Source organism: Roseovarius sp. MMSF_3350 (genome assembly GCF_030733425.1).
Lineage (GTDB): Bacteria > Pseudomonadota > Alphaproteobacteria > Rhodobacterales > Rhodobacteraceae > Roseovarius.
On the sequence record NZ_JASHIZ010000016.1, the window covers coordinates 56,334 to 103,430 of the forward strand.

At 64.1% G+C, this 47,097-nt stretch carries 46 protein-coding genes, 1 tRNA gene and 1 other RNA gene (1 of these 48 cut by a window edge); 23 read left to right on the forward strand and 25 right to left on the reverse strand.

The features are described from left to right. From RBB31_RS15095 to RBB31_RS15110, 4 genes are all read right to left on the reverse strand, one after another. On the reverse strand, positions 1 to 931 hold the beginning of the coding sequence (locus tag RBB31_RS15095) for an amidohydrolase (RefSeq protein ID WP_306130131.1). It extends 1,064 nt beyond the left edge of the window; only the first 931 of its 1,995 coding nucleotides appear in the window; its start codon is at positions 929 to 931; its stop codon lies off the left edge, out of view. A 141-nt stretch (positions 932 to 1,072) separates the two neighbouring features. Continuing rightward, positions 1,073 to 1,768 carry a hydrolase gene (locus RBB31_RS15100; RefSeq protein ID WP_306130132.1) on the reverse strand — a complete coding sequence of 232 codons (696 nt, stop codon included), beginning with the start codon at positions 1,766 to 1,768 and terminating at the stop codon, positions 1,073 to 1,075. Between the two features lie 69 nt (positions 1,769 to 1,837). Continuing rightward, the gene (locus RBB31_RS15105; protein WP_306130133.1) at positions 1,838 to 2,230 is read right to left on the reverse strand and encodes a RidA family protein; all 393 of its coding nucleotides are present in this window, start codon (positions 2,228 to 2,230) and stop codon (positions 1,838 to 1,840) included. Positions 2,231 to 2,349: 119 nt separating this feature from the next. Then, positions 2,350 to 3,186 (reverse strand): alpha/beta fold hydrolase, encoded by an 837-nt coding sequence (locus tag RBB31_RS15110; protein ID WP_306130134.1) that lies wholly within the window; start codon positions 3,184 to 3,186, stop codon positions 2,350 to 2,352. A 455-nt stretch (positions 3,187 to 3,641) separates the two neighbouring features. Between RBB31_RS15110 and RBB31_RS15115 the strand changes: the two genes are divergently transcribed. Beyond that, positions 3,642 to 4,565 (forward strand): helix-turn-helix domain-containing protein, encoded by a 924-nt coding sequence (locus tag RBB31_RS15115; protein ID WP_306130135.1) that lies wholly within the window; start codon positions 3,642 to 3,644, stop codon positions 4,563 to 4,565. Positions 4,566 to 4,666: 101 nt separating this feature from the next. On the opposite strand, the gene RBB31_RS15120 is transcribed toward RBB31_RS15115, so the two are convergent. Further along, positions 4,667 to 5,347, reverse strand: a complete 681-nt coding sequence (locus RBB31_RS15120; protein ID WP_306130136.1) for a glycosyltransferase — start codon at positions 5,345 to 5,347, stop codon at positions 4,667 to 4,669. Between the two features lie 205 nt (positions 5,348 to 5,552). Here RBB31_RS15120 and RBB31_RS15125 point away from each other — a divergent pair, with 205 nt between their 5' ends. After that, positions 5,553 to 6,452 carry an FkbM family methyltransferase gene (locus tag RBB31_RS15125; protein ID WP_306130137.1) on the forward strand — a complete coding sequence of 300 codons (900 nt, stop codon included), beginning with the start codon at positions 5,553 to 5,555 and terminating at the stop codon, positions 6,450 to 6,452. Positions 6,453 to 6,525: 73 nt separating this feature from the next. Here RBB31_RS15125 and RBB31_RS15130 read toward each other — a convergent pair whose 3' ends face one another. Next, positions 6,526 to 7,701, reverse strand: a complete 1,176-nt coding sequence (locus tag RBB31_RS15130; RefSeq protein ID WP_306130138.1) for a helix-turn-helix domain-containing protein — start codon at positions 7,699 to 7,701, stop codon at positions 6,526 to 6,528. A gap of 295 nt (positions 7,702 to 7,996) precedes the next feature. On the opposite strand from RBB31_RS15130, the gene RBB31_RS15135 reads away from it, so the two are divergent. After that, positions 7,997 to 8,338: a hypothetical protein gene (locus RBB31_RS15135; RefSeq protein ID WP_306130139.1), complete on the forward strand. Its 342-nt coding sequence runs from the start codon at positions 7,997 to 7,999 to the stop codon at positions 8,336 to 8,338. A gap of 172 nt (positions 8,339 to 8,510) precedes the next feature. On the opposite strand, the gene RBB31_RS15140 is transcribed toward RBB31_RS15135, so the two are convergent. Continuing rightward, positions 8,511 to 8,587 (reverse strand) — tRNA-Met (locus RBB31_RS15140). A 101-nt stretch (positions 8,588 to 8,688) separates the two neighbouring features. On the opposite strand from RBB31_RS15140, the gene RBB31_RS15145 reads away from it, so the two are divergent. From RBB31_RS15145 to RBB31_RS15165, 5 genes are all read left to right on the forward strand, one after another. Further along, the gene (locus tag RBB31_RS15145; RefSeq protein ID WP_306130140.1) at positions 8,689 to 10,122 is read left to right on the forward strand and encodes an FAD-binding oxidoreductase; all 1,434 of its coding nucleotides are present in this window, start codon (positions 8,689 to 8,691) and stop codon (positions 10,120 to 10,122) included. Positions 10,123 to 10,543: 421 nt separating this feature from the next. Continuing rightward, the gene (locus RBB31_RS15150) at positions 10,544 to 11,929 is read left to right on the forward strand and encodes an ammonium transporter (RefSeq protein ID WP_306130141.1); all 1,386 of its coding nucleotides are present in this window, start codon (positions 10,544 to 10,546) and stop codon (positions 11,927 to 11,929) included. A 15-nt stretch (positions 11,930 to 11,944) separates the two neighbouring features. Beyond that, the gene (locus RBB31_RS15155) at positions 11,945 to 12,115 is read left to right on the forward strand and encodes a hypothetical protein (RefSeq protein ID WP_306130142.1); all 171 of its coding nucleotides are present in this window, start codon (positions 11,945 to 11,947) and stop codon (positions 12,113 to 12,115) included. Positions 12,116 to 12,246: 131 nt separating this feature from the next. After that, a complete protein-coding gene (locus RBB31_RS15160; RefSeq protein WP_306130143.1) occupies positions 12,247 to 13,047 on the forward strand; it encodes a PHB depolymerase family esterase in 801 nt (266 codons plus the stop codon). 64 nt (positions 13,048 to 13,111) lie between these two features. Continuing rightward, positions 13,112 to 13,753 (forward strand): NAD(P)-dependent oxidoreductase, encoded by a 642-nt coding sequence (locus RBB31_RS15165; RefSeq protein ID WP_306130144.1) that lies wholly within the window; start codon positions 13,112 to 13,114, stop codon positions 13,751 to 13,753. A 51-nt stretch (positions 13,754 to 13,804) separates the two neighbouring features. Here RBB31_RS15165 and RBB31_RS15170 read toward each other — a convergent pair whose 3' ends face one another. The 13 genes from RBB31_RS15170 to RBB31_RS15230 form a co-directional block, all read right to left on the reverse strand. Then, positions 13,805 to 14,557 carry a TIGR02186 family protein gene (locus RBB31_RS15170; protein WP_306130145.1) on the reverse strand — a complete coding sequence of 251 codons (753 nt, stop codon included), beginning with the start codon at positions 14,555 to 14,557 and terminating at the stop codon, positions 13,805 to 13,807. After that, a complete protein-coding gene (locus RBB31_RS15175; protein ID WP_306130146.1) occupies positions 14,557 to 15,471 on the reverse strand; it encodes a sulfite exporter TauE/SafE family protein in 915 nt (304 codons plus the stop codon). The genes RBB31_RS15170 and RBB31_RS15175 overlap by 1 nt, the downstream gene beginning before the upstream one ends. A gap of 153 nt (positions 15,472 to 15,624) precedes the next feature. Then, positions 15,625 to 16,572, reverse strand: a complete 948-nt coding sequence (locus tag RBB31_RS15180) for an ABC transporter permease (protein WP_306130147.1) — start codon at positions 16,570 to 16,572, stop codon at positions 15,625 to 15,627. Positions 16,573 to 16,576: 4 nt separating this feature from the next. Then, complete coding sequence (locus RBB31_RS15185) at positions 16,577 to 17,179, reverse strand: LysE family translocator (RefSeq protein ID WP_306130148.1); 603 nt, start codon at positions 17,177 to 17,179, stop codon at positions 16,577 to 16,579. Positions 17,180 to 17,276: 97 nt separating this feature from the next. Then, complete coding sequence (locus tag RBB31_RS15190) at positions 17,277 to 18,374, reverse strand: ABC transporter permease (RefSeq protein ID WP_306130149.1); 1,098 nt, start codon at positions 18,372 to 18,374, stop codon at positions 17,277 to 17,279. Further along, positions 18,367 to 20,001: an ABC transporter ATP-binding protein gene (locus tag RBB31_RS15195; RefSeq protein WP_306130150.1), complete on the reverse strand. Its 1,635-nt coding sequence runs from the start codon at positions 19,999 to 20,001 to the stop codon at positions 18,367 to 18,369. The genes RBB31_RS15190 and RBB31_RS15195 overlap by 8 nt, the downstream gene beginning before the upstream one ends. Then, positions 19,998 to 20,348, reverse strand: coding sequence for a nuclear transport factor 2 family protein (locus RBB31_RS15200; RefSeq protein ID WP_306130151.1), 351 nt, complete (start codon positions 20,346 to 20,348; stop codon positions 19,998 to 20,000). The genes RBB31_RS15195 and RBB31_RS15200 overlap by 4 nt, the downstream gene beginning before the upstream one ends. A 50-nt stretch (positions 20,349 to 20,398) precedes the next feature. Next, entirely contained in the window at positions 20,399 to 21,388 is a 990-nt protein-coding gene (locus RBB31_RS15205; protein ID WP_306130152.1) for a BMP family protein, read from the reverse strand. Positions 21,389 to 21,649: 261 nt separating this feature from the next. Continuing rightward, complete coding sequence (locus RBB31_RS15210; RefSeq protein ID WP_306130153.1) at positions 21,650 to 23,239, reverse strand: ABC transporter ATP-binding protein; 1,590 nt, start codon at positions 23,237 to 23,239, stop codon at positions 21,650 to 21,652. Next, entirely contained in the window at positions 23,236 to 24,342 is a 1,107-nt protein-coding gene (locus RBB31_RS15215) for an ABC transporter permease (RefSeq protein ID WP_306130176.1), read from the reverse strand. Before RBB31_RS15215 ends, RBB31_RS15210 begins: the two co-directional genes overlap by 4 nt. 4 nt (positions 24,343 to 24,346) lie before the next feature. Further along, positions 24,347 to 25,432, reverse strand: a complete 1,086-nt coding sequence (locus tag RBB31_RS15220) for a microcin C ABC transporter permease YejB (protein ID WP_306130154.1) — start codon at positions 25,430 to 25,432, stop codon at positions 24,347 to 24,349. Between the two features lie 63 nt (positions 25,433 to 25,495). Continuing rightward, a complete protein-coding gene (locus tag RBB31_RS15225) occupies positions 25,496 to 27,442 on the reverse strand; it encodes an extracellular solute-binding protein (protein ID WP_306130155.1) in 1,947 nt (648 codons plus the stop codon). Positions 27,443 to 27,652: 210 nt separating this feature from the next. Further along, positions 27,653 to 28,924, reverse strand: coding sequence for a cytochrome c family protein (locus tag RBB31_RS15230; protein ID WP_306130156.1), 1,272 nt, complete (start codon positions 28,922 to 28,924; stop codon positions 27,653 to 27,655). 140 nt (positions 28,925 to 29,064) lie between these two features. Here RBB31_RS15230 and RBB31_RS15235 point away from each other — a divergent pair, with 140 nt between their 5' ends. Both RBB31_RS15235 and RBB31_RS15240 read left to right on the forward strand, forming a co-directional pair. Continuing rightward, positions 29,065 to 29,898, forward strand: coding sequence for a prephenate dehydratase (locus tag RBB31_RS15235; RefSeq protein ID WP_306130157.1), 834 nt, complete (start codon positions 29,065 to 29,067; stop codon positions 29,896 to 29,898). A gap of 333 nt (positions 29,899 to 30,231) precedes the next feature. Beyond that, complete coding sequence (locus RBB31_RS15240) at positions 30,232 to 30,765, forward strand: hypothetical protein (RefSeq protein ID WP_306130158.1); 534 nt, start codon at positions 30,232 to 30,234, stop codon at positions 30,763 to 30,765. A 75-nt stretch (positions 30,766 to 30,840) separates the two neighbouring features. On the opposite strand, the gene RBB31_RS15245 is transcribed toward RBB31_RS15240, so the two are convergent. Together RBB31_RS15245 and nudC are read right to left on the reverse strand one after the other, a co-directional pair. Further along, positions 30,841 to 31,308: an SRPBCC family protein gene (locus tag RBB31_RS15245; protein ID WP_306130159.1), complete on the reverse strand. Its 468-nt coding sequence runs from the start codon at positions 31,306 to 31,308 to the stop codon at positions 30,841 to 30,843. Between the two features lie 77 nt (positions 31,309 to 31,385). Next, positions 31,386 to 32,342 (reverse strand): NAD(+) diphosphatase, encoded by a 957-nt coding sequence (gene nudC, locus RBB31_RS15250; protein ID WP_306130160.1) that lies wholly within the window; start codon positions 32,340 to 32,342, stop codon positions 31,386 to 31,388. Between the two features lie 205 nt (positions 32,343 to 32,547). Between nudC and RBB31_RS15255 the strand changes: the two genes are divergently transcribed. Together RBB31_RS15255 and ffs are read left to right on the forward strand one after the other, a co-directional pair. Continuing rightward, positions 32,548 to 34,536 carry a bifunctional 2',3'-cyclic-nucleotide 2'-phosphodiesterase/3'-nucleotidase gene (locus RBB31_RS15255; protein WP_306130161.1) on the forward strand — a complete coding sequence of 663 codons (1,989 nt, stop codon included), beginning with the start codon at positions 32,548 to 32,550 and terminating at the stop codon, positions 34,534 to 34,536. A 9-nt stretch (positions 34,537 to 34,545) separates the two neighbouring features. Beyond that, an RNA gene (gene ffs, locus RBB31_RS15260) (signal recognition particle sRNA small type) lies at positions 34,546 to 34,644 on the forward strand. 144 nt (positions 34,645 to 34,788) lie between these two features. Here the strand turns inward: ffs and RBB31_RS15265 are convergent. Then, positions 34,789 to 36,567, reverse strand: a complete 1,779-nt coding sequence (locus tag RBB31_RS15265; protein ID WP_306130162.1) for a histidine kinase N-terminal 7TM domain-containing protein — start codon at positions 36,565 to 36,567, stop codon at positions 34,789 to 34,791. Positions 36,568 to 37,004: 437 nt separating this feature from the next. Between RBB31_RS15265 and RBB31_RS15270 the strand changes: the two genes are divergently transcribed. The 3 genes from RBB31_RS15270 to dctP are packed head-to-tail and all read left to right on the forward strand — an operon-like array spanning position 37,005 to position 39,972. Then, complete coding sequence (locus tag RBB31_RS15270) at positions 37,005 to 37,538, forward strand: TRAP transporter small permease subunit (protein ID WP_306130163.1); 534 nt, start codon at positions 37,005 to 37,007, stop codon at positions 37,536 to 37,538. Beyond that, positions 37,535 to 38,860: a TRAP transporter large permease subunit gene (locus RBB31_RS15275; protein ID WP_306130164.1), complete on the forward strand. Its 1,326-nt coding sequence runs from the start codon at positions 37,535 to 37,537 to the stop codon at positions 38,858 to 38,860. Before RBB31_RS15270 ends, RBB31_RS15275 begins: the two co-directional genes overlap by 4 nt. Before the next feature lie 26 nt (positions 38,861 to 38,886). Then, positions 38,887 to 39,972 carry a TRAP transporter substrate-binding protein DctP gene (gene dctP / locus RBB31_RS15280; RefSeq protein ID WP_306130165.1) on the forward strand — a complete coding sequence of 362 codons (1,086 nt, stop codon included), beginning with the start codon at positions 38,887 to 38,889 and terminating at the stop codon, positions 39,970 to 39,972. Positions 39,973 to 40,106: 134 nt separating this feature from the next. On the opposite strand, the gene RBB31_RS15285 is transcribed toward dctP, so the two are convergent. Then, a complete protein-coding gene (locus RBB31_RS15285; protein WP_306130166.1) occupies positions 40,107 to 40,589 on the reverse strand; it encodes a protein-tyrosine phosphatase family protein in 483 nt (160 codons plus the stop codon). Between the two features lie 12 nt (positions 40,590 to 40,601). After that, positions 40,602 to 41,432, reverse strand: coding sequence for a neutral zinc metallopeptidase (locus tag RBB31_RS15290; protein ID WP_306130167.1), 831 nt, complete (start codon positions 41,430 to 41,432; stop codon positions 40,602 to 40,604). A gap of 98 nt (positions 41,433 to 41,530) precedes the next feature. On the opposite strand from RBB31_RS15290, the gene RBB31_RS15295 reads away from it, so the two are divergent. The 8 genes from RBB31_RS15295 (at position 41,531) to RBB31_RS15330 (ending at position 46,774) form a co-directional block, all read left to right on the forward strand. Next, positions 41,531 to 41,923: a YidH family protein gene (locus tag RBB31_RS15295; protein ID WP_306130168.1), complete on the forward strand. Its 393-nt coding sequence runs from the start codon at positions 41,531 to 41,533 to the stop codon at positions 41,921 to 41,923. A gap of 76 nt (positions 41,924 to 41,999) precedes the next feature. Then, complete coding sequence (locus RBB31_RS15300) at positions 42,000 to 43,772, forward strand: DNA polymerase III subunit gamma/tau (RefSeq protein WP_371931335.1); 1,773 nt, start codon at positions 42,000 to 42,002, stop codon at positions 43,770 to 43,772. Next, positions 43,748 to 44,158, forward strand: a complete 411-nt coding sequence (locus RBB31_RS15305; RefSeq protein WP_306130169.1) for a hypothetical protein — start codon at positions 43,748 to 43,750, stop codon at positions 44,156 to 44,158. The genes RBB31_RS15300 and RBB31_RS15305 overlap by 25 nt, the downstream gene beginning before the upstream one ends. Positions 44,159 to 44,240: 82 nt before the next feature. Further along, positions 44,241 to 44,465, forward strand: a complete 225-nt coding sequence (locus tag RBB31_RS15310) for a hypothetical protein (protein WP_306130170.1) — start codon at positions 44,241 to 44,243, stop codon at positions 44,463 to 44,465. Positions 44,466 to 44,586: 121 nt separating this feature from the next. Then, positions 44,587 to 44,889 (forward strand): SH3-like domain-containing protein, encoded by a 303-nt coding sequence (locus RBB31_RS15315; protein ID WP_306130178.1) that lies wholly within the window; start codon positions 44,587 to 44,589, stop codon positions 44,887 to 44,889. After that, complete coding sequence (locus tag RBB31_RS15320) at positions 44,886 to 45,158, forward strand: SH3-like domain-containing protein (protein WP_306130171.1); 273 nt, start codon at positions 44,886 to 44,888, stop codon at positions 45,156 to 45,158. The genes RBB31_RS15315 and RBB31_RS15320 overlap by 4 nt, the downstream gene beginning before the upstream one ends. A gap of 1 nt (position 45,159) precedes the next feature. Next, the gene (gene nthA, locus RBB31_RS15325) at positions 45,160 to 45,810 is read left to right on the forward strand and encodes a nitrile hydratase subunit alpha (RefSeq protein WP_306130172.1); all 651 of its coding nucleotides are present in this window, start codon (positions 45,160 to 45,162) and stop codon (positions 45,808 to 45,810) included. Between the two features lie 31 nt (positions 45,811 to 45,841). Beyond that, positions 45,842 to 46,774, forward strand: coding sequence for a lysophospholipid acyltransferase family protein (locus RBB31_RS15330; RefSeq protein ID WP_306130173.1), 933 nt, complete (start codon positions 45,842 to 45,844; stop codon positions 46,772 to 46,774). Positions 46,775 to 47,097 lie beyond the last annotated feature (323 nt).

The following is a 47,097-nucleotide window of genomic DNA, read 5'->3' on the forward strand; positions in this document are numbered from 1 at the left end:
GCGCAAAGAGGTTGTAGGCGATCCGGACGGTAAGCTGATCCGCGTCGTCAAGCTGCTGGATGACGGCGTAATCATCGGGATAGTTCTGCCCGCCGCCGCCGGCGTCGATCACGCTGGTGATGCCCAGGCGATTCATCTCGCGCATGTAGTGGCGAGTGGAGTTGACCTGGTCCTCGCGCGGCAGCTTCGGCCCCATCCCCAGGGTAGAATAGAGGATCAACGCCGAGGGTTTCGCCACAAGGAGGCCCGTCGGATTCCCGTGATCGTCCCGCTGGATCTCGCCGCCCGGCGGGTTCGGCGTGTCCTTTCCGAAACCCAGCACCTCGATCGCCGCGCGGTTGATCAGCGCCCGGCCGTAGAGGTGCAGGATGAACACCGGGGTGTCGGGCGCTGCGGCATTGATCTCGTCAAGCGTCGGCATACGCCGCTCCGCGAACTGGAACTCCGACCAGCCGCCGACGACACGCACCCATTGCGGCGCGGGTGTACGGTCCGCCTGCTCCTTCAGCATCCGCAGGGCGTCTGCCAGCGAGGGGACGTTCTCCCACCTTAGCTCCATGTTGTAGTTGAGCCCGCCGCGGATCAGGTGCGTGTGGCTGTCGTTGAGACCGGGGATGACACGTCTGCCGCCCGCGTCGATCACTTCAGTGTCCACGCCCGCGAGGCGCATGATCTCCGCCTCCGGCCCCGTCGCAAGGATGAGACCGTCGCGGATCGCGACGGCGCCGGCCTCGGGCATGGCGGGGTCCAGCGTTGTTACGCGGGCGTTCCTGATGATCGTGTCGGGCATCTTTGCCTCCTCGTTGGATTGCGACCACGCCCTTCCGGGCGCGACCAGGCCGAACGCGCCGGCCGCCGCACCTGTCGTCGTGACCCACCGGCGGGTCACGGTCGATGCGTCTCTTATGGGGTCATGTGTCGTCTCAAGCATGTCTCGCGTCCTCGCGGCTCTCCTCTCCCGGGCTTGCAAACAGGGCGGGCCTGCGTGGGGCGCAGGCCCGCCAGTTGCGCCGGGCGGGAGCGGGACGGCCGCGGGAAGAAGACGGCCGCCGGACCCGGCGCATCGGGATCGTTATTCGGCGGCAGCGGCCGATCCGGCCGCCACGGGCGCAAGACGCTCTGCGTGCTCGACGCGCTCGGGCGCCTTGTGGACCATGGTGTAGGCGTAATCGACGCCCATGCCATAGGCCCCCGAATGCTCTCGCACGATCTCCATCACGGCGTCATAGGTCTCGCGATGCGCCCAGTCGCGCTGCCATTCCAGCATCACCTGCTGCCAGGTCATCGGCACGACACCGGCCTGGATCATGCGCTGCATGGAATAATCATGCGCCTCCTGCGAGGTCCCGCCCGAGGCGTCCGCGACCATGAAAATCTCGTACCCGCCCTCGGCCATCGCGCTGAAGGCGAAGGTGTTGTTGCAGACTTCGGTCCAGAGGCCGGAAACGATGACCTTCTTTCGGTCGTTCTTGGCAAGCGCGTCGCGCACCTTCTGGTCGTCCCAGGAGTTCATCGAGGTCCGCTCGAGCAGCGGATGATCGGGAAAGACGGCCAGCAGTTCCGGATACGTGTGACCCGAGAAGCTCTCGGTCTCGACCGTGGTGATCGTGGCCGGGATGTCGAACACCTTGGCCGCCTTGGCCAGGGCCACGACATTGTTCTTCAGAACCTGGCGGTCGATCGACTGCACGCCGAACGCCATCTGCGGCTGGTGGTCGATAAAGATGATCTGGCAGTTGCTGGGCGTCAGCAGGTCAGGCTTGTTCATTTGGTATCTCCTTGTAAGTATGCATTATTTCTCGTCCCGGCCTGACGCCGGGAAGCGACCAATCGGATGTCATCCCGGCAGTCGCGCGACGACCTTGATCTCGAAGTCGAAACCGGCGAGCCAGTTGACACCGACCGCCGTCCAGGTCGGGTAGGGAGCTTGGGAAAAGATCCCGCTCTTGACCTCCATGATCGCCTCGAACTGGTTGTCCGGATCGGTGTGGAAGGTGGTGACATCGATGATATCGTCGAAACCGGCGCCGGCGGCGGCAAGCACGGCCTCAAGGTTTCTGAAGGCAAGTTCGACCTGGCTGCGGAACTCGGGTTCGGGCGAGCCGTCCTCGCGGCTGCCGACCTGGCCGGACACGAACAACAGATCGCCGCTGCGAACCGCCGCGGAATAGCCGTGTTCCTCGTAAAGCGCGTGACGGTTGGCGGGAAAGATTGCATCGCGTTTTGACATTGATCTGGTCCTCTATGAGCGACGGGAGCTTTTCGGCTGGACGAGGCAAACCGACGTCCGTTGGCGTGGTCTGCGAACCCGCTGCGGGGCGGGGCCGAAGCCGCGCCCCAACAGCGGCCTCAGCCGGCGATGAACTCCAGAATATCGGCGTTCAGCACGTCGGCGTTGACCGTCAGCATCCCGTGCGAGAGCCCTGGATAGGTCTTCAACGTGGGGTTGGGCAGCAGTTTCACCGCCTTCTCGGCCGAGGCCGCGATCGGAACGACCTGATCATCCTCGCCATGAAGAACCAGGGTCGGCACGCTGATCGCCTTCAGATCCTCGGTCTGGTCGGTTTCCGAAAAGGCCCTGATCCCGTCGTAGTGCGCCTTGGCGCTGCCCATCATGCCCTGGCGCCACCAGTTCTGGATGACCCCCTCGTGGACCGTCGCGCCTTCGCGGTTGAACCCGTAAAACGGCCCGGCAGGCACGTCGCGAAAGAACTGGGCGCGGTTGCCGGCAAGGGCCGAGCGGAAGTCGTCGAACACCTCCATCGGCGTGCCCTCGGGGTTCGCGTCGGTCTGCAGCATCAGCGGCGGGATGGCGGCGACGAGAACCGCCTTGGCCACCCGTCCCGCGGGTTCGCCGTGCCGCGCCACGTAGCGCGCAACTTCGCCGCCGCCGGTGGAGTGGCCGACGTGCACCGCGTTGCGCAGGTCCAGCGCCTCGGCCACGGCAAAGGCATCGGCGGCGTAGTGGTCGATATCGTGCCCGCTTTCAACTTGCTCGGACCGGCCGTGGCCACGCCGGTCATGGGCGACCACGCGGAACCCTTTCGACAGGAAGAACAGCATCTGTGCGTCCCACTCGTCGGTGCTGAGCGGCCAGCCATGGTGAAAGACGATGGGCTGAGCGTCCCTTGGGCCCCAGTCCTTGTAAAAGATGCGGTTGCCGTCGGGGGTGGTGATTTCCGCCATTACAAAATCTCCTTTGATTTGTTCTTGAGCAAAACCGGGAAGGGAGAACGCACTCGCAGCGGCGAAAGCGCCGGCAGAGTACAGAGCCGTGCGCCGCGTCAGTGTCGTACGGGTCAGATCATTGGAGGGCATTGGTGATCCTTTCTCCTTGTCGGATTTCAAGGTGCTGCGGCATGCAGCGCATCCGAGTATTCGGGTACAGGTTAGCCGGCATCGAATTTCCGGGCGTTGCCTGTTCTGCTGCGTATGCACCGAACTTGCGCATTAGTGCCGTCGGTCGACCGAGCGGGGTCGGGAGGCAGCAAAGGACGCCCTGAAAGCTATATCATTTGCGAATAGATCGCCAAAAAGACGGTATTTTACGAATATGCGCCAAGTGCGTAGCTTGGCCCCCATGCCGCGGGGCACATGCATTTGAGCCTTCATCATCAACTGACAGAAAAGGCGAACAAAGGATGACGCACCCTACCTATACTTCGTTCGCCCAATGGTACCGGGAAGGTCATCTTGCATCCTATGTTCGTGCAAGAAAGTCCGCCGGCGGCATCCTCAATCTGATCGAAGCGGTGCAACCGGCCGGCGACATGTCGGACCCCGCGGTGCCGGATCTGGTGCTGCATCAGTACATGAATTGCGGCACGCGCGTCAGGGGGGACATGGGATCGGGGGCCTTCGACGTCAAAAGCGACAAATGCGGCTTCTTCCTCGCGAAACCGAACTTCGCCAACACGATAATGGTCGACTCCAGCCATCAGGTCCGCTGCCTGGCGTTGCCCCTGTCGCAATGGCGAAGCGCATTCGACGAAGCGAATGTCGACCAGACGGTACTCGATCGGCCAGACGTCTTCAGAGGGACCTTCAATTCACCGGAGATCCGTTCCGCCATCCGGTGCCTTTGGTCAATTTGCGAAGTCGAGGGCGTGCCATCCCGTCTGCTGGCGCGCGCCGCGGGCTACGAGATCATATCGCACCTGTGCCGGCTGGGCGGGGCAAAACCTGCCCCGGCGAAGGGCGGCCTCTCACCGTGGGCGAAACGCCGATGCATCGAGCTTATGCACGCCCGGCTTTCAGAAGACATCGGCCTGGAAGAACTGGCTGCTGAGGCGCAACTCTCTCCGTTTCATTTTGCCCGGATGTTCAAGCAGAGCCTCGGTGTGCCGCCACGTGTCTACCTGACGCAATTGCGAATGGAAAAGACCTGCGAACTTCTCGAAAAGACGGACATTCCGATCACGGAGATCGCGCTGGAGGTCGGATATTCGTCGAACCAGGTACTCGCCCGGGTCTTTCAGAAGAATCAGCGTATGAGCCCAACAGACTATCGACGCGCCATGCGCGAGCCGGGAAGGCCCCAATTGCGAAGGGAGGACGTTGCATGAATGCGCTCTACCGACATTGGCCGGCCATCGCGATCGTGTCTCGGCACTGACGGGTTTGGCCTTGGCGACAGCGAATCGTTTTCTCCCGCATGACGGCCGTCTCAGGTGCCGGTGTCCGCGCTCCTGATCTGGCGGGCGTAGTGCTGAAGGAACAGCTGCAGGATATTCTCCGCCATCAGATTGTAATGCTCGACGTTCCGAGGATCATGGCCGATCCGTCCGATCTCCACCTCGACGATCTCCTTGCCGGCCAGGTGAACGCGCAGCATCACGTCGATATCGGCCGCGTTCGTATCCACCAGTTCATCCAGTTCGATAAGGTCGCGGTTGAACAGGTAAAGGCCGGAGTTGACCGCCCTGACATGGCGAAGCTCGGGAAAGATCTGGCGGATGGCGGGCCGCACCAGCAACCGCGTCATCGGCATGTCGTCATTGGGATCCTGCCATTTGCCTTTGACCAGCCCCACGCCGGGCTCTCGGGCCTCGGCGAGCATCAGCACCAGGTTGGGGTCGAACTTCTCGAGATCGGCGTCCAGCTTCATGACCCAAGGCCATCTCGCTGCGGCATAACCGGTTTTCAACGCGCGGCCCATTCCAAGCTCGGGTTCTTCGACCACCACCGCACCGGCGCTGGCGGCGACCGCGGCGGTATCGTCCCACGAGGCGGTATCGACGACCACGACCTCGCGCACGCAGGGCAGGTTGATCACGGCGGCAACCACCTTGCCGACCGTTTCACCCTCGTTCCGGGCGGGGATGACAATCGAGATTCCATCGGGCATCCGAATTTCACTCCTGTCCAGATTGCCAAGTCCCGGACTTGTGGCAAAAGCAGGCGCGGTTTACAATATCGCTCACTGGTTGCTGACGATAAACCGATCCGTGGGTCAGCGCGCAGTCGAGGTGAACTTGAAGCGGTGGTGAAACGCCGCGAGCCCCGCAACGATGAGGACGACCCTCGCTCAGCGCGGTCATGATCGGAATCCAATGCAGGACACACGCGAACTGACCTTTTCCAGCCCCGGCGCGCGGCTGCAATACTCGCTGCTGATGGCGTTGTTCCGGTTGGCGGTGTCACGCGGCCTCTACGGGCGTTTCGCCCGGGGTCTCGGACGGATTTTCAACCGCGACAATCAGGTCTTTCTGCGCATCGACGGAGCGCCGCCCTTCGGAATCTCGCTGGACGACGGTTACTGGACCAGGTTCGCGCTTTGGCACGAAGAGTACGAACCGGAAGTCGCCGCCGTTCTGGGGGCCGCCTCCGGGCAGGCGAAAATCTTCTGCGATTGCGGCGCCAACAAGGGCTATTGGACGGTGCGCGCCGCCGCGCTGTTCGATCGGGTGATCGCGGCGGAGGCTGCGCAAGCGACCTTTGCCGCGCTTGAGGCGAATGCGGGGCGCTTGCCGAACGTCGCCTTGCACCAGGTGGCCATCCACTCGGTCTCCGGCAAGCACCTGACCTTCGTGAATGTCGCGAACAGCCACGCCTCGGCACGGCTTTTGAGCGATGGGAAACCCGGCCCGGGCGACAAGACGGAAACCGTAGTGACCCGCCGCATCGACGATCTCGTGCCCAAAGGCGTTTCGGCCCTTATCAAGCTCGACGTGGAAGGGGCCGAGGTCGAGGCTCTCAAAGGGGCCTCACGCGCACTGCAGGAGGGGGCTGTCATCATTTACGAAGACCACGGCAGCGACCCGACCTGTGCTCCCAGCAGCCATCTGCTGAACATCCCGGAAACCTGTCTCTTCTTTTGCGACGACCGCTTCAGCCAGGTCACATCGCTCGATCAGGTGCGTGCCCTCAAGACGGATCCTTACAAGGGGTACAACCTGCTGGCCGCTCACAGGGACTCTGCTCTGTTGGCCAGTATCTTGGAACGGTTGTGACCCTGGCGGCACGTTTCAGACCAAAACACCCAATGAACCTAAACGCTCATCCTGGATAGCCGCCGGTAATCCGCTACCGCATCGCGTACGAGCGCGCGGGATCACGCACGCTACGTCGATAATCGGACGGGGACATGTGCATATGCTTGGCAAACACCCGGGCGAGAACCTGGTTTGAAGAATAGCCGACGTCCGGCGCGATCTCGGTGATCGGAATATCCGTATGCTCGAGAAGCTCGCAGGCCTTCTCCAGTCTCAGCCGCGTCAGGTAGGCCAGCGGCGTGACCCCCGTGCTTTGCTTGAACATGCGGGCAAAGTGAAAAGACGATAGCCGCGCTTCGACTGCCAGTTCGTCGACGCACAGGTCGTCCGCAAATCGCGCATGCATCATCTCGATGCAACGCCGCTCTGCCCAGGGTGCCAGGCCGCCCTTCTTCGGCGCCAGATCCGTGCCGCCCAGTTGGCAGATCTCGGCCAGGATCTCGCAACCGGCGGCCCGCGCCAACATGCGCGACGGTGCGGCTTCTTCTTCACAAAGCGCCCAAAGGTTCCGAAGCTTCCCTTTCAGGGCCGGCGTCGCGAACGCTCCGCGATAGATGCTCAAACTGTCAAAAGAAATTTTGCCGTCCGAGGCTTCGTCCAGCATTGTCTGCCAGTGCAATACGGGAAACACGAAGCTGCGGATATGGTGCGTGGTTTCAACGCGGCAGTTGACGGCGAAATTCGGCGCAGCAAAGACGCAGCCGCCGTTTTCCATTGTCACGTCGAAACGTCCCCCACCAAGGCTGGCATTGAGACGGCTGCCGCCGAGCACATCCTGATAGATCACGAGATCCGGTACGGCAGGAGTATCCATTTCCTGGCCCGGTTGCGTCGAGCCATACATACTCAGAATGCCGCCCGTGGATTTCATCGAATGGACGTAGGTCGCGCTGGGGCCTTCGCTATACCATTGGGCAAAAGACGCATACTTGGCCATGGCTGCCTGATATCTCCGGAATGAACTGGGCGATCTCGCGACCTGCGGTTCCTCATCAGGGGCCCCAGCCTGGATGGAAAACAGCGGGTGCGCTTCCGGTCCCGAAAAATCGGGGGAATCCTCTAAACCGTCTTCCATGTCGGCCAGCCGGAACGAGGTCGGCGGCGGATTGATAACTTCGGTTTCTGACCTTCGATTAGCAAGCCTGCGACGTCCGTTCGGTGCCGCGCTTGCTGCCATGGTGCCGGTCTTGCGGTTTTTGTCTTTCACGTTCGCAAAGAGCCGGATGTTGCCAGGCCGTTCAGTGCCGTATCGACCTGAAGCCGTGCGGCGTCGCGCCCGAGGCAGACGCGTCTCGACAGGCTTGCGCAGTCTGCGCCCGTGCTCGCCCTGGGGAAACAAAAATGGCCGCGACACGCGCCGCCCTTCTCAACCATCCTTGGCCACGGCTTTCTAGTTTTTGCAAAGAGCGCAAGGATGAAACCAACGCAGCAGCGTTTGCGCCGTACGCCCCACAGCGCTTTGCTATATCCGTTTTCGATGACTACGAGAAAAGGAATACGTTATGCCTGCAATCGCCGCCACCCTTCGCAATGCCGCTGCCACAATTGCCTTGACCGCGCTTTCCGGCGCCGCCAATGCACAGGATTTTTCCACGGTCGCGCCCGCATCCGAGGCATCGCCCCTGGCAGTCCTGCAGACCATCTTGTCGAACCCATCGGACCTGGACTTCGTCAAACAGTACACAACCGACGATTTCACATATGTCTCGTTGAACTACGAGAATCCGGAACTGAAGCAGATCATGCCTTGGGCCGGAACGACCAAGGGTACCGAAGGTCTGGTCCAGACCTTCATCGACGTAAGCCGTTACTGGACGGTCGAAGATTTCCAGACACTTGGTTAAACAATCGGCATGCGCATGGTCTGCTGCAACTGCCATCGTGCCGAAATATTCTGTTAGATTTGCTCGCGGTCACCGGCGAGCCTTTCGGCTCAGATGCTACCCCAATAAGCTTTTGGGAGCGCAGTCCCGAACCTGAACTGGAGAAAGCCGCTGATTTCATTAAGGGAAAGTTTGGTAGCGGAGGAGGGACTTGAACCCCCGACACGCGGATTATGATTCCGCTGCTCTAACCACCTGAGCTACTCCGCCAAACCGTGGCGCTAGTTAAGACAGGTGCACCAAGGCGTCAAGACCGGAATCGCCCGATTTCCAACTTGCAGCGGCCCGCGCTCCGGCGCAGTCTGCGCGCCATGACGACAGACACCGCTGCCCTGCTCACCGACCTGCGCCGCGCCCTGGGCGAGACCTATGTGCTGACCGGCGACGCCACCATGCCCTTCCGCACCGACTGGATGGGCGACACGCGCCCCGAACCGCTGGCCGTGCTGCGTCCCGCGGATACCGGCGAGGTGTCGCAGGCGATGCAATGCGCCGCGCGCCACGGGACCCCCGTCGTGCCGATCTCCGGTAACACCGGGCTGACCCATGGCACCGACGCGGGCGGCGCACTGCTCCTGTCGCTCGATCGGCTCGACACCATCCGCGAGATCCGTCCCGACGCCCGCGTCGCCGTGGTCGAGGCGGGGGTGATCCTGTCGAACCTGCACGAGGCCGCCGATGCCCATGACCTTATCTTTCCGTTGACCTTCGGCGCGCGCGGCTCGGCCATGATCGGCGGCGCGCTTTCCACCAACGCGGGCGGCTCGAATGTGGTGCGGTACGGCTCCACCCGCGGCCTCTGCCTCGGGATCGAGGCGGTACTGGCCGATGGCCGCGTACTCGACCTGATGAGCGCGGTGCACAAGGACAATTCCGGCTACGACCTGCGCGACCTCCTGATCGGCGCCGAAGGCACTTTGGGCATCATCACCGCCGCCGTCCTGAAACTCGCGCCCAGGCCCCGCGCCTATGTCAGCGCCATGGCCGCCTGCCCCTCGATCGACGCGGCGCTCAGGCTGCTGCACCGCCTTCAGGCCGAAACCGCCAATTCGGTCGAGGCGTTCGAACTGATGCCCGGCAATTACATCGACGCTCATCTCACCCGCCACCCCGACGCCCGTGCGCCCTTCGAGGGCCGCCACGACGTCAACATCTTCCTCGAACTCGGCGCGCTGTCCGCCCGCGACGCCGCACCCGACGCAACCGGCGCCGTGCCCATGGCCAGCCGCCTCGAAACTGTCCTCGCCGACATGCTGGAGGCCGGCGACATCCTCGACGCCACCGTGGCACAAAACGCCGCCCAGCGGTCCGAGATGTGGGCAAGACGCGAGGCCGCCGCCGAGTTGACCCGCCTGCATTCTCCGGTGGTGGACAACGACATCGCAGTCCCGCTCGACCGCATGGCTGACCTCATCGCCGGGATCGAGTCCGCGACACGCGCCGTCGACCCCGGCATCCGCTTCCTGCATGTCGCCCATCTCGGCGACGGCAACCTGCATTTCTCCGGCTGGCCCTCCACCGGCGACACTAACATCCACGCCGCCATCGTCCGCGCGGTCGAGGATGTGGCGGTCTCGCTCGGCGGTTCGTTCTCGGCGGAACATGGCGTCGGTCTGTCCAAGCGCTCCGCCATGGCCCGCCACAAGGAACCGGTGGCGCTCGATGTCATGCGCCGCATCAAGGCCGCGCTCGACCCGCAGAACATCCTCAATCCCGGCAAGGTCCTGCCTCCGTCCGAAGGCTGATCCGGCACAGGCGATGCGGACAACCTGGTACACATTCGGTACAAATGCACGCCAAGTCACCGCTTGACGCCTAAAAATTACGCATTTTTTGGATTATATTTGGTACACAAACAAAGCCCCCGGAAAAATTTCTGCCACAATCATAGGTAGATCTTTTTACATCTCGGCAAACTCCGGCTGTGACACGCGCCCCGCAGCATTTCTGATTTTATAACAAAATTTCAACACCTTATCCCGCCTCGCCCGCCGAGGCCCCATTGCCCCCTCCTTCAGGCACCGCTGAGACGGTGCTCTTTTCTGCTCGTCAACAGGGCCAAAAAAACGTTTGGCGGAATGCCCTCGACCCGCTTCAGTAATGGCGTCGCCGGAATCGAAGCGTACGGGACTGCGCACTCCGGCCAACACGGAGGTTAAAAGAAAAATGGAAGAACAACTCGCGGAACTTGCGGCCCAGGTGGCCGCGATCGAGGCGAAGGGGAACCTGACAAACACCATGTTCGCGGAGACGTACTACTACCTCTCCATTCCCCTCATGATCATCATCCACGCAGGCTTCCTGGCCTATGAAATGGGCGCCTCGCGCGCCAAGAACGCGCTGTCGTCGGGGGTCAAGAACATCCTCGCCATCGCGTTCGTCATCCCGGCCTTCTACTTCTTTGGCTGGTGGGTCTACTGGGGCTTCCCCACGGGCTTCTCGCTCTCCGAGGGCCCGAACGGCATTTCCGGAGCGGGCTATGCCAACGCCATCGCCTGGCCCTGGGGCGAGTCGGCGGCCTACATGGGCCCCAACACCGAAGACCAGATCGACGGCGTCTTCTGGGGCGCGTTCACGCTCTTTGCCGCCACCACAGCCTCGATCATGTCGGGTGCCGTGATCGAACGCATCCAGACCGTGGGCTTCGTCATCCTCGCCATCATCCTCGGCGGCTTCAGCTGGACGCTCGCGGCGGCCTGGGGCTGGCACGCGGATGGCTGGCTGGTGCAGAACTGGGGCGTGCACGACTTCGGCGCGGCAGGCCTGGTGCACGCGGTCGCGGCCTTCTTCGCGCTCGGCGTGCTGATCAACCTCGGCCCCCGGATCGGCAAGTTCAACCCCGACGGCACGGCCAATCACCTTGCAGGTCACAACATGCCCTTCACGGCGACCGGCCTGATGCTCATCGTCGTGGGCTTCTGGGGCTTTCTCATGGCCTGCCTCGTCGTCGGTGGCGAAGCGTGGTCCTGGGGCGGTAACTTCACCACGATCTACGGCACGCCCACCAACCTCGGGGCACTCAGCTTCAACATCCTGATGGGTGTCGCCGGCGGCATCATCGGCGCGTGGCTCTTCACCCGCGATCCGTTCTGGATGATGTCCGGCGCGCTGGCGGGCCTCATCTCGGTGGCCTCGGGTCTCGACATCTACTTCCCGTCGCTGACATTCATCATCGCCATCGTCGCGGGCATCATGCTGAAACCCGCCGCCACGATCCTGGAGAACATGGGGATCGACGACGCCGTGGGCGCCGTCACCGTGCACGGTACGATGGGCGTCTTCGGTATGCTGATGCTGGGCATCTTCGCATCCGGCTACCCCGCCCTCACCGGCGAAGGCGCCCCGACGGTCAGCTTCATCGGCCAACTCGTCGGCATCGTCGTCTTCGTGGCGATCGGCTTCAGCACCGGCTATGTCAGCTCGCTCATCCTGAAAATGGTGGGCATGCTGCGCGTGCCCGAGGCGGCCGAAATCGCGGGTCTGGACACGGTCAAGGTACCGGCACAGGCCTATCCCGAAGGCATCATGGCGTCGCCCCCGGCGTCGCAGTAACGAAAGGAAAGAACCATGGGATTTCCCTTTGAAAACGCAACCTGGGACGGCGTCAGCGGCGTGATCTTCGTCGGCGGCGCCGGCGGCCACACGCTGGTCTACAGCCTGATCGCCATCGGCATCTGTATCGCCGCCCTGCTCTTTGGCAACGGCATCGAGGCCACCAAATACAAAAAGCACAAGTAAGCGCACACCGCTGACTTGCAGCGCCCCGCGGTTCCGCCGCGGGGCGTTCGCGTTGACCCAAGAAGTAAAATCGCCGTGAAATGCCGCGAATGTCGCTTCTTCATCGCACGCCGGATGCTACCGGTGAAAGCATGAAACGCCCCATGCTCGCCCTCGCCCTCTGTCTTGCCGCTGGTCCGGCCATGGCCTGTGGCACCGAAACCGATTGCCCGCTGGGCGACCGCACGTATCGCATCCACCTGCCACAGGGGCATGACGGCACCACGCCCCTGGGCGCGCTAGTCTTTGCCCACGGTTACAAGGGCTCGGCAGCGGGCACCATGCGCAACGGCGCGCTTCGGGCCATGGCCGACCAATTGGGCATCGCGCTCGTGGCGGCCAACGCCAAGGGCGACGACTGGCTGCTGCCCAACGCTCCCTCCGGCAAGGTTTCCTCTCCCGATACCGCGCTCGCCTATTTCGACGCCCTGCGCGAAGATATCGTGGCTACTCACGCCGTCGACCCCGACCGCATCGTCATGAGCGGCTTTTCCGCCGGGGGCATGGTGACCTGGACGTTGGCCTGCCACCGGCCTGGCGACTATGCCGGCTTCATTCCCGTCGCCGGCACCTTCTGGGCGCCCTCGCCCGAGACCTGCAAGATGCCGCCCGCCGATATTGTCCACATCCACGGCACCTCGGACCGGATCGTGCCGCTGGCGGGCCGTCCCATCGGCGACACCCGGCAAGGCGATGTCGACACCATACTCGCCATGTACCGCAAAACAGGCGGGCACGCCGCATCCCAGGCCCCCGCCCTGGATGACGGCCTTATCTGCCAGGCGTGGACCGCCCCCAACGACACAAGCCTGCTTAAATGCCTGCATCCCGGCGCGCATCGCTTTCGCACCGAATGGCTCGCCGCCGCGTGGAACCTGATCCTATCCGACTGAGCGCGGTCTTTACTCCCCGCACCCCGCCGCTACGTCCCCGAGGGACAGCGACACGAGGATCCGCATGAGCACTCACATCACCATCTTCGGCGCCACTTCGGGCATCGGCCAATGCGCCGTCGACGAGGCGCTGCGCCGTGATCACACGGTCCGGGCCTTTGCCCGCTCCGCCGGCGACATGGCCTCCCGCCCGGGACTGGAGCCGTTCGCCGGCGACGCGCTCGACCCCGCCAGCGTGACCGACGCGCTCAAGGGCACCGACGCGGTGATCTACGCGCTCGGGATCAACGAAAGCGTCTCGATGCTCTGGAAAGAGGTCACGCTGTTCTCGAAGACCACCCGCATCCTCATCGACGCCATGCAGACGGCGGGCGTCACGCGTCTCGTCGCCGTCACCGGCTTCGGTGCAGGCCGCAGCCGCGAGGCCATGAGCAGCCTTGAGAGCTTCGGGCACAAGGCCATCCTCGGCAAGCCTTACGCCGACAAGGACCGACAGGAGACGCTAATCATGGACAGCCCCCTCGACTGGACCATCGCGCGCCCCGTCATCCTCACGAAAAGCGCCCGCACCGGCAGCTACAAGGTGTTGCGCGAGCCCAAGGCGTGGCGCAACGGCCTCATCTCGCGCGCCGACACCGCCTGCTACCTGATCGACGCTGTCGAGAACGGTCTCGACATCCGCGCCGACGTCGTGCTCGCCCGGTGAACTCGCACGATACCGAAATCGAAAGCACGGTAATCTTGAACGTACCCGCCCTTAGCGGTCCCGTATCGCCCGGAACGCCGCCGACGCGCCCCAACCCGCCGCGATGGCGATGGCCAGCGACATCAGCCCGTAGATCAGCGGCTGTTCCCGCGACAGGGTGAAGATCCACCGTTCCAGCCCAACTTTCTGCACCCCGATGGCCGTCTCGTAGGTCGACACGACCTCCCCGCCCCGGGTCAGAAAGATCCGCGTCGTATAGGCCCCTTCCGTCAGGTTCGCCGGCATTGCGATTGAGGTGCGGAAGAGGGTCTGCTCGTCCAGCGACACCGCGCCTTCCTGCAGGCTGTAGGCGCCGTTTGCCTTGCGGATGCGGATGATCGCCTCGGTAAAGGCCTGCGGATCGACTGTCGCACTGGCCGTCCCCACCGACCGGATCGCCCGCGGGATCGAGACGCTGTGCCGAAGGTCCTCGACATTCGACAGCACCTTGTCCAGCGGCCCGGTTGTGGCGATGGCATAGAAGGACGGCGCCCGGTCCACCTCGACCGAGTCGGTGTTCACCCAGATGCCGAACCGCCGCTCCTTGCGTCGCACAACCACGGGCTTGCTCGGCCCCGCCACGGCCACGATCACGTCCAGCGGCTCCTCGGGGATCTTCGCCTCGCGCTTGACCGCCCCGAAAACCAGGATTTCCGAGCCGTCAAAGGTTGCCGTGATCGCCACCTTGTCCCGGCTCAGGCCCAGCACGACCTCCTCGGCCATCAGCGGCCCGGCCATGAAAACAAGGGCAATCAGCCAGCGCATCAATGACCCTCCGCCGCGCCGATGGAATACAGCTCCGAGGGCATGATCAGAAGGTCCAGCGCCAGCTTGAAGCACACCGCCAGCACCATCAGGGCCAGCAAGATGCGCAGTTGCTCGGCCTTCATCCGCGTGCCGATCGTCGTCCCGATCTGAGCCCCGATCACGCCCCCGATCAGCAGCAACACCGCCAGCGCCACATCCACGGTAAAGTTCGTCGTGGCGTGCAGCAGCGTGGTGAAGGCCGTCACGAAGATGATCTGGAACAGCGACGTGCCCACGACCACCTTGGTGGGCATGCCCAGCAGATAGATCATTGCGGGCACCATGATGAACCCGCCGCCCACGCCCATGATCGCGGCCAGGATACCCACGCAAATCCCCACGATCACCGGGGGGATCACGCTGATATAAAGCCCGCTCGTGCGGAACCGCATCTTGAACGGCAGCTTCTGAATCCAGGTGTGTTTCTTGCGGGTCGCGGGCTTGCCCGACTTGCTGCGCCGGATCGCCCGCAGGCTTTCGAAGAACATCATCCCGCCGATGATGCCCAGGAACACCACGTAGCACAGCCGCACCAGCAGGTCGACCTGGCCCAACGAGCGCAGGTAGTTGAACACCACGACACCCAGCGCGGCCCCTATAAGCCCGCCGATCAGCAGCACCGTGCCCATTCGAAGATCGACGGTCTTTCGCCTCAGATGCGCCAGCACGCCGGAGAACGACGACGCGACGATCTGGTTGGCTTCCGTCGCCACCGCCACCGCGGGCGGGATGCCGATGAAAAACAGCAGCGGCGTCATCAGAAACCCGCCGCCCACTCCGAACATGCCCGACAGCACACCGACCAACCCGCCCAGCCCCAAAAGCAGGAACGCGTTGACCGAAACCTCGGCGATGGGAAGGTAGATCTGCATAACCCGTGTTAGCCCCGGCTCAGGGCTTTTTGCAAGTGCGGCATCGGCTTTGCCGGCTCAGGTCTGATCAATTTATGTGAACTGGCCTTACGAAGTGTGAACGCATCGGTCCATGTCTCTCCGTTTCAAAAATTTTTGAGACAACCGAGGCAGTTAGCGCTCTTTCACGTAAGGTACCCCGCCCGATTTCGGCGGAATCGCCTTGCCCACGAACCCAGCCAGGATCACCACCGTCAGGATATACGGCGCCGCATCCATCAGCTGCGTCGGAACCGCGATACCGCCCAGCTCCAGCGTCTGGTATCGCAGCGCAACCGCCTGCAACAACCCGAACAGGAGCGTCGCCCATAGAGCATACCACGGTCGCCACTTGGCAAAGATCAGCGCCGCCAGCGCGATATACCCCCGCCCGGCGGTCATGTCCTTCACGAATCCGGCCTGCAACGCGGTCGACAGATAGGCACCCGCCACCCCGCACAACACGCCGCAGATGGCCAGCGCCGCGAAGCGCATTCCCGGCACGCTGATACCGGCGGTGTCCACCGCCTCGGGGTTCTCGCCCACCGCCCGCAAACGCAGCCCGAACCGCGTGCGATACAGCACCCACCAACTGACCGGCACGCACAGAAAAGCAAGGTAAACCAGTATCGTATGCCCCGACACCAGCTCGCCATAGACCGGCCCCAGACTGTCCGCAAAAGGCAGATCGATCGGCACGAAGCGCGCCCCTGACCCCAGCGACGGCGTCCGCCCCGCCTCCTGGAACCAGTCCGCCGCGATCAGCACCGTCAGCCCCGCGGCCAGAAAATTGATCGCCACACCCGAGATCAGCTGGTTGCCCCGGAACGTGATACTGGCCAGCCCGTGCAGTCCCGAGAGCAGCATCGACGAGGCAATCCCCGCCAACAGACCCACGCAGGCCGACCCCGACACATAGGCGACGGCGGCCGAAAAGAACGCCGCGATCAGCATCTTGCCTTCCAGCCCGATGTCGAAGATCCCCGCCCTTTCGCTGAACAGCCCCGCAAGGCACGCCAGCAACAGCGGTATGGCCAACCGCACCGTGCTGTCGAGAACTTGCAGAAGGGTCAGGAACTCCATGCAGTCAACTCTCCGTCGTGGCCATCTTGTAGGCGGCCAAGGTGAAGAAGCTGCCCAACCCCGCCTCGATCCACCGCCGTCCGCCGGCATAGGCCGCGCGGATGGGGCCCGAGGACAGGAACAGCGCCCAGGCCGCGTGCATGGTGAAACTGATCACGAAGGCCCCCGCGACGAAGGCGGCAATTACCGTCCCCGGCGCCCCTTCGACGGCCCCCACCGCCGCGATGGCCAGCCAGAACACAATCGCCTTGGGATTGGTCACCTGCAACGCGTAGCCTTGCGCAAACAGTTTCGCATGCGCCTGCTTCGGCGTCTTCATCACCGCCACTTTTGGCGGGTTCAGCGCCTTCTTGAATGCCCCGTAGGCCAGCCACACCAGATAGGCCGCGCCCACCAGCTTCAAAAGGCTCATCGCCCACGCCGCCTGCGACAGGATCAGCCCCACGCCCAGCATGGTCAGGATGTTGATCGTCATGCTACCCGTGGCGATCCCCGCGCAGGTCACCAATGCCGGCCCCCGCCCCTGGTTGGGGGGCGAGGATGCCCCAACCAGCAGGATGGCATAGGCGGCGACAAAGCCGGGAAGGTAAGGCGCGAACTCGATCATGGTCTGAGGCTCCGGAAAGGTGTAACGCTCGCAGGGTGCCACACACCGCGGCGCGTCACGACCCAAAACACTTCGCTCCGAACCGAACCATGCTTGCTCATGCCTTCCGCCTCCGCCGCATCGCGCCATACGCCCTTTCCATCGGCATCCGCACCATGTTGTCCAGCGCGCCGGTGAACAGGATCACCAGCGCCTGTATGACCACGATCAACTCCCGCGGTATCGACGTCCATAGGCCCAGTTCGCCGCCGCCCTGGTACAGGAACCCGAACAGGATCGCCGCCAAAAACACCCCCAACGGATGGTTCCGCCCCATCAGCGCCACCGCGATCCCGATAAAGCCCGCGCCCTCGGTCGGGTTCAAAAGCAACCGTTCCGCCTCGCCCATCACCACGTTCACGGCCATCAGCCCGGCCAGCCCGCCCGAGATCAGCATGGCCACCACGACGATCCTGACCGGCCCGATCCCGGCATAGCGCGAGGCTGTCTGCGAATACCCCAGCGCCCTGATCTCGTATCCCAGCCGCGTCCGCCAGATCAGCACCCACACGAACAGGCACGCGAACACCGCCACGAACAGGCTGATATTCACCGGCGCCGCCTTGGAAAACGAAATGCCAAAGGGCGCCAGCATGTCGTGCAGCGTGGGCAAAGTGGCCCCTTCCGGGAACCGCGCCGTGGCGGACTCGACCGATCCCGCCGGGCGCAACACCCCGCCCAGCAGGTAGTTCAGCAGCGCCGCCGCAATGAGGTTGAACATGATCGTCGTGATCACGATATGACTGCCCCGCGTCGCCTGCAACCACGCCGGAATGAGCGCCCAAAGCGCTCCGAACATCGCGCCGCCCACTAGCGCCGCAGGCAAGGCCAGCGCCCAGTGGGGCCACGGCAGCGCAAGGCACACCAGCGCCACGCCAAGGCCCCCCAGCATCGCCTGCCCCTCGGCCCCGATATTGAACATCCCTGCATGGCTTGCCACGGCAAAGGCGAGGCCGGTGAACATGAACGTGGTCGCGTAATAAAGCGTATAGCCCCACCCATAGGTCGACCCGAACGCCCCGGTGATCATGATCCGCAGCGCCTCCACCGGGCTTTCCCCGATGGCCAGAATCACCAGCGCCGACAGGATCGCCGCCAGCAACAGCGACACCAGCGGCACCAGCACCGCGTCGGCCCAGCCCGGCAGCCTATCCATGCCCGCCTCCCTGTCCGGCCCTGTGCGCCGTGCCGTGTTCTTCGGCGTGCTCCTGCGCCTGCGCCGCCTGGGCCTCCTGCACGGCGGCGGCGGCATCCTCGGGCCGTCCCTCGATCCCGGCCATCAACAGGCCCAGCTCGGTTTCGTTCGTCTCACCGGGCAGGCGCTCGCCCATGATCCGCCCGTCGAACATGACGGCAATCCGGTCGCTCAGCGCCATCACCTCGTCCAGTTCCACGCTCACCAGCAAGATCGCCTTGCCCGCATCCCGCAGCGCGATGATCTGCTGGTGGATGAACTCGATCGCCCCGATATCCACGCCCCGTGTCGGCTGCCCCACCAACAGCAGGTCCGGGTTCCGCTCGATCTCACGCGCGAGAACGATCTTCTGCTGGTTCCCGCCGCTGAAATGCCTGGCCGACAGCTTCGCGTCGCGCGGACGCACGTCGAACCGCTCCATTTTCGCCGCCGCCTCGGTCAGGATACCGGCATTGTCCATCAGCAGACCGCCCCCCGTGGCCGGATCCCGGTGATACCCGAAAACGCTGTTTTCCCACGCGGAAAACGCCATGATCAGCCCCTCACGCTGCCTGTCCTCGGGCACATGCCCCACCCCCGCCTCGCGCCGCGCCTTGCCGTCAGCGCCCGCGCCGCTGAGCGGCAGATCCACGCCGTTCACCGTCACCCGGCCCGTCGCGGGCCGCATGCCGCCCAGAACCTCCAGCAGTTCCGACTGCCCGTTCCCGGCCACCCCGGCCAGCCCCACGATCTCGCCCTCGCGCACCTGCAAATCGATCCCGCGCAGCCGCTCCACCCCTTGCCCGTCCACCACGTGCAGGTTCTCGACCTCAAGCACGACGTCGCCGGGGTTCGCCGCCTCCTTCTCCACACGCAACAGCACCTTGCGCCCCACCATCAGCTCGGCCAGTTCCTCCGGCCCCGTCTCGGCGGTCCTGACCGTCGCCACCATCTCGCCCCGGCGCATCACGCTCACCTCATCGGTGATCTCCATGATCTCGCGCAGCTTGTGAGTGATGAGGATGATCGTCTTCCCCTCGTTCCTCAAACGCGCCAGGATGCGAAACAGCTGATCCGCCTCGGCAGGCGTCAGCACCCCCGTCGGCTCGTCCAGGATCAGGATATCGGCTTGCCGGTAAAGCGCCTTCAGGATCTCGACCCGCTGCTGCATCCCCACGCCGATATCCTCGATCAGCGCGTCGGGCGTCACGTTCAATTCGTATTCCTGCGCCAGCGCCGCCAGTTCGCGCCGTGCCTTGGCCAGGCTCGGCCGCAGCAGCGCGCCATCCTCGGCCCCTAGGATCACGTTTTCCAGCACGGTGAAATTCTCCACCAGCTTGAAATGCTGGAACACCATGCCGATGCCCGCCGCAATCGCAGCCTGGCTGTCGGGGATGCGGGTCTCCAGCCCCTTGATGAAAATTCGGCCGGAGTCGGCCTTGTAGAACCCGTAAAGGATCGACATAAGCGTCGACTTGCCCGCACCGTTCTCGCCGATGATCCCGTGAATGGTGCCGGGGGCCACCTTGATCGAGATATCCCTGTTGGCCTGCACCGGCCCGAAGGCCTTGGAAATACCCTGCAACTCGATTGCCGGCGCTACGCTCATGCGCCCGTCCCCTTGAAGCCTACGACCCGGGTAAGGCGTTGGTCCCCGTCCATCTCGATCACGAACTGCCCCAACTGGATATGACCGTCCGCCATGATGAACTCCACCGTCGCGCGTGTGATGCCATCGCGGGTTTCCATGCTGGCGATCTGCACAATCGCGCCGGGGACCATGGCCGAGTATTGCCCGACATATTCCATCACCGCCGCAGGCCCGACCAAAGCCTCGTCCAGCCTCGGGTCGGCATACCGCACGCCCGTCGCCAGCACGTCGTTCAGCACGGCCATCCGCGCCTCCGCGTCGCCGTCGCCCCAGGCGTTGAAGAACCGTCTGACACTGTCACTCATGGCGGTCTCCGGCAGGGGCCGGGCCACCCTCGCAGCCCGGCGGCAAGTCCTTACGACGCCGGACAGGTATTGTCGGACATGTAGTCGTGCACCTCCAGCTCGCCATTCGCGATCTGCTCGGCGGCGGCGTCCACGGCCTCTTTCATCTCGGCCGTGACAAGGTTCTCGTTATGCTCGTCCAGCGCATAGGCCACCCCGTCATTCGACAGGCCCATCACGTTCACCCCGGTCTCCAGGTCCTCACCCGCCATCATTGCGTCATACACGGCGTTGTCCACGCGCTTGACCATCGAGGTCAGCACATGACCCGGATGCAGGTAGTTCTGGTTGCTGTCCACGCCGATGCCCAGCACGTCCTCGTCGGCGGCGGTCTGCAACACGCCCGTGCCGGTGCCGCCCGCGGCGTGATAGATCACGTCCGCCCCTTGGCTGATCTGCGCCTTGGTCAGTTCCGAGCCCTTCACCGGGTCGTTCCACGCCGCCGGCGTCGTGCCGGTCATGTTCTGGATCACGGTCGCGTCCGGGTTGGCCGCCTTCACGCCCTGCACGTAACCGCAGGCGAACTTGCGGATCAACGGGATATCCATGCCGCCGATAAAGCCGACCGTGCCGGACTTGCTCGCCATCGCCGCCATCATCCCCACAAGGTAGCTGCCCTCGTGCTCGTTGAAGACTACCGAGCGCACGTTGGGCTCTTCGACCACCATGTCGATAATCGCGAACTTGGTGTCGGGATAATCCGGCGCCACCTCGCCCAGGATGTCGCCAAAGGCAAAGCCCACCATCACGATCGGGTTGTTGCCGTTCTCGGCAAAGCGACGCAGGGCCTGCTCCCGCTGCGCCTCGGATTGCAGCTCAACCTCGTTGTAGCTGCCGCCGGTTTCCTCGGCCCAGCGCGATGCACCGTTATGGGCGCTTTCGTTGAACGATTTGTCGAACTTGCCGCCAAGATCGTAGATCAACGCCGGGTCGGCCAGTGCGCCGGCGGCCGACAGCGCCAGCGTCGCCGCCGCGCCCAAAAGGTTCTTCATCAGTGTCATGCGTCTCTCCCTGAGGTGCGGGGGCTGTGCGCGGCTGACCGGAAGGGTTGAATCACGCCCGCCCCCTTTTTGATTTCGGCAAGTAGGCCGCAACTGGCGGCGTGGGTCAAGGTGGTGCGCAGCCTGCCGCAAGGTAAGCCACGCAACACGCGATACACCCGGCGCGAAACCATCCCACACGCCGTCCCGGACTTGATCCGGGACCTCCTGACGCAATCGCACGCCCTGACTGCGTAGGGTGGGTGAAAACCCACGCGCCCCCTAAACCTTCAAATCCAACGCCGCCTGCAACAACGTCTTGGCATACTCGGTCTTGGGATTGTTGAAGATCTCCTCGGACGCCCCGTATTCCACGATGTCGCCCTGCTTCATCACCACCACCTTGTGGCTCATCGCCCGCACCACGGCCAGGTCATGGCTGATAAAGAGATACGTCAGCCCGTATTTCACCTGCAACCGGCGCAGCAGGTCCACGATCTGCACCTGCACCGTCATGTCCAGGGCACTCGTCGGCTCGTCCAGCACCACCAGCTTGGGCCGCAGGATCATCGCGCGGGCGATGGCGATCCGCTGCCGCTGCCCGCCGGAAAACTCGTGCGGATAGCGGTCCATCGTCTCGGGGTTCAGCTCGACCTCGCGCATCACCTCGGCCACCAGTTCACGCACCGGCCGCCCGTCGGGGTTGCCATGCACACCCAGCCCCTCGGCAATGATCTGTTCACAGGTCATCCGCGGGCTCAGGCTGCCCACTGGATCCTGGAAAACGATCTGGATGTCCGAGCGTTTGCGGCGCAGCTTGCGGGTGGACCACTCGCGCATGTCCTCGCCCTCGAACCGCATCTCGCCCTCGGATTCGATCAACCGCATCAGCGCCAGCGCCAGCGTGGTCTTACCCGACCCGCTTTCGCCCACGATGCCTAGCGTCTCACCGCGGCGCACCTCTATATCGGCCTCGTTCACCGCCTTCACATGGCCCACCGTCCGCTTCAGCAACCCCTTCTGGATCGGGAACCAGATGCGCAGCCCATGCGTCTCGACCAGCGTCTCGGCCCCCTCCGGCACCGGCTCGGGGACGCCCGACGGCGCGGCCCCCAGCAGCTTCTTGGTATAGGCGTGCTGCGGGTTGCCGAAAATCTCCTCGGTGGGGCCGGTCTCGACGATCTCGCCGTCCTTCATCACGCAGACCCGGTCGGCGATCCGCTCTACCACGCCAAGGTCATGGGTGATGAAGAGAAGCCCCATATCCTCCTCGCGCTTCAACTCCGCCAGCAACTCCAGGATCTGCGCTTGAATGGTCACGTCCAGCGCCGTCGTCGGCTCGTCCGCGATCAGCACGTCAGGCTTGTTCGACAGCGCCATGGCGATCATCACCCGCTGCCTTTGCCCGCCCGACAATTGGTGCGGATACGCCCCCAGCCGGCTCTCGGGGTCGCGGATACCGACGCGATTGAGCAGTTCCAGGATACGCTCCCGCACCGCCGCACCGCGCAGCCCCTGGTGCAGCTCGATCGACTCGGTCAGCTGCTTTTCCAGCGTGTGCAGCGGATTCAAGCTGGTCATCGGCTCCTGGAAGATGAAACTGATGTCGTTGCCCCGCACCTTGCGCAGCAACTTGTCATTCGCCCCGATCATCTGCTGCCCGTCATAGGTGACGCTGCCCTCGACAATCGCGCTGTCCCCCAACAGCGACACCGTGCTCAGCGCCGTCACCGACTTGCCCGACCCGCTTTCGCCCACCAGCGCCACGGTCTCGCCCCTGTCCACGCTGAACGACACGCCCCGCACGGCCTGCGTCACCGCACCGTCCTGGCGGAACCCCACCTTCAGGTCTTTGACTTCAAGCAGGCTCATTGAAAGGTCTTCCGTGGGTCGAACGCGTCGCGCACGCCTTCAAAGATGAAGACCAGCAGCGACAGCATGATCGCGAAGGTGAAGAACGCGGTAAAGGCCAGCCACGGCGCCTGCAGGTTCTGCTTGGCCTGCAAGGTCAGCTCGCCCAGCGACGGCGCGCCCGACGGCAGGCCGTAGCCCAGGAAATCCAACGTCGCCAGCAGGCTGATCGTGCCGGTGATGATGAACGGCAGGAAGGTCAGCGTCGCCACCATCGCGTTGGGCAGCATGTGTCGGAACATGATCTTCATGTTGCCCACGCCCAACGCCTTGGCCGCGCGCACGTACTCGAAATTGCGCGCCCGCAGGAACTCCGCCCGCACCACGCCCACCAGCGCCATCCACCCGAACGCCACCATGATCCCGACCAGCAGCCAGAACCCCCTCGGCAGGATCGAGAACAGGATGATGATCACGTATAGCTGCGGCGTCGATGCCCAGATCTCGATGAACCTCTGAAAGAACAGGTCGATCCGCCCGCCGAAATACCCTTGCACGGCCCCCGCCACGACCCCGATCACGGACGAAAAGAACGTCACCACCAACGTGAACATCACCGCCAGCCGGAAGCCGTATATGACAATCGCCAGCACGTCCCGCTTGGTCCCGTCCGTGCCCAGCAGGTTCTGCTCGTTGGGCGGCAGCGGCGCGGCGCCGGGGCGGTCCACCGGCGTGTCGTGGCTGTAGGGGATAAGCGGCCAGAGCGTCCAGCCTTTCTCGATCTGCTCACCCATCACCTCGCCGTCCTGCGCGTCCTCGATGACCCCCACGGGATCGTCGAAACAATCCTCCAACCCGCCCGACACGATCAGGCACTCGACCTCCGGGTCGGCATAGACCGCCTCGGTGCGGAAATCCCCGCCGAACGCCGTCTCGGGATAGAACTTGAAGATCGGCATGTAATAGCCGTCCCGGTACTTCACCAACAGCGGCTTGTCGTTGGCCACGAACTCGGCGGGCAGGGTAATCACACACAGCAGCGCAAAGATGATCAGCGACCAGAACGCCCGCTTGTTGCGCTTGAAATTGCGCCAGCGACGTTGGTTCAGGGGGTTGAGCTTGATCATCTCAGCCCGACCTCTTCTCGAAGTCGATGCGCGGGTCGATCAGCACATAGGTCAGGTCCCCGATCAGCGCCACGATCAGCCCGATCAGCGTGGTGAGGTACAGCGTCGCGAACATCACCGGGTAATCCCGCCCGATGGCGGCCTCGAAAAACAGCCGCCCCAGACCGTCCAGCGAAAAGATCGTCTCGATCAGCAGGCTACCCGTGAAGAACACGCTCACGAAAACGCCCGGAAAGCCCGCGATCACGATCAGCATCCCGTTGCGGAAGACGTGACCATAGAGCACCCTCCGCTCGGTCAGGCCCTTGGCCCGCGCGGTCATCACGTATTGCTTCTTGATTTCGTCGAGGAAAGAGTTCTTGGTCAGGATCGTCAGCGTGGCGAACCCGCCAATACTCAGCGCGGTGACCGGCAGCACGATGTGCCACAGGTAATCCAGCACTTTGCCGATAACGCTCATGTCCTCCCACCCATCCGAGGTCAGCCCCCGCAGCGGGAAGATCTGCCAGTAACTGCCGCCCGCGAACAACACCAGCAGCATGATCCCGAACAAAAACGCGGGGATCGCATAGGCCGCGATGATGATCCCGCTCGTCCAGGTGTCGAAACTGCTACCGTCCTTCACCGCCTTGCGAATACCCAAGGGGATCGACACCAGATAGGACAGCAGCATCGTCCAGATCCCCAGCGTGATACTGACCGGCATCTTTTCCAGCACCAGGTCCATCACGTCGATCTTGCGGAAATAGCTCTCTCCGAAATCGAAGGTGGCATAATTCCCCAGCATGGTCAGGAACCGCTCCAGCGGTGGCTTGTCCAACCCGAACTGCGCCTCCAGCTCGGCGATGAACTCCGGCGGCAAGCCTTGCGAGCCGATATACCCGCTGTCGCCCTCGTTGCCGGTCACGGCTCCGTCCTGCTCGCCGCCCGCAAAGCCGCCGAACACGTCGCCCTGTCCCTGGATGTCGGCAATAGCCTGCTCCACGGGACCGCCGGGCAGGAACTGCACCAGCGCGAAGTTGATGATCATGATCCCGATCAGCGTCGGAATGATCAACAACAGCCGTCTTACGATATAGGCGCCCACCCCTGGCCCCCTATGCCCGCGGGATGCGCGTCAACGCGCCGCCGTCCACGACCTGCAAGTTCATCAAAATGCGCCCGCCTCTCTCAGCTTTTCGGCCTTCTCGGCGTCGTACCACCAGAAATCCAGCGTTCCCAGCAGGTAGGGCGGAATTTCCTCGGGATGGTCGTACTGGTCCCAGTAGGCGACCCAATGATTGGGGGCATAGCCATCGGGGATCAACATGAATTCATGCCGCAGCGCCCGGTCCAGTGCGCGGATCGTCATGTCCTCTTCCTCCTGGCTCTCGGTCATCAGCGATTCCTCGATGATGCGGTCCACCATCTCGCTGCGCAGCCCGGCAGGATTGAACAGGTCGTCGGCGGCCTCGGACCCGAACCGCTGCGCCAGGCCCGTACCCGTTCCCATCAGCGCCGGATATCCATCGAACACCAGGTCATAGTCGTGATCGCGCTCGCGCTTGGTGAATTGCGCACTGTCCACGGCCTCCACCCTGGCATCGATTCCCAGGTCCTGAAGGTTCGACACGAAATTCTCGGCCACGGCCTTTTGCGTCGGTTGCCCCGACGCATTCAGCAGGAAGTCAAGCCGCAGCACCTTGCCGTCCTCGCCCCGCATTTGGCCGTTTTCGCCAACCGTGTAGCCTGCCTCCTGCAACAGCCGCAGCGCCTGGCGCTTGTTCTTGCGCGAGCTCAGCCGCGAAGGATCACTCTCATGCGGCACCCACGGCTCGGTCGTCTTGACCTCCTCGGGCACCGCGTCGCCCAGCGAGTTGAGGAATTCCAGCTCGTCCCCCTCTGGCACGCCCGTCGCCTCCAGCGGCGTGCCGGTGGAAAAGGACCGCTGCTGTTCGTAGAACCCCGCGAACAGCGACTCGTTGGTCCACTCGAAATTGAACATCAGCGCCACCGCCTGCCGCACGCGCTTGTCCTGCAACACGTCCCGACGGGTGTTGAACACGATGCCCGTCATCGGCGGCGGTGAGCCATCCGGGATCGCCTCCAGCTTCACCCAGCCTTTGTTGGCGGCGGGGAAATCATAGGCGCTGGCCCACTGCTTGGGGTCGGCCTCGGTGCGATAGGTCACCTCGCCCGCCTTGAACGCCTCGAACGCGGCGGTGGCATCCGCGAAATACTCCAGCCGGATCGTATCGAAATTGTGCCGGCCCTTGTTGATCGGCAGGTCCCAGCCCCAGTAATCGGGGTTGCGCCTGATCACCACGCGGCGGTTCGGCACCACCTCGTCGATCACGTACGGGCCAGAGCCGGGCGAGATGTCCAGTCGCGGTTCGTCCAGCCGCGCGCCGGTCTCCTCGTACCACGCCTTGGACCAGATCGGCACCGTGCCCACCTGATCGATCAGGCTGCGGCGAGAAATGCCGTCCGCGAAGTGGAACTTGACCCTGTGATCGTCCAGCACCTCGACCTTCGGAATCCGCTTGCGCACCGCCTCGGCATAGCTTTTCAGCCCCTGGTCCAACAGCAGGTTGTGCGAAAACGCCACGTCTTCCGCCGTGACAGGCGTGCCGTCGGAAAATTCGGCCTCGGGCCGCATGTGGAAGATCACCCACGACTTGTCCTCGGGGTACTCGACCGTGTGCGCGACAAGGCCATACAATCCGTTCATGTCGTCGCCCGGCAGGCTGCCCGACCCGGCCAGCACCTGACCCAGAAGGCTCTCGTACATGATCGTCGACAGCGCCGAGGCGCGACCGTTGCGGGTGTAGGGGTTCATTGAATCGAAACTGCCCGGCAGTGCGATGGAAATCTCGCCCCCCTTGGGCGCGTCCGGATTCACATAGCTGAAATGTTCGTAGTCCTCGGGGTATTTCAACTCTCCGAAATACGAATAGCCGTGGCTCTTTATGATAGTCTGGTCCGCGCCCTCGTCCTGCGCCAGCGCGGTGGTCGCGGCGAGCGCCGCGATGCAAAGCCCGGTCAGGGCGGCGGTCATGAAACGGATGCGGGAAACGGCTACGGCCCGGGTCGTGGCCCGGCTGTGGCGTCGGGTCATTCTTCTCTCCTCTTGACCTGCCTGATGTGGGGTCGGTGTCCTTGCAAGGCAAGCTAAAGGAGGAACGAAACGGGATTCAAGCGCCGAAAGGCGGATTCCGTTCAAACTTCCGACAGCAAGCGACTTGCCGCCCCTGGGCCCATCGTCGTCCCAATAAAAAAGCCGCCGCTCCGGACAGGAACGGCGGCCTGGTCGTCAGATTGTCTCGGCTCAGTTGCCGGTGGATTCCAGGTACTTGACCAGCGCCGCGCGTTCTTCTTCCTTGCGCACGCCGCGATAGGCCATCTTGTTGCCCGGCGCATAGCCCTTGGGATCTTCCAGCCACGCGTTCATCTCGTCGGCCGTCCACGCACCGTCGAGACCCGCCAGCGCGTCGGAGTAGTTGAAGCCATCGACCGATGCGATGTCGCGACCGATCACACCCACCAGATGCGGGCCGACGCCGTTGGCTTCTTCCTCGGCCTTGTGGCAGGCGGCGCATTTGCGGAACGCCCGCTCGCCATCTGCCACGTCCGCGGCAGCGACCAGTTCGGCAAAGGCCGATCCTTCGCCCTCGCCGCCCGAGCTTTCCTCGGCGGCCTGCTCTTCCGAGCCGCCCTCTTCGGCGCTTTCCTCGGCTGCGGCTTGCTCGGCGGCTTGCTCGTCAGAGCCTTCCTCGGCAGCGGCCTCATCGGTGGCTCCCTCGTCAGAGCCGCCCTCGGCGGAAGCTTCGTCCGTGGCTTCCTCTTCAGCGCCTTCCTCGGCAGACGCCTCTTCAGTGGTGTCCACTTGGGAACCTTCTTCGGCCGACGCCTCTTCGGTGGTTTCCTCTTCGGAACCTTCCTCGGCAGAGGCCTCTTCGGTGGTGTCCTCCTCCGTGCCCTCTTCGGCAGACGCCTCTTCGGTTGCCTCTTCCTCGGTGCCTTCCTCGGCCGACGCGGTCTCTTCAGCGCCTTCCTCGGCGGCAACCTCGGTCATGTCGCCATCGGTCTGATCGAGAAAGGCGATCACGTTGGCGCGGTCCTCGGGCTTGGCCAATCCGTTATAGCTCATCGACGTCCCGGGCGCATAGCCCGACGGATCTTCGAGGAACGCATACAGGTTCTCGGGCGTCCACACGTCCGCCGCCTCGCTCAGCGCTCCGGAATAGCTGAAGCCATCGACAGCCCCGACATCGCGCCCGACCACTCCGTACAGATGCGGGCCGACGCCGTTCGCGCCCTCTTCCGCCTGGTGACAGGCCTTGCACTTGCCGAACACGCGCTCGCCCGCGCCCACGTCAGCTTCGGAGTAGAGAGAGGCCAACGTCACCGTTTCCTCTTCTTCCTCACCGCCGCCTTCGCCTTCGTCCACCTCGATGACATAGGCCGCCTGATGCTCCTCGCCGTGGCCCCCGCCACCGACGTGATAGATTTCTTCCGCAGCCCACTTGCCAAGAAGAAAGACCAGGAACGTGCCGCAAAGGCCCCCCATGATCTTTGTGAAGGTCATTGTGTCAAACATAGCCCGCTTCCATCTTAATCTCTCGCGCGGTATCTATCCGCTTCCCCTCGGGCGGTGCAAGGTGTAGTTTCCGCGACCAAACGCCCGCCCTCGGCAAAATTAAGCGGGAAATGGTAAAAAACGGGCGAAGAACCAATCACATGACCAAACGCATCGCCTTTCAGGGAGAGCCCGGCGCCTATTCCCACCAGGCCTGCCGCGACACCTATCCCGACATGGATACCCTGCCCTGCCGCACCTTCGAGGACGCGATCGAGGCGGTCCGCTCGGGCGAGGCGGATCTCGCCATGCTGCCGGTCGAAAACTCCACCTTCGGCCGCGTGGCAGACATTCACCACCTCCTGCCCGATTCCGGCCTGCACATCATTGCCGAGGCCTTCGTGCGCGTGCACATCAACCTGTTGGCTCTGCCCGGGGTTCCGCTCGAACAGATCAAGCGCGCCAAGAGCCACACCATGCTCCTGGGCCAGTGCCGCCAGTTTCTGGCACAGCACGACATCCAGCGCGTCACCGGCGCCGACACCGCCGGCTCGGCTCGCGAGGTCGCCCAGGCCGGCGACCCCGAGATGGCCGCGCTGGCCTCGGAACTGGCCGGAGAGATCTACGGCCTCGACGTGCTCGCCCGCGAGATCGAGGATGAGGGCAACAATTCCACCCGCTTTCTCGTCATGTCGCGCGAGCCCGACCACTCCCGCCGCGGCGATGACGGCATGATGACCACCTTCGTCTTTCAGGTCCGCAACATTCCCGCCGCGCTCTACAAGGCGATGGGCGGGTTCGCCACCAACGGCGTCAACATGACGAAGCTCGAAAGCTACATGGTCGGCGGCTCCTTCACAGCGACCCAGTTCTACGCCGATATCGAGGGCCATCCCGACGACCCCGGCGTCAAGCTGGCGCTGGAAGAACTGGACTACTTCACTTCCGACGTCACGCTGCTGGGCGTTTATCCCGCCGATCCGCGTCGCCACTGAGCCGGAACGACCGGCCGCGCCGCGCGTCGGCACGTCAATTGTTACAAACGTACCGTCACGCTCAAAACCGCACCAATTTCGTGCGTGTGTGCACATTCTGTATGTTTCAGTATTTTTCTTTGTTTTACAGTTATTTTTAAAAGATCTGCGCGCGCAGAACACGCAGGGCGAGAGCATCACCACAGCATTTCTCACGCTTCTGTGCATTCACGTGAAGCGCCAGTAACGAGAAGCGGAGCCCCCCTGTGGCGGTGCCCTGCGTGTCTCCATCTTGCTGCCAGACGACGCGGACGGACCGCGCCGCCCAGACACAAACAAAGAAAGGAACACGTCATGCGTATCATCAGTACAGTCGCGGTCATCGCAGCTCTCGCCACCCCCGCCGCCGCCCTTCAGGTCGTCAACGTCCTGGGCCAGCACAGCACCCCGCTCAACAGCGGCGTCCTGACCAACGGCGCTCCCTACTTCGATGAAGAAAAGGACAATCAGCTGGGCTATGGCTTCGGCGCTCCCTACTTCGACGAAGAGAAGGACAACCAGCTGGGCTATGGCTTCGGCGCTCCCTATTTCGACGAAGAGAAGGACAACCAGCTGGGCTTCGGCTTCGGCGCTCCCTACTTCGACGAAGAGAAGGACAACCAGCTGGGCTTCGGCTTCGGCGCTCCCTACTTCGATGAAGAGAAGGACAACCAGCTGGGCCTCGCCTCCAACTACGGCGCGCCCTTCGTCAACGAAGATAAGGACAACCAGCTGGGCTTCGGCTTCGGTGCCCCCTACTTCGATGAAGAGAAGGACAACCAGTTGGGCCTGGCCTACGGCTATGGCGCACCTTACTTCGACCAGGAGAAAGACAATCAGCTGGGCTGATACCGGCCCTGCCTGAAACGGGAAAACGGGTCGCCTTCCTAGGCGACCCGTTTTGCGCTCGGCCCGCCACCGTCCTCAGGCGATGCTCTTGTAGCGGTCTTCCAGTTCCTTGGCATAGCCCGCCACACGCAGGCTGAACCGCTTGTTCAGGTTACCCTTCGCCAGCTTCATCGACTGCACCAGCAGCTTCGCCGCCAGCGTCTTGGGCGCCATGTCGATCACCACGCTGATCCGCGTGCGCGACCGCGACAGCGCCACCAGGTCCAGCACCATCTTGCCGCCCATGTTGGGCGAGCGCGATGCAATGACCAGGCCATTGGGCCGGTCCAGTTCGGTCAGTTCCAACTGCATCTCGCGCCGCTTGCCCCGCAGGGTAAAGGCCGCGTCCCACTTCATGCCCGGCTGCGTTGTGTCAAGGTCGTCGACGCGCTGCACTTCGGCTCCGCGCCGCAACACGGACCGTTCGATCGCAGCAAAATCGGTCACCTGCTCGAACACGAACTCGATCGGGGCTTCTACATCCTCGTGGGCCACGAACTTCATATCTGCGCCTCTTCTTCTCTTGTCCCCTCCGGTCTTTCGCGCCGGGCTGGGTTCCGGAAAACTGTCGATTACCGGCGTTATAGCGTATCCGCCAGCCAGTTGCGCAGCAAAAATTGCGCGATTGCACCTTTTCGCGCGGGGCTGAGGACGGAATGCGCCCCGGCAAAGGCCTGCATCATCTCCTCCCGGCTGACCCACATAGCCTGCTCGATCTCGACCGGGTCGATGGTGATCTCCCGGCTCAGCGCCACGCCCCGGCAGCCGAACATCAACGACGCCGGAAACGCCCAGGGCTGGCTGGCCAGATATTCGACCGCACCCACCTTGACGCCCGCCTCTTCGCGGACCTCGCGGCGTACCGCCGCCTCCATCGTCTCACCCGGTTCGACAAAGCCCGCAAGCAGCGAAAACATCCCTTCGGGCCAATGCGGCGATCGCCCCATCAGCACGCTGTTGCCATGGGTGATCAGCATGATCACCACCGGATCGGTCCGTGGAAAGTGATGTGCGCCGCAGGACGGGCACAAACGCTGCCAGCCCGCCTGCGCCAGCGCACTCCGCGCGCCGCACCGGGCGCAGAAGCGGTGGCTGACATGCCAGTGCAGCACGCCCTTGGCCGTCGCCGCCAGTTCCGCGTCGCGCGGGCTCAGTCGGGTCATCACCCGGCGCAATTCGGCAAACACTTCCGTCTCGCGCATCAGGGGATGGCGCTGCTCGGTCACGTCCACGAAACTGTTCATCTGGGCCGGATCCACGTCCTCGGGGTCCCAGTCGACCAACTCGCGCGCCTCGATCAGACGCCCGTCTTCCTGCCGCCCCAGCAGCACTGCCTCTGGATCGGCCTGCGACAGCACCGGATGATCCACCGGCAACCGCACCAGCCGGTCCAGCCCCGGCCCTTCGACCAGCGGCTTGCCGCGCCACAACAGCACGACGTCGCGCGGCGCGGCCGCGATCTCCTCCGGTGTGCCCCGCAGTTCGGCGGCCCGGTCCAGACCCGATCCGCCGAAGGTGACCGTTTCAGCATGACGCATGCGCATCTCCTTTGGGCGGCAGACCTGCCACAGCCCCCCGCCGACGGCAAGCGGCACCAACTTGCGCACGTTCGCAGGCACCCAATCAAAGCGCGATCCTAAATAAGTGATATCAACCAAAAGGCGATTGCCGCCCTCTGTCGCCTGTGCCAAGGTCGGCGCTACCCGGCGAGAGGCCGGGGCGGGGAAGATTTCGGCAGAGCTTATGAGTGACGACGCGCTTGACCAGACATGGCCGTACGCGCCCGCATCCACGGAGTGCCCCGCGCCCGAGCGGCATGTGTGGCTGCGGTTGCTGGAAACCACCGATGTCCACGCCCATCTGGCACCCTACGACTATCACCGCGATACGCAGGTGTCGGGCTATGGCCTGGCCCGCACCGCCACGCTGATCGCCCGCGCCCGCGCCGAGGCCGCCAACAGCCTGCTCTTCGATAACGGCGATTTCCTCCAGGGCTCCGCGCTCGCGGATATCGGCACCGGGCCGGACAGCGACTGGACCGGCCCGTCGCCTGTCATCGCGGCGATGAACCGGCTGGGCTACGACGCCGCCACCTTGGGCAATCACGAATTCAACTTCGGTCTCGACTGGCTGGCCCGGGCCCTGTCCGACGCCTCCTTCCCCGTGCTCTGCGCCAACGCGGTGAGGGTCGGGCCCGAGCCTGTGCCCCTGCGCCCGCCCTCCGTCATCCTGCCCTCGGTCCTGCGCGACAGCCATGGCAATGAACACACAATCCGCATTGGCGTGCTGGGCCTGCTGCCACCGCAGATCACCACGTGGGATCACCAGCACCTTGCGGGCCGTGTCACCACCCGCGGCATCGTCGAGACCGCGATGATCGAGGTCCCCCGCCTGCGCGACGCCGGCGCCGAGATCGTCATCGCACTGGCCCATACCGGAATAGGCCTCGCCACGTCCGCGCCCGAAACGGCCGATCCGGCCCAGGAACACGCCGCCCTCGCACTGGCCACCGTGCCGGGAATCGACGCGGTTCTGGCCGGGCACAGTCATCAGGTGTTTCCCGACACGACTGCGGCCGTTCCGCCTGCCCCGGGGGTCGATCACCACGCCGGCACCCTGGCCGGGGTTCCCGCGGTCATGGCGGGGTATCGCGGCTCGCATCTGGGTGTGCTCGATCTCTGCCTTGTGCAGGATGCCAAGACGGCCCGCTGGTCGGTCCATGCCTTTCACAGCCACGCCCGCCCGGTGGCGTACCCCGATGACAGCGCCCCGGCCGCCGCCGACCCGGACCTTTCCGCCGTCGTGCATCCGGCTCACATGGCCACGCTCAAGATCACGTCCCGGGCCGTCGCGCACACCGACCATGCCATTCACAGCTATTTCGCCCTGGCGCGGCCCAGCAATTCGGTCCGTCCGGTGCTCGAAGCCAAGACCGCCGCGCTCATCGCGGCGCTCGAGGGCACCGAGGACGCGCACCTCCCGGTGCTGGCCGCGACGCCCTGCTTCAAATCCGGCGGCCATGCCGGCCCGGGCGATTTCATCGACATCCCCCCCGGTCCGCTGACCCTGGGGCACATGGCCGAGCTCTACCCTTTTCCCAACACCCTGATCGGCCTGCGCCTGACCGGCGCCCAGATCGCCGACTGGCTCGAACGCGCCGCCTCGTGCTTTCACCAGGTCCTGCCGGGCCGGGGCGACACGCCGCAGCCGCTGTGGAACCCCGCCTTCGCCAGCCATGCCTTCGACACGATTTCCGGCCTCGGCTACCGCATCGACCTGGCGCAACCGCCGCGCTACGACCCGCAGGGCCGGTTGCTGAACCCCGGCGCAGCCCGCATCCGCGACCTCACGCGCGACGGCGCGCCGCTGGCGCGCGACGCGGTCTTTTGCGTCGCCACCAACAATTTCCGCGCCTTCGGCGGCGGCCCCTATCCCGCCGCCGCGCCCCGCATGGTGGTGCACCGCTGCTCCCGCCCGGTCCGCGATCATCTCACCGCGTATCTCGTCCAGAACGGGTCTGACAGCACCGGGCCCTCTCGCGACAGCTGGCACCTCGACGGCCCGCGCGATGCAACCGTTTTGCTGGGGACAGGCCCGGGCGTGCGCAATCACCCGGGCGACCTGGCGGCACTGGGCGCCCGCGAAATCGGCCTGGATCCGGCCGGGTTCCTGCAGCTAGCGATTCCGCTTGCGAAACTGGCAGATCTTGCGAATCCCTGGCATACATCCTAGATAACCGGGTGAGAGGTTGGCGCGGGCAGGCGCCTCGCCAACCCGGTCAGGTCCGGAAGGAAGCAGCCGTAACGAGCCCCGCTTGGGTCGTTGTCCAGCCTCTCACCCAAGTAAACCGGACGCAGTCCGGTTTACGTCGGCCGAAAGGGGATGCACCGCATCCCCGAAAGGCCCACACAGACCAGCCCTGCGCCCCGACCGTTCAGCGCCGCCGCAATTTTTCGCCTGAAACTCGGCCGCCCGCTCATTGGCCTAGCCGGCCAACCGGTCTTCATTCTGCTCCATCGCGGTGAATTCCAGGTGAAAATTCGTTCCGACGCCCACGGTGCTGTCATAGGTCAGGTCGCCCTGCATCTGACAGGCCAGCCGTTTGGAAATGTGCAATCCCAGGCCCGAGCCTTGCGTCGAATGCTGGGTCTGGTTGGCGACCTGTCCGAAGCGTCCGAAAACGCGGTCCTCCATCCCGTCGGGGATGCCGTGGCCGGCATCCTTGATCGACAAGCGCAGCCTGCCATTGGCCATATGCAACGCGCCTTCGACGGTGCCGTTCTCGTGCGAGAACTTGATGGCGTTGGACAGAAGGTTGTCGATGATCTGGCGAATGGCGAAGGCGTCGCCCTGGACCAACGCGTGTGAGACAGCCGATGTCTTGACAAGCGTTACCTTGCGCTCTGCGGCGAAGATGCGGTTTTCCTCTATACTGTCGGTAAGAAGCCTGTCGAGATCGACAGTATCCTCCTCCAGTTGAAGTGCTCCGATATCCATCTTCTGCGCCAGGAGAATCTGGTCGATCAGGCGTGACAGGCGAAGACCGTTGCGGTGGGCGATCTCCAGCAGGGAGCGCATTTGGTCGCTCATCTCGCCGATATGACCGCCAAGGGCGAGCGCGAGACCGCCTTTCAGAGAAGTCAGCGGCGTGCGCATCTCGTGGCTGACCACCGAGACGAACTCGTCCTTGGCGCGGTTGGCGGCGTCGGCGGCACTGAGGGCCTCCTGCAACGAGGCATTTATCGCCATGCGGTCGGTGACGTCGACCAGGGTCACGCTCCATCCAAGAATGGCGTCCGATGGGTTCAATGGATTGCGGACCTTTTGTATGCGGGGTTCGTAGTCCCGGTCGCCAATGCGCAGATGAGAGCCATCGGCGCCAGTGGCCAGTTCGTCCTGCCCGGCGAAGAGATCGCGCAGCATTTGACTGTTGCCATTGTTCAGCTCGCGCTTGCGGGCAGCGGCGTTCATCAGCACGATGTTTCGCTTGCGGTCGATCAGGACGACCGGTTCGCTGCTCGTATCGAAGAGGACCGACTGACCGACCGCGGCCATGTCCATCGTCTTGCTCACCACCAGCATCCAGGAAAAAGCCAGAACGCCCAGCGAGAACATGAACGCGGTGGGATCGAGACCGAAGAAGGTGAAGTCCAGACCGATATAGGCGGCGTTCACCACCAGCGGGGACAAGGTGATGGCGCTCAGCATGCTCAGCAGTGGCCAGGCGCTGCGCCTGGCCCGGACAAACCCCCTAATCAGGCAAACGAAGGTGGCCATGACGAAGGTGTAGAGCAAGGCGATGATCGTGTAGAAACCCGGCCCGTGAACGTATTCGATTTGATCGCTTCCGACCGGAAGTATCGTGCCCTCGGTATAGACGAGCTGGTGCCATGAGTTTGTGGCGACTAGGGCAAATATTCCCAGCGTGAGGCCAAGCAAGAGCGCAGTTGCACGACGCGTCCGGACCCATTTGGCGTTTCCGACGTAATTGAAGACAAAGTAACACCACGAGATCGTCACCAATCCGTGCCCCAGCCAGGCGACCGTCGCCCATTGCATGTTGCAGACATACGTCGTTGACGCCGCTTCGAGACCAACGCAGAGAAGAGTCCACATGACACCGATGAAGGTGAGCGCGTAGAAACGCTTTCCGTTGAAATCCTGCGATTTGAGGGTCCAGATCATGGTGAATGCAGCAAGTGCGATCACCGCCGCGGCCACTAGAAAGACCGGGTCTATCAATGCTCTTTCAAAGCAAGCCATGGAGTCCCCAACTGCTGGTTATCAAATTACAAGAGCATTCGAATTTGCTTAGAATACGGCGTCAAGGTGACCTTTTGCTCCAACCTCGGTGGTGCGGGCCAAAAATGCCATCAGTTACTCCACGTTTTCTATGCGGAGAGTGGCGAGGGATGCAGCGGCCAGTGTACGACAGATCGGTTCCACGACAGGTCCTATCAAGTTTCGTTTGAAGTCAGGCAAGGTTCGATCCAGCACCCCCTATGACAATCTGCTTATTCATAACCGCGTATTCTGCGGTTTGAGCGCATCACGCTCGAATCCAATCTCCAGCGGGGACTGCCAGGTTTAGTTTAACACAATAAAAGCATAGACTTACACGGCCTTCCCCGATCGCTTGCACTTCCATGCGAATTGCCCGATGGTCGTGCCGGAGACGGGGATCGTGGTTGCAGGGCACCATGACATTCGCGGATCACCAGGGAGGAGACATCGCAGTGGTTCTGGTGCGTGCAATCGACGGCTTGAACGAAATAGTCGGCAGGATCGTCTCTGTTCTGGCGATCATATTCGCGGCGATCATCATATATGACGTCGTTCTGCGCTACGTGTTCAGCGAGCCGACACGCTGGGCCTTTGATGTTTCCAAGCAGTTGTTCGGCTTCTATTTCGTGCTGCTCGGGGGCTACGCATTGCGGCACAACGCGCATGTGCGCGTCGACATCCTGACGGAAAGATTCGGCCACAACGCGCAGCGCATCATAAGCCTTCTGGGCTATGTCATCTTCTTCTTTCCGTTCGCCTGGGTCTTTCTGACCCGATCCTGGGAATTCGCCATGCGTTCCTGGTCGCAGGGCGAAGTGACATACGGCGCCATTCAGATGCCGGTCTATCCGCTCAAGATGGCCATGTGCGTGGCAGCGGGGCTCTTGCTGCTGCAAGGGATCTCGGAGGTTCTGAAAATTATCTTCGACCGGCAGGAGGTCTCTGAATGAATCCCGAATTTATCGCGGTTCTGATGTTCGGCCTGCTGCTGGCGGGCTTGTTCCTCGGGCATCCGCTGGCTTTCGTCCTGGGCGGCACGGCCGTGTTGACTGCGATCATCGCGGGCAAGCCGATGGTTCTGGGCATCGTCATCAACCGGATCTTCGGCGACGTTCTGGACAACTACACCCTTATAGCCATTCCGCTTTTCGTTCTCATGGCGCGGTTCCTGTCGGATTCAGGCGTAACGGACCGAATGTTCGAAACCCTGCGCCTGCTGCTCAGCCAGGTTCGGGGCGGACTTGCCCTTGCGGTGGTTTTCATCTCGATTCTTCTGGCCGCGACAACGGGCATCATCGGTGCCTCGATCACGGTCATGGGCGTCATGGCCCTGCGCCCGATGCTGCAATACGGCTACGCGCCTTCGCTCACCGCCGGGGTGATCGCCGCATCTGGCTGTCTCGGCATCCTCATTCCGCCGTCCATCATGCTCATCCTGATGGCAAGCTATTCGCCCCTGTCGGTGGGCGAACTCTTTGCCGGCTCGATGATCCCCGGTGTCATGCTCGGGCTCAGCTATGCCGTGTATGTCTACTTCATTTCCGTGATAAGACCGGACCTGGCCCCGGCGGTCGAACCCGAAGAGAAAGTCGAACGCGCCACGCTCCTGCGTATGCTGGTGGTCGAGGCGCTGCCGCCGCTGGTTCTGATCTTCGGCATTCTCGGGTCACTTCTGGCAGGGATCGCCACCGCGACCGAAGCGTCGGCCATCGGCGCAGCATTGGCGCTCCTCATCGTGATTGCGCGTGGCCGGTTCCGGCTTGGCAGTTTCTACGGCGCGATGCTCGAAACCGGGCGGACCTCTGCGATGATCCTCTTCATCGTGGTGGGGGCGACCGCGTTCACCGGCGTCTTCAATATTACCGGCGGTCTGCGAGCAACACAGGAGATCATCCGGACCCTGGACATGGAACCGTGGATGCTGATCACCATGATGATGGTGATCGTGTTCATCCTGGGCGCGTTCCTCGACTGGACCGGGATCGTGCTCTTGTCCTTCCCGATCTTCCTGCCCATCATCCAGGAAATGCCCGATGTGAACCTGTTGTGGTTCGTCGTGCTGATGGCGGTGGTCCTTCAAACCTCGTTTCTGACACCACCATTCGGATATGCGCTGTTCTACCTCAGGGCCATTGCGCCCAAGGAATTGCGCACAGGCGCGATCATTCGCGGCGTTCTGCCGTTCATCGCGCTGATCGTAGTGATGTGTCTGCTCGTCGCCCTGTTCCCGGCGCTGGTCACATGGCTGCCGGACGTCCTCTATACCCAGTAACCTCAACCATGGAAAAGGGAGAGACCATGACTATGAAGGTGATAACATTGGCGGCCGCGGCCGCGACAGCGGTGGCCAGCCATGCCACGGCGCAGGAAAACTGGACGATGACCACCACCTGGCCCTCGTCTCTGGAACTGATCGAAACCGACAAGCACTTTGTCGACCTGGCCAACAAGCTGACGCAAGGCGAGCTGACCATCGAGTTCTTCGAAGGCGGCGCTCTCGTCCCTTCGGGCGAGGTGTTCGGTGCTGTCGAATCCGGCACGATCCAGGCCGGCGCGGACTGGCCCGGCTACTGGGCCGGACGCGACGCCGCCTTTTCGCCGCTGGCGACCACCCCCAGCCTCTTCAATGCTGTCGACTACGTGAACTGGATTCAGCAATGGGGCGGCGCGGAACTCTATAACGAGATCTACGGCCAGTTCGACATGGTCTACCTGCCCTACGGCGTGACCAACAACGAATCCGGCTTCCGCACCAACGAGCCGATCGTCAATCTGGAAGACCTGCAGGGCAAGCGGCTGCGTCTTTCGGGCCTCGAGCAGGGCAAGCTGCTCGAGCGGCTCGGCGGTAACCAGGTGTCGATGGCCGGCGGCGAAATCTATCAGTCGCTCGAGCGCGGCGTGATCGACGGTGCCGAGTTCTCGACTCCCAATGTCGACTGGTCGGGCGGCTTTCAACAGGTCACCCAATACTGGGCGACACCTGGCTGGCACCAGTCGGCCTCCGTGTTCGGCGTGATGATCAACAAGCCCGCCTGGGACGCGCTGAGCCCCGAGACCCAGGAGAAACTGCAGATCGCGGCAGACGCGACACTGCTGTGGTCGCTGGCCTTCACCGAAAAACGCGCCACCGAGGCCTATGCCAAGTTCGACGAAGCCGTCGAGATCAACCGCTACGACGACGAAACTCTGGAGCAAGTCCAGCAGATGGCGAATGAGGTGATCGTCGAGACTGCCTGCGAGAACCCGAACTCGGCCAAGGTCTATCTCAGCATGGTGGAATATCTCGAGGACTATGCCCAATGGCGCGACGCCTCGGCCCCGTTCAACCTTGGGCGCACGCCCAACGGCCCGGACGTTGCCGCACTGCGAGACTGCGCAGGCTGAACTCCTTGAACAAGACTGAACCGAATGCCCGCCTCAAGGCGGGCATTTTGCATTTGAATTTGCAAGCCTTGTCCATACTGCTCCCGGATAAAGCACCGCCAACAGAGTTTTTCAAAGAAGATCTTGCCCGGGCCTCAGCCCGCCCGCGCCCACTGTAACTGTTCGTTCGTTTCCACCGCGCAGGGCCGCACCGCGCGCAGCCGTGCCAGCGCCGCGTCCGCGTCCTCGCCGGCCTCCACCATCAGGCGAAGCGCCGCCATGCCCGACCGCCCGCAGCCACCGAAACAGTGGATCAGTACGCGCCCCCCGCCTTGCAGCGCGCTGAGCGCGGTCTTGCTGGCGACATGCCAGTCCTCGATCCGCTCGGGCGCGATCACCCCCATGTCCTCGACCGGCAGGTGGATCCACCGCGTACCCTTGTCCTGGATTTCGGCACCCAAATCCGACAGGCCGTGACTGACCTGCTCGGACACCGTCGTCATCGACAGCACAAGCGCCGGCTTCCAGTCCGCCAGATGCTGCAAGTCGTCCGCCCAGTGCCCACCCCGCCCCGGCATCGGCGCGATGCCAAGGATCCCCTCGGCCACCGGCAGCGCGTATATGACGAAGTTCGACATGCTCCCGGCTCCTCAGAGACGGTCCGCCGCGAACGTATCACAGGACCGCAGGTCGCCGCTCTCGTAACCGGTGGCGAACCAGCGCGACCGCTGTTCCGACGTGCCGTGGGTAAAGGTATGCGGCTGCGGCACGCGCCCCGCGCGTTTCTGCAAGTGATCGTCCCCAATCCGCCGCGCCGCGTTCAGCGCCTCCTCGATGTCGCCCGGCTCCAGCAGCCCCTCGACCGACCGTGCCCAGACCCCCGACAGGCAATCGGCCTGCAACTCCAGCCGCACCGTCAACTGGTTGGCCTCCACCGGGCTTGCCTGCTGCCGCGCGCGGTTGACCTGCGGCAGGATGCCCAGCTCGTTCTGCACGTGATGCGCCACTTCGTGGGCAATCACGTAGGCCGAAGCGAAATCCCCCTTCGCCCCCAGGTCCCGCGACAGCGTGCCGAAGAACTCCGTGTCCAGGTACGCCTTGCGGTCCGCCGGGCAATAGAATGGCCCCGTCGCCCCCGACGCTCCGCCGCAGGGGCTCTGCGTGACCCCCGAATACAGCACCAGCACCGGCGGCACGTATTCCCTGCCAAGCTGTGCCTCGAACACCCGGTCCCAGACCTCCTCGGTGGTCGCCAGAACACGCGAGGTGAACTCTGCCGCCGCTTCGTCCTCGGCGCTGATCTCGCGCGGGGCGGTCTGCTGGCCGCCCGCACCCTCCAGCAACGGTGTGATGTCGATCCCGGTAAAATACCCGATTGCCAGCACGATCAGCAGCCCGACACCGCCAAGGCGCAGACCGCCGCCGCCCATGCCCCGCCGATCCTCCACATTCCGGCTGCGCCGAAACCCTTTCAACCGCATGATGCCCCCCAAGCACGATGTATCGCAACCAACATAGCCCGGTTTTCGTTCTGTCGGATATATTGAATCTCATACGGACAATCCGCAAGGAGACGGGAATGCCCCAGGACGACACCAACTCCGACGAACTGGACAAGAAGACCGAATGGGCCGAGGAGCGCACCGACTGGGCCTCGGACCGCACGATCCTGGCCAACGAGCGCACTTTCAACAGCTGGATGGGCACCGGCCTGGGCGCGGTCGCCGTCGCCATCGGTCTCAAGGCCGTCTTCGGGGAGTTCGAGCCCACCTGGGCCGCCAAGGCCGTTGCCAGCGCGTTTCTCGGGATCGCCATCGTGGTGTTCTGGGCCGCCCGCATACAGGCGCGCAAAACAATGCGCCGCATGGAAAATCACGATGCCGCGCCCATGCCCACGCGCAACTTCACCCTGCTCGCCAGCCTGATGACGCTGGCCACCCTTGCCACCGGCGCCATCCTCTGGAGCCTCTGACCCCCTCACCGCCTGCTGGACCCCGGCGCGTCCCGCCTCTACTCTGCCCGGAAACCCGAATCCCAAAAGGCATTGCATGAGCGAGACCCAAGACAAAGGCTACCAGGTCCTGGCCCGGAAATACCGCCCCGAGACCTTTGCCGATCTCGTCGGGCAGGACGCCATGGTGCGCACGCTCAAGAACGCGTTCGCCGCCGACCGCATCGCGCAGGCCTTCATCATGACCGGCATCCGAGGCACCGGCAAGACGACCACCGCCCGGATCATCGCCAAGGGCATGAACTGCATCGGCCCCGACGGCAACGGCGGCCCAACCACCGATCCCTGTGGCCAGTGCGAAAATTGCAAGGCGATCATGGAAGGCCGGCACGTCGACGTGCTGGAAATGGACGCGGCCTCGAATACCGGCGTCGGCAACATCCGCGAAATCATCGAAAGCGTGCACTACCGCGCCGCCTCGGCCCGCTACAAGGTCTACATCATCGACGAGGTTCACATGCTGTCCACGGGCGCGTTCAACGCGCTGCTGAAGACGCTCGAGGAACCCCCCGCCCACGTGAAATTCATCTTCGCCACCACCGAGATCCGCAAGGTTCCCGTGACGGTCCTCTCGCGTTGCCAGCGCTTCGACCTGCGCCGGATCGAACCCGAGGTGATGCTCGACCTCCTGCGCCGCATCGCCGGCAACGAGAACGCCCAGATCGCCGAGGACGCGCTCGCCCTCATCACCCGCGCCGCCGAAGGCTCGGCGCGCGACGCCACCTCCCTCCTGGACCAGGCGATTTCCCACGGCGCGGGCGAGACCACTGCCGAACAGGTCCGCGCCATGCTGGGCCTTGCCGACCGCGGCCGCGTGATGGACCTCTTCGACCTCATCATGAAGGGCGATGCGGCGGGCGCCCTGACCGAACTGTCGTCGCAATATGCCGAAGGCGCCGACCCCATGGCGGTCCTGCGCGATCTGGCCGAGGTCACTCACTGGGTCAGCGTGGTCAAGATCACGCCCGAGGCCGCCGAGGACCCCACCATCGGCCCCGATGAGCGCACCCGCGGCGGCCAGATGGCCGAGGCCCTGCCGATGCGCGTGCTCACCCGCATGTGGCAGATGCTGCTGAAGGCGCTGGAAGAGGTCGCCGCCGCCCCCAATTCCATGATGGCCGCCGAGATGGCGATCATCCGCCTCACCCACGTGGCCGACCTGCCCACGCCCGAAGATCTGGTGCGCCGCCTGCGCGACAACCCGCCCTCGGGTCCCGCGCCCACACCGCCCGGCGGCGGCAATGGCAGCGCGAGCCACGGCGCACCTGCGCCGCAGGCCGGCGGATACGCCCCGACGCACACCACCGGAGGTGGTAACGGCGGCCGCAACGGCGGCGGCGTCACCGCGCTCGCCACCCAGGCCGAGGCCGCCCTCGCGCATTATCCCACCTTCGACCACGTCGTCGAACTCATCCGCGCCCACCGCGACGTGAAACTGCTGGTCGAGGTCGAGACCTCGCTACGCCTCGCCGCCTACCAGCCGGGCCGCATCGAATTCGTGCCGACCAAGGACGCGCCGCGCGACCTCGCCGCCCGCCTCGGCACCCGCCTGCAGAACTGGACAGGCAACCGCTGGGCCGTTTCCGTCGTCAACGAGGGCGGCGCCGAGACCATTGCCGAAATCCGCGACGCCGCCCGCAACGCGCTGGAGGCGCAGGCCCGCGAACACCCGCTGGTCCAGGCTGTCTTCGCCGCCTTCCCCGAGGCCCGCATCGACGAGATCCGCACGCCCGAGGACATCGCCGCGGAGGCCCAGGCCGACGCGCTGCCCGAAGTGGACGAGGAATGGGACCCCTTCGAAGAGGACTGATCCTTGCCGCGCTCCTGACCCTGCCCGTGGCCGCCCGCGCGCAGGACGTCTGCGCCAAGGTCCGTCCCGGCTGGGACGGCGCCCCGGTTCCGGCGTGGGAAGAGGCGGTCCTGCTCTTCGGCTCTCCCGCCTCCCTCGTCCTGCTCTTCGCCTCCGCCCTCGTCCTGCGCTTCCGCAGCGCCTGGGGCGCGCTCGCCGTCTTCGTCGGCTGGAGCCTGCTTGTCTCGGCCTTCACCCTCTTTGATCCCACCGGCGGCCAGCGCCCCGCGGCCGCCGCCGAAGGCTGCATCGGCTCGCCCGCGCTCTATATCGCCATCGTCATGGCCGTCGGCGTGGGGCTGCTGCTCTACACCGGCAAACCCAAGGACGACACGCCTCGCGCCTGACCCGCGCGCATCCCGCGCACCGCCCAAGAATCGCCCCAAACGCATGCTAGGCACCTGCGCCGGAGTAGCGAAAGGCGAAAAAATGTCAGTCGGTTTCAACAGACCTTCCCGCGAACACGCGCGGCTGCGCCGGTGCCACCGCTGCACCGGCTCTGGCCAGGCACCCTGTCAGATCTGTTTCGGCCGCGGCACCACCCACCGGCGCCTGGACCGCCTGGGCAAACCCGTCCACGACCGCTGCGACGGCTGCTTCGGCCGCAAGACCACCCGCTGCGGGCTCTGCAACGGCGAGGGCTACATTTCCTGAAAACCCGGCCTGGTAGGGTGGGTGAAAACCCACGCGCTGGCGCAATCCCCATGGACACGCGCCGCCCCACCGTCCTACCCTTCGGCGCATGACAGATACACCCGAACACCGCTGGCACGACATGGGCGGACGATCCGCCGGCCCCATCGCGATGGAGGGCCACGATTTCGCGCTTTGGGAAAAACGCGTCGACGCGCTCATGGTGCTCTGCGGCGCCAAGGGTCTCTTCACCGTCGACGGCCTCCGCCGCGCGCTCGAGGACATGGGCGAGGACGCGTTCGAGACGCTCAGCTACTACGACCGCTGGATCGCCGCCACCAACCAGAACCTCATCGAGGCGGGCGTCTACACGCTCGAGGAACTGGGCCAGCGCATGGAAGAGGTCGCCCGCCGCGGCCCCACTTATGGCGAGGCGCAGGAATGACCCCGAAAGGAAACCGCGTCCGCGTCAAGGCCATGTATCCTCCGGGCCATGTCCGCGCGCCTTTCTACCTGCGCGGCAAGACCGGCGAGGTCGAGCGCATCCTGGGCCGCTTTCGCAGCCCCGAACAGCTCGCCTACGGCCTGCCCGCCCCGGAAAAGACCCTCTACCGCGTCCGCTTCACCATGGCCGAGCTTTGGGGCGACGCGGCGGAAAACCCCGCTGATACAGTGGATGCCGAGATTTACGACCACTGGCTCGAAGAGGCCTGACATGCCCCACGACCACCATGACCACGATCATCTCTCGCCCTCCGGCCACCCCTACCGGCAGGACAACGACGCCCCCCTCACCTATTTCCAGCGCATGGAAATCGCCGTGCGCGAACTCCTGATCGAAAAGGGCCACCTTACCCCGGCCGAGATCGCCACCCAGATCGACACGATGGATGCCCGCTCGCCCGCCAACGGCGCCGCCGTGGTCGCCCGCGCCTGGACCGACCCCGCCTTCAAGGCCCGGCTGATGGAAAACGCCGGCGATGCCACGCGCGAAATGGGCTTCGACATCGGCCCCCTGCACCTGGTGGCGGTCGAGAACACCGCCGACATCCACAACATGATCGTCTGCACGCTCTGCTCGTGCTACCCGCGCAACCTCCTGGGCCTGCCGCCCGACTGGTACAAGACCCGCGCCTACCGCTCCCGCGCGGTCCGCGAACCCCGCGCGGTCCTGCGCGAATTCGGCCTCGAGCTTCCCGAGACCACGCGCATCCGCGTCCACGACAGCACCGCCGACATGCGCTACATCGTCCTGCCCGCCCGTCCCCCGGGCACCGAAGACATCACCGAGGCCGCGCTGGCCAAGCTGGTCACCCGCGACTCCATGATCGGCACCGGCCTGCCCCTCGCGCCTGAAAACACTTGAGGCAGCCCCGCCCCCGGCGTATCTCCTGCCCATGAGCAGCGCGCCAGAAAAGATCCCCCTCGTCGAACGCCTGACCGGCGCGGCCCTCGTCGCGCCCATCCGCATGGCCCGCCTGCTGCCCTATCGCTGGCGCATCCCCTTCGCGGCCTGGCTGACGACGCGGGTGCTGGCGCCACTCGCGGGCTACCGCAAACGCGTGCGCGACAACCTCGCCCTCGTCCGTCCCGACCTGTCGCAGGCCGATATCGAGACGCTCGCCCGCCGCGTGCCCGACAATGCCGGCCGCAACATGATGGAGCTCTACTCGCCCGAGTTCCCCGACCATGCCCGCAAGTCGCCGGTGGTCGGCCCCGGCCTGCCGGATGTGCGCGCCGCCCGCGATTCCGGCCGACCGGTCATCTTCGTCACCGGCCATTTCGGCAGCTTCAACGCCGCGCGCATGGCGATGATGGAACAGGGCTTCAACATGGGCGTCTTCTACCGCCCCATGGCCAACCGCCCCTTCAACGCGCATTACGTCCGCGCCATGGCCGCGCTCTCCGAGCCGATGTTCGAACAGGGCCGCAAGGGCATGATGCAGATGGTCAAGCACCTGCGCTCGGGCGGCGTGCTGGCGATCCTCAACGATCTCAACGCCCATGACGGCGTGCCCCTCGATTTCTTCGGCAAGCCGGCCCTCACCTCGCTCGCCACCGCCGAAATGGCGCTGAAATTCGATGCGCTGCTGGTTCCGGTCTGGGGCCTGCGCGACCCCGATGGCCTCCACTTCACCATCCACACCGAAACACCCATCGCCCATTCCGACCCGGTCACCATGACCCGCGAATTCAATGCCCGCCTTGAAGCGGCCGTGCGCGACAACATGGAACAATGGTTCTGGATCCACCGCCGTTGGAAAGACGGCACCGGCCCGCTGGCCGACCGCGGCGCCGACTACCTGCGCGAGCTGGACGAGAAGGCCTGATACAAAGGTGCGGCTGCGCCGCGCTCTAATTTTCGTCGAGGGGCCAGCTCCTCGAGCACCCCGGTGTTCGCGAACGGCAACTGTGCGCCCTTTGTATCGAAAGCCTCATTTAATTTTCTGTAGCAACTCTATGGAAGACGCACCTAGGAGTTTAAGTGCAGGGTCGAACGTGGACAGGAAGAGGGATATCCTTAAGCCCATTTCACTTAACCGACTGACACTAATTAATTTTTTTATTGACAATGCTCCCGCCGGAGGCTCCACCACCTGCCGCGCGCGATGAGGTCTGCGCCTCGTCCCCCTGCCGCTTCGACACGGCGGGG

Bases quoted from the DNA above. Each gene is read 5' to 3' on its own strand.
- RBB31_RS15125 (WP_306130137.1), top strand. From the start codon at position 5,553: ATGCAGGACACACGCGAACTGACCTTTTCCAGCCCCGGCGCGCGGCTG.
- RBB31_RS15205 (WP_306130152.1), bottom strand. From the start codon at position 21,388: ATGACACTGATGAAGAACCTTTTGGGCGCGGCGGCGACGCTGGCGCTG.
- RBB31_RS15185 (WP_306130148.1), bottom strand. From the start codon at position 17,179: ATGATCGAGTTCGCGCCTTACCTTCCCGGCTTTGTCGCCGCCTATGCC.
- RBB31_RS15255 (WP_306130161.1), top strand. From the start codon at position 32,548: ATGAGTGACGACGCGCTTGACCAGACATGGCCGTACGCGCCCGCATCC.
- RBB31_RS15275 (WP_306130164.1), top strand. From the start codon at position 37,535: ATGAATCCCGAATTTATCGCGGTTCTGATGTTCGGCCTGCTGCTGGCG.
- RBB31_RS15310 (WP_306130170.1), top strand. From the start codon at position 44,241: ATGTCAGTCGGTTTCAACAGACCTTCCCGCGAACACGCGCGGCTGCGC.
- nthA (WP_306130172.1), top strand. From the start codon at position 45,160: ATGCCCCACGACCACCATGACCACGATCATCTCTCGCCCTCCGGCCAC.
- RBB31_RS15270 (WP_306130163.1), top strand. From the start codon at position 37,005: ATGACATTCGCGGATCACCAGGGAGGAGACATCGCAGTGGTTCTGGTG.
- RBB31_RS15225 (WP_306130155.1), bottom strand. From the start codon at position 27,442: ATGACCCGACGCCACAGCCGGGCCACGACCCGGGCCGTAGCCGTTTCC.
- RBB31_RS15300 (WP_371931335.1), top strand. From the start codon at position 42,000: ATGAGCGAGACCCAAGACAAAGGCTACCAGGTCCTGGCCCGGAAATAC.
- RBB31_RS15115 (WP_306130135.1), top strand. From the start codon at position 3,642: ATGACGCACCCTACCTATACTTCGTTCGCCCAATGGTACCGGGAAGGT.
- RBB31_RS15320 (WP_306130171.1), top strand. From the start codon at position 44,886: ATGACCCCGAAAGGAAACCGCGTCCGCGTCAAGGCCATGTATCCTCCG.
- RBB31_RS15330 (WP_306130173.1), top strand. From the start codon at position 45,842: ATGAGCAGCGCGCCAGAAAAGATCCCCCTCGTCGAACGCCTGACCGGC.
- RBB31_RS15165 (WP_306130144.1), top strand. From the start codon at position 13,112: ATGAGCACTCACATCACCATCTTCGGCGCCACTTCGGGCATCGGCCAA.
- RBB31_RS15315 (WP_306130178.1), top strand. From the start codon at position 44,587: ATGGGCGGACGATCCGCCGGCCCCATCGCGATGGAGGGCCACGATTTC.
- RBB31_RS15110 (WP_306130134.1), bottom strand. From the start codon at position 3,186: ATGGCGGAAATCACCACCCCCGACGGCAACCGCATCTTTTACAAGGAC.
- RBB31_RS15175 (WP_306130146.1), bottom strand. From the start codon at position 15,471: ATGCAGATCTACCTTCCCATCGCCGAGGTTTCGGTCAACGCGTTCCTG.
- RBB31_RS15285 (WP_306130166.1), bottom strand. From the start codon at position 40,589: ATGTCGAACTTCGTCATATACGCGCTGCCGGTGGCCGAGGGGATCCTT.
- RBB31_RS15240 (WP_306130158.1), top strand. From the start codon at position 30,232: ATGCGTATCATCAGTACAGTCGCGGTCATCGCAGCTCTCGCCACCCCC.
- RBB31_RS15265 (WP_306130162.1), bottom strand. From the start codon at position 36,567: ATGGCTTGCTTTGAAAGAGCATTGATAGACCCGGTCTTTCTAGTGGCC.
- RBB31_RS15120 (WP_306130136.1), bottom strand. From the start codon at position 5,347: ATGCCCGATGGAATCTCGATTGTCATCCCCGCCCGGAACGAGGGTGAA.
- RBB31_RS15150 (WP_306130141.1), top strand. From the start codon at position 10,544: ATGGAAGAACAACTCGCGGAACTTGCGGCCCAGGTGGCCGCGATCGAG.
- RBB31_RS15195 (WP_306130150.1), bottom strand. From the start codon at position 20,001: ATGAGCGTAGCGCCGGCAATCGAGTTGCAGGGTATTTCCAAGGCCTTC.
- RBB31_RS15105 (WP_306130133.1), bottom strand. From the start codon at position 2,230: ATGTCAAAACGCGATGCAATCTTTCCCGCCAACCGTCACGCGCTTTAC.
- RBB31_RS15135 (WP_306130139.1), top strand. From the start codon at position 7,997: ATGCCTGCAATCGCCGCCACCCTTCGCAATGCCGCTGCCACAATTGCC.
- RBB31_RS15160 (WP_306130143.1), top strand. From the start codon at position 12,247: ATGAAACGCCCCATGCTCGCCCTCGCCCTCTGTCTTGCCGCTGGTCCG.
- RBB31_RS15210 (WP_306130153.1), bottom strand. From the start codon at position 23,239: ATGAGCCTGCTTGAAGTCAAAGACCTGAAGGTGGGGTTCCGCCAGGAC.
- nudC (WP_306130160.1), bottom strand. From the start codon at position 32,342: ATGCGTCATGCTGAAACGGTCACCTTCGGCGGATCGGGTCTGGACCGG.
- RBB31_RS15155 (WP_306130142.1), top strand. From the start codon at position 11,945: ATGGGATTTCCCTTTGAAAACGCAACCTGGGACGGCGTCAGCGGCGTG.
- RBB31_RS15170 (WP_306130145.1), bottom strand. From the start codon at position 14,557: ATGCGCTGGCTGATTGCCCTTGTTTTCATGGCCGGGCCGCTGATGGCC.
- dctP (WP_306130165.1), top strand. From the start codon at position 38,887: ATGACTATGAAGGTGATAACATTGGCGGCCGCGGCCGCGACAGCGGTG.
- RBB31_RS15100 (WP_306130132.1), bottom strand. From the start codon at position 1,768: ATGAACAAGCCTGACCTGCTGACGCCCAGCAACTGCCAGATCATCTTT.
- RBB31_RS15295 (WP_306130168.1), top strand. From the start codon at position 41,531: ATGCCCCAGGACGACACCAACTCCGACGAACTGGACAAGAAGACCGAA.
- RBB31_RS15230 (WP_306130156.1), bottom strand. From the start codon at position 28,924: ATGTTTGACACAATGACCTTCACAAAGATCATGGGGGGCCTTTGCGGC.
- RBB31_RS15235 (WP_306130157.1), top strand. From the start codon at position 29,065: ATGACCAAACGCATCGCCTTTCAGGGAGAGCCCGGCGCCTATTCCCAC.
- RBB31_RS15305 (WP_306130169.1), top strand. From the start codon at position 43,748: ATGGGACCCCTTCGAAGAGGACTGATCCTTGCCGCGCTCCTGACCCTG.
- RBB31_RS15190 (WP_306130149.1), bottom strand. From the start codon at position 18,374: ATGGATAGGCTGCCGGGCTGGGCCGACGCGGTGCTGGTGCCGCTGGTG.
- RBB31_RS15180 (WP_306130147.1), bottom strand. From the start codon at position 16,572: ATGGAGTTCCTGACCCTTCTGCAAGTTCTCGACAGCACGGTGCGGTTG.
- RBB31_RS15245 (WP_306130159.1), bottom strand. From the start codon at position 31,308: ATGAAGTTCGTGGCCCACGAGGATGTAGAAGCCCCGATCGAGTTCGTG.
- RBB31_RS15290 (WP_306130167.1), bottom strand. From the start codon at position 41,432: ATGCGGTTGAAAGGGTTTCGGCGCAGCCGGAATGTGGAGGATCGGCGG.
- RBB31_RS15200 (WP_306130151.1), bottom strand. From the start codon at position 20,348: ATGAGTGACAGTGTCAGACGGTTCTTCAACGCCTGGGGCGACGGCGAC.
- RBB31_RS15145 (WP_306130140.1), top strand. From the start codon at position 8,689: ATGACGACAGACACCGCTGCCCTGCTCACCGACCTGCGCCGCGCCCTG.